This window comes from Streptomyces sp. NPDC048636 (assembly GCF_040650655.1).
GTDB lineage: Bacteria > Actinomycetota > Actinomycetes > Streptomycetales > Streptomycetaceae > Streptomyces.
In genome coordinates, this window is the sequence record NZ_JBEZHR010000015.1 from 55636 (window position 1) to 112198 (window position 56563).

Genomic DNA, 56563 nt, shown 5'->3' on the forward strand with positions numbered 1-56563 from the left:
AGTCGATGGTCAGGGAGAGGACGTCCGGCCCGGCCGCCGCCTCCAGCGCCAGCAGCAGCGCCTTCATATCCGGGTGGCCGCCGACCCCGCAGCGGGGCTGGAGGGCCACCCGGCCACGGGCCCGCGCACCGGCCAGTACCTCGGCCGCGGTGGGCTTGCCCGAGCCGGTGATGTACGCGGCCGACTCCCGGAGCCCGGGGAGGACTCCGGGAGTCGCGGCGGGCCGGTTCATGACACCAGCGAACGCGCGAACCGCGCCACCTCCGCGCGCGTGGCGCGCAGCCGGTCCAGGACGGCCGGCAGGTCGTCGGGGTCCTCGACGATCCGGTCCACGCCCAGGTCGTACAGGCGGGAGAGGGACGAGGGGTCCTTGACGCTGCCCACCGACAGATTCCCGCCGACGATGACGGGACAGCCGATCCGCCCGGACCTCCTGGCCTCGGGGAGGTCCCTGAGGTCCTCGTGGACATGGCCGTTGAGGCTGCCGATGAGGATCGCCTCCGCCTCCGGGCGTGCGCGGTACGCCCTGGCGAACTCCTCCACCGGGGTACACGCCCCGAGGTTGACCACCTCGAAGCCGTGTCCGCGCAGGGCGTGGGCGATGAGCTGGTTGGCCACCACATGGCAGTCGCTGGCGGCCACCCCGAGGATGACCAGGCGGCGCCCGGTGGTCCCGTGTGCCGAGGACATCGTGGCTAGACCAGCTCGCCGGTGCAGGCGTCGTCCAGATACGCCTGCTTGGCGGCGGTCTTCCGGTCGGAGCGCAGATAGCGGGACCAGGCTCGCCGCTCGTGGGAGGTGGCGTCGAGCTCCATGACGCACTGGGTGGGCCGCAGGAATCCGGGCTTCGGCGGATAGGGCAGGAAGCCCGCGTCGTCCTTGTAGTACAGGCCCTGCCACATCTCGTTCTTGTCGCGCCAGACGCACACCAGCATGAAGTACTTGGCACCGTCCCGGTGGAGCAGGACGAACCCCATCTCCTTGCGGAACTCCAGCCGCCCGGCGGCCACTTCGGCGCTCAGGAACTCCCGGGCCTCGCTGCTGACCTCGGGGGTGGCCGCCACTTCGGGACGGCGGATGTCGTACCACTTCAGACAGGCGCCGGACAGCACCAGCGGATCGCCGGGGAAGATCTCCTTGGGCTGGTGCGACCAGTCCGCCGGGTACTCGGCGAGCTCGGTGAGCTGTGAAACGGTCTGTGTCATGTGGTCCTTGCCTCTCGTGGTGTCGGGAGGTGCGGCGGCCGCCCGGACGACGGCCGCCGGGATCGGGGTCAGGCCGGAAGGGGCGCGCGGTACAGCCCGTCGCGTTCGAGCTGCCGCAGCCGCCGGTAGTCGGCGGCGATCCGCTCCGGGTCGTCCGCGCTGAGGTACAGATAGCCGGGTGAGGTGAAGAGGTCGACGGTGCGCGGCAGGGACGCGCCCTCGGCGTGGGTGAGCACGATCTCGACGAGCGAGTCCAGCGCCCGGACGGGGGCGAACCGCTCACCGGAGAGCACGGCCCCCTCATGGGGGTTGATCAGGGTGACATAGCGCAGCCGGGACCGGATCCGGTAGCGCGGCAGCCGTCCCTCGGTCAGCTCCTCGGGGTGAGCCACCGCGCGGGCCAGACAGTCCACCTGATCGGTGCCGAGGTACCGGGAGACCACCGACGGGGCGTGCGATCCGCCGAGCCGGGTGGCGGATTCGACCAGGACCGGCCCGGTGTCCGTGACGATGATCTCGGTGTGCGAGGCGCCGTTGCGGACCTCCAGGGCGTCCAGCACGGCCAGCGCGTAGTCGGTGACGGTGGCCACGACCGGCTGGTCCGGCGGGACCGGCTCCTCGTAGTCGTACATCGGATGGGCGCCGTCGACCGGGCTCTTCCGGTACCGCCACACCTCGACCATGTGGTGGACGCCGTCGCGGCTGACCGTATTGACGAAGAACTCCTCGCCGCGCAGGTACTCCTGGCCGAGCACGGTGGTGTTGGTCCGCGCGTAGCGGTCGGTGCTCGCGGTGATGGCGGCGAACGTCTCGCGCAGCTCGGCCTCGGAGTGGCAGAAGCGCACATGGTCGGTCCCGGCGCTGGCGCGGGGTTTGACCACCACCGGCCAGTCGTCCATCTCCCGCGCCCAGGCGACCAGTTCGTCCGCGTGGGCCGCGGTGACCCCACGAGCGGTGGCGAGTCCGGCCGCCCGGACCGCCTCGGTCATGGCCGCCTTGTCCCGCCGGGCCAGCGGATCGGTCATCCCGTTGCCCGGCGTGCCGAGGGCGGCGGACAGCGCGTCGGCGAGCAGCACACCCGACTCGGTGCCGGGGAGCACGATGTCCACGCCCTCCTCACGCAGCGCCTTGGCGGTGGCCGCCACATCGCCGAGGTGTTGAATCTCCACCGCGCAACCGTCCGGCGCCCGCCCCGACAGATGCACATCGGGGGTGTCGGAGCGCACATGCACGGTGTCCACGCCGTGGCGGGCCAGCGCCCCGGGCAGAAAGGCCCCGATACCGTCGGCGTCGACGACGGCGGCCCTCATCGGGCACCGGTCGCCGCGGGGATACCGGCGGCCGCGTGGGCGAGCATGCCCTCGTCGGCCTCGGCATCGGTCAGTTCGCCCGCGAAGTACTTCTGGTAGGCGGCGAGATCGAAGTGGCCGTGGCCGGAGAGACCGAACACGATGGTCCGGGCGCGGCCCTCCTCGCGGCAGCGCACCGCCTCGTCGATGGCCACCCGGATGGCGTGGGTGGACTCGGGCGCGGGCAGGATGCCCTCGGTCCTGGCGAAGCGGACACCGGCCTCGAGACAGCCGAGCTGCGGTACGGCGACGGCCTCCATCAGCCCTTCCTCGATCACCCGGGTGATCATCGGGCCGATGCCATGGCCGCGCAGCCCGCCCGCGTGGACCGACGGCGGAATGAACTGGTGGCCGAGGGTGTGCATCCGGAACAGCGGACCGAGCCGCCCGGTGTCCGCGTAGTCGTAGGCCACGGTGCCCCGGGTGAGGGTGGGGCAGGCGGCGGGCTCCACCGCGACCACCCGCACCGGGGGGCCACCGCGCAGCTGGGCACCGATGAACGGGAAGGCCAGACCGGCCAGATTGCTGCCGCCCCCGGCACAGCCGACGATGACGTCCGGATAGTCGTCGGCCAGCTCCAGCTGTTTCAGGGCCTCCTGGCCGATGACGGTCTGGTGCAGCAGCACGTGGTTGGCGGCACTGCCCAGCACATAGCCGAGCGAGGGGTCCTGGGCGAACGTCTCCAGCGCCTCGGAGGTGGCGATACCCAGGCTGCCGGGGCAGTCGGGGTCATCGGCGAGGATCTTGCGTCCGACGGCCGTCTCCGGACTGGGGCTGGGCACGCAGACCGCGCCGTAGGTCTCCATCAGGGCGGTGCGGTACGGCTTCTGCTGTGCGCTCACCCGGACCATGTAGACCTTGGCGGACAGCCCGAAGAACGAGGCGCTGAGCGCGGTGGCGCTCCCCCACTGTCCGGCGCCGGTCTCGGTGACCAGACCGGTCTTCCCGGCCTGCTTGTTGTAGTACGCCTGGGCGATCCCGGTGTTGGGCTTATGGCTGCCGGTGGGGGCGACGCCCTCGTACTTGTAGTAAATCCGTGCCGGGGTGCCGAGCGCCCGCTCCAGACGGCGGGCCCGGCACAGCGGCGAGGGCCGCCACTGCGCGTAGAGCTGCCGGACCGGTTCGGGGATCTCGAACTCGCGCGCCGTGCCCGTCTCCTGCTCGATCAGCGGCTCGGGCATGGTGTGCGCCATCTCGTCATGGGAGAGCGGCTGCCCGGTGCGTGGGTTGAGCGCGGGTGCGGGCGGGTCGCCCGGCAGGTCGGCGGCCAGGTTGTACCAGTGGGTCGGCGTGTCCGCCTGTGCCAGCGGAAACGTCGTCCTCTCCATCGTCAGGCCCCTTTCGCGGTGGTGGCCTCGGCAATGAGTGAGCCGGGGGCCGTGGTGTGCGCTCCGGCGAACAGCCGCGGATGCGCCTGCCGGATCCCGTCGACCACCAGGTCGTACGGGACGTCGTCGAACTCGCCGCGGTCGGCGAGGAATTCCATATGGCGGCGGCCCTGTTCGTCATAGGGGTGGTAGAGGCTGTCGGCGGTCCCGTCGAACTCCAGCGGACGGATGCCGTAGAGCTTGCAGAGCAGCTTGTTGAAGACCGGGGTGGCCTTCACCCAGACGCCGTTGAGCCGCACCGAGGTGAGGCTGTGGAAGCGGAACACATCGCCGCCGACCAGCTCGCGCAGACGCGGCGAGGCCAGGTGGTTGCGGACGTCGGCGTAGACCACCCGGCTGGGTACGCCGACGTGGCGCAGCGCCGCCGCGTAGACGATGGACTTGTGGACGCAGAATCCCGAACCGCGCTCGAGGACACCGGTGGCGGTCAGCCCGTGCCGGGACAGATCGGCGTCGTAGACGTCGTAGCGGATACCGTCCCGGACCGCGTAGTACAGCGCCACGGCCTTCGCCACCTCGCCGCGGGTGTCCGCTGCCGCGAGGGCGGTGTCGACGAAGGCCCGTACGGCCGGGCTGTCATGGTCGAGGAACTCGGTGGATCTCAGTGCCGACTCGAGGTCGTCGGTCATGCCGTCCTCTTCTCTTGTCCGCCGCGCACGGCGGAGGCCCGGTCCAGCCCCAGGAAGACGGCCAGGCGCTCACGCTGCATCTCCGAGGTCCCCGAGTAGATGGTCCCGGAGACCGCGTTGCGCAACTCCTTCTCGATACCGGACTCGGTGAGGTATCCGGCTCCGCCGAAGATCTGGACGGCCGCCAGCGCGGACCGCACATTGGCCTCGCTCACCACCAGCTTGGCGATGGCCAGGTCGGACACCACGCTCTCCCGTGCGGTGAACTTCTCCGCGGTGTCGTAGAGCCACTTGCGGGAGGTCTCCACGTCCATCTTCATATCGACGATGCGATGGGACACCGCCTGGTGCGCGCCGATGTGCACCCCGAACTGGGTCCGGCTCCGTGCGTAGTCGACGCACCGCTCCAGGCGGTGGCACATCTCACCGAGCGTGCCGGAGAAGCCGCACAGGATCTCCCACTTCATCACCTCGTCGAGGATCAGGAAGCCCGAGCCCACCGACCCCAGCACCTGGGACCGGTCCACCCGGACCTCGTCGAAGAAGACCTCGGACAGCGGGGAGGTGCGCAGCCCCATCTTGGCCACGGGGTTGCCGACGGTGAGGCCGGGGGTCGCGGTGGGGACCAGGAAGGTGGTGAGGGCGTCCAGCGCGCCCGCGGCGCCGGTGCGCGCGTAGACCACCAGCAGATCGGCGAGGGGGCCGTTGCTCACGAACGCCTTGCTGCCGTTGAGCACGAAGCCCTCGCCGTCCGCCGCCGCGGTGGTGCGCATCCCCATCACATCCGAGCCGCCGTCCGGTTCGGTGATGGCATGCGCGCCGATCAGGGTGCCGGCGCAGATCCCGGGCAGATAGCGCTCCTTGAGCGCGGTGGATCCGAAGCGCTGGAGCGGTACCCCGGTGCTCACGATGTGGGTGGAGGCCGAGAAGGTCAGCCCCGCGTCCCGGCAGCTGTGGCCCAGCCCCTCCAGCACATACATGGTGGTGGCCAGGTCCTGGCCGAGCCCGCCCCATTCGGTGGCGAACGGCAGCCCGAACAGCCCCATGTCGCGCAGCCGGGCCCAGCCGTCCCGGCTGAACTCCCCGGGGCCGTCGCGCTCCAGGTGGTCGGCGCCGATCGCCTCTCCGGCCTTCTCGACGGCGGCCCGTAAGGACCGCTGTTCCTCACTCCAGTGCCTCACACGGACCTCCGTCAGTACTGCGAGAACGCGTCCTCGGCCAGGGTGTGCCGCTCATCGCCCAGCAGCGGTGGGTTGAAGACGCTGATCAGCTCGAGGTCGGTGTCGGGCGCGGCGATCAGGAAGTGGGCGTCATGCTCGTCGAGGGCGTAGAGCACCCCGGGGGACAGATCATGGGTGGCGCTGCCGTCGGCCATCTCGATCCAGCCCTGGCCCGCGATGCAGTAACAAGCCTCGAGGTGGCGCCGGTATTCCAGCCGGGATTTGGTACCCGCGCGGACGATGGTGTGGCAGAGCGTGAAGCCCATCCGGTCGGCTTCCAGCAGAAAGCGGTAGCTCAGCCCGTTTCCCCAATCGACGGTCTTCACCTCGGTCTTCTTCCGGACGATCATCTGGCCACCTCTCCATCCTCCGGGACGGTCCCGCGGGCGTCTTCGATGAAGTGCCGTATCGCGGTCACCGAGCGGAAGGACGCCGGGGAGATCTCCAGGTCCTCGATCGGGAGGCGGTAGCGGCCGCGGAGCCAGTCGATGAGTTGCAGCAGTTGGAGGCTGCTCATCACTCCGCTGTCGAACAGGTCGAGCGACGGATCCAGGTCTCCGGCGGGTGTGCCGGGCAGATATGTCGTCACAAGATATTCGCTGATGTCGTGTTCCAAGCTCATGGCAGCAGACCCTGGGTGTCGTTCGGCGTCGGCCCGGTGGCGGAACGCCGAGGCGGCTCGGATGTCAGTTCGGTGAGCGTGCCCCGTGGCGGGGCGGGAACAACCGTGTCCACGGCGGGACATGGCGTCAGGTGAGGGCCGGGTCCTTGAGGAGGTCTTCCTTGATCCGGGCCCGGTCCGCCTTGCCGGTGGGCCCGGTGGGCAGTGGATCCCGGGTCAGCCGGAAGGTGGGCAGAGCGGCCCGCGCCAGCCGCGCGGAGCAATGGCCGAGCAGTCGCAGACTGGTGAGGCCGCTGTCGGGGGCGGTGCGCACCACGGCGCACAGCCGGGTACCGGCGAGGGGGTCGGGAAGGGGCACGACCACGGCGTCGAGCACCTCCGGATGGCTGAGGATCACTGTCTCGATCTGCTCCAGGTTGACCCGCACTCCGGCGGCCTTCACCTGGAAGTCATCGCGGCCGATCAGGGTCAGCTCGCCGTCGGCCCCGCGGCGGACCAGGTCGCCGGTGCGGAACCAGCGGCACTCACCGCCGTCCAGGGCCGTGGAGAAGAACCGGTCCTCGGTATCGGCGGCGCCGAGGTAGCCGGTGGACTGGAAGGGGGTGGACACCATCAGCTCACCGGTGCCGGGGCCTTCGACGGTCCGCTCGCCGTCCCGCAGCAGGACGCTCACGCCCGGCAGGGGGCGTCCCAGCGGCAGGTGCTCCCGGTCGGCGGCCTCGGCCGCGGGGAAGGAGTGCACCAGGCTGTCGTTGGTCTCGGTGCATCCGTACACGTTGTGGAAGACCGCGCCGGGGAACAGCGGCGCGAGCTGGGCGCGCAGGGCGCGCGGGGTGTGCTCCCCGGTCAGCAGGATGTGCCGGACACCGGGGAAGGGCTCGCCACCGGACACCGCCTGGGCCAGCAGCCGGAAGAACATCGGCACGGCCTGGATCACCTGGGGGCGGGTCCGCCGCAGCAGCCGCTCGAGCCGGTGCGGATTGGTGGCGAGGTCGGATGCGACGGGTACGACGGCGCCGCCGCCGCGCAGGGTGGCCCAGATGTCCAGCAGGCACAGATCGAAGTTGAGGGGGGCGTAGTTGAGCACCGTGGTGCCGGGGCCGAGGCCGAAGGTGTCCGTCGCCCAGTCGGTGAACCGGTCGAGGGCGTCCCGCCCGAGGGGGACGATCTTGGGGATTCCGGTGGAACCGGAGGTGGTGAGCAGCAGGGCGGTGCCCGCGGCAAGCGGGGACGGTGCGACCGCCGTCCGCGCGGGTGCCGTCCGCGTGGCCAAGGACTCCGCGGTGGCGGGCGCGCCTAAGGACTCCGCGGTGGGCGGCGGGCGTAACGCGAAGGTCCCGTCCTCGTCGGCCGTCACCTCGGCCTGGCAGCCGGACCGCAGCAGCAGCGCGGTCAGCACCTCCCGGCCGAGGTCGGGCGAGACCAGGAACACCGGCCGTCCGGCCCGGAAACAGGCCAGGGTCATCGCGATCGAGGCGGGCGACTTGACGGCGCGTAACACGACCGGTGCCTCGCCATGCAGACCCGCTACGGTCAGCGCGGTGCCGGCCCGGCGGGTCAGCTCGGCCAGCGCCGCATAGCTGACAGCGGTCTCCCGCCACCACAACGCCGGGGCGTCCGGCGTCCGTTCCGCGTGATCGAGAACATTTCGTGCGAGATGATCGGACATCTGCTCCCCCGTGGCATTTCCCCCGACATACCGTTGCCTACTATCACATTCTCCACATTGGATAGTCAACGGACGTATCGAGCATTCCTCGGTGTTTCTTCTCGCTCCGGGCCGGGGCCCGGAGCGGCTCCGGGGCCGGGACGCGGGCCCCGCCCCGGAGCGGTCGCCTCATACGGCCGCGAGGCGTCCGCGCAGGGTCGCCAGACCCATCGGACCCAGTTTCAGCGCGGCGGTGTGGAACGCCTTCTGATCGAACGCGGCGCCCTGGCGGGCCCGTGCGTCCTCGCGGGCGGCCAGCCACTCCCGCTCCCCCAGCTTGTACGAGGGCGCCTGGCCCGGCCAGCCCAGATAGCGGTCGATCTCGTCCCGGACCTGGTCCCGCTGGGTGATGGTCCGCGTGAGCATGAACTCCAGCCCCAGTTCCGGGGTCCAGCGCTCGCCCTCGTGGAATCCGGTGCCCACCGGGATGGACAGCTCCAGATGCATACCGATGTCGACGATCACCCGCGCGGCGCGGAAGAGCTGCCCCGCCAGCATGCCCAGCAGATCGCCGTCGTCGTCCAGTCGTCCCAGCTCGCGCATCAGCCGTTCCGCGTACAGCGCCCAGCCCTCGCTGTAGCCGGAGACATGGCACATGAGCCGCTGGAAGCGGTTCAGCCGCCCCGACTGGTGGACGGCGGTGGCGATTTGCAGATGGTGGCCGGGAACGCCCTCGTGGTAGACGGTGGTGACCTCGCGCCAGGTCGGGAAGTCGGTCTGGCCGGGCGGGATCGACCACCACATCTGGCCCGGCCGGGAGAAGTCGTCGGACGGCCCGTTGTAGTACGCGCCGACGACGCCACCGGGCGGCGCGATCAGACACTCCAGCGCCATCAGCGCGTCGGGGATCTCGAAGTGGCCGCCGCGCAGATCGGCCAGCGCGGCGTCGGACAGCCGCTGCATCCACTCCCGCAGGGCGCCCGCGCCCCGCAGCCGGTAGCGCGGGTCGGCGTCGAGGGCGGCGGCCGCCTCGGCCGGGGTCGCACCCGGTGCGATCCGGCAGGCGACCCGCTTCAGCTCGGTCTCGATCCGGCGGAACTCCTCCCAGCCCCAGGCGTAGCACTCCTTGGGGTCCAGCTCCGCACCGGTGAAGAAGCGCAGCCAGAGGGCGTAGGCGTCCGGGCCGACGGCATCCCGGGCGGGGGCAACCGGGGCCAGTTCCTCCCGGAGGAAGCGGGCCAGTCCGGCGTAGGCGGCGGACGCGGCGGCGGCTCCGGCGTCCAGATCGGCGCGCAGCCCGGGCGACACCTCCGCGGGGGCCACCAGAGTGGCGAAGTGGCCGCCGGCCCAGATGTCGCACTGGGCGGCGGTCTTGGTGACCTGGCGCAGCGCGGCCACTTGGCCTCCGCCCGCGGCGTGGCGGAGTCCGGCCTCCAGACCCGCCATCGCCTCGGGCATCCGGGCCAGCCGGGCGGCGATCACCGACCAGTCGCGGTCGGTGCGGGTGGGCATCAGGTCGAAGAGCATGCACAGATGCTGTACGGGGCTCTCGATGACATTGAGCGCGGCGCAGTCGAGCCCGGCCTCGTGGATCTCCAGATCGAGGCCGACGCGCTCGGTGAAGGTGTCGCGGGCGGCGGTTTCGGAGTCCTCGCGCGTGGTGGCGGCGCGGATCGCGCGCAGGGCCGCGGTGTGGAGCTCGGCGCGCGCCCGGTGGCCTTCGGGCGAGTAGTCGGTGAGGCGGTTGTCATGGCCGGGGATACCCAGCAGGGTCGCGGCGTTGGGGTCGAGGGCCGCGTAGTCGTCGACATAGCGGTCACAGAGGGCGTGGATGGGGCCGGAGACCGAGTCAGCCATGGGGGCGACAGTACCTCTTCCGTAGCGGAAGCGGCGAAAGAGTTTCTGGGTGCTTCGCAGGTATGGCTCGTTCTTTTTGGCGGCCCGGCCGGTAGACGATCAGTTCGCCATGCACCTAGACCGGAGCTTCGGTTCTTCTGCAATGACAGATTCCGTTTTTATCAACGGCGATTGGGGTTATGCGTTTCAGCCAGTGAGGCCCGGTGGGACGGGGTTCGCCGACACGCCGTGAGGCATCGCGCCGGAGCGCCGAGTTACCGCGCCGAGACCGTTCACCACCCCCTGACCTCACCCTTTGCCATGCATATCGGTGACCGACCGGGCAACTGGGCACTTCCGGCCAATGATGTTGACGGGGGCAAGAACGTATGAGAGAAATTTTTTGCACGCCGGTCGTGCGTCCAGAGCCGGTTCAGCTTCCGGCGACACACCCCCCATTCCCGTAACCCGACCACCGGTTGTGGTGCCGCTGTGCGCGGGTAACTCCGGAAGCCTTCGAGAGCACATCCGTCTTTCACCCCGCGAGCTGGAGTTTTTTGGTGCCTGAGGTGCAGGATTTCGACCAGCCCACAACCTTATCGGCGGACCTCGTGGTGAACGGGGCGCGCACTTCCCACCACCCGGCCGCGCGCACCGTCGGCGTACCCGGCGACAAGTCGGTGAGCCACCGCGCCCTGCTGGCCGCGCTGCTCCCCGGGGCCCCGTCCCGGCTCACACTGCGCGGGGCCAACTCCGGTGGCGCCGTCCGCGCCCTGCTCCCCGCGCTGCGCGCCCTGGGCCTGCGGACCCACGCCGACGGCGACACCCTCACGGTGGTGCGCGGCGGTGCCCCGGTGCCGCAGCCGGTGCGCCCCCACCCCACCGTGACCGACTGGCCGGAGGGGGTGCCGTACCTGGAGACCGGGGGTTCGAGCGCCGCGGCCCGGCTGCTCATCGGGCTGCTCGCCGGGACCGGGGTGTCCGCCGTGGTGGACGGGGACCGGACCCTGCGCCACCGGCCGATGGACTGGCTGGTCACCCCACTGCTCCAACTCGGCGCCGACATACGCTGCTTAGGGGATCCGGGACGGCTTCCGGTGCTGGTCCGGGCGCCCGTCCACCGTCCCGGCACGGTGGAGCTGGCGGTGGGCAGCGCCCAGGCGCGCTCCGGTGTCCTGCTGGCCGCCGTGGCGGCGCGGCTCGCGGTCGAGCTCCGCCACCCGGTGCGCTCCCGGGACCACACCGAGCGGATGCTCACCTCGTTCGGCGCCCGGCTGACGGAACTCCCCGGCGCGGTGCGCTACGACGGCGGCGGGTACACCGTGCCACCGGTCGTGGACATCCCCGCCGATCCCTCCCTCGCCGCCTATCCGGTGGCCGCGCAGCTGCTCGGCCCTGGAGGGGGTGAGCTGCGGATACCCGATGTCTGTCTCAACCCCACCCGCCTCGGCTTCTTCGAGGTGCTGCGCCGGGCGGGCGCGGATCTCGGCTACCAGGACACCCGGCCCGGCTCCAGCGGCGAGACGGTCGGCACCCTCGTGGTCCGCGGCGGTCTCGAGAAGGTCACCGCCGTACGGGTCGACGACCCCGCCACCCTGCACGCGCTGATCGACGAGGTCCCGCTGCTGGCCGTGGTCGCGGCCCGGCTGCCCGGTACCTCCTGGATCGGCTGCGCCGGGGAGCTGCGCTTCAAGGAGACCGACCGGCTGACCACCACCGCACGGATGGCAGCCGCGTTCGGCGCGCGCGTGGAGGTGGCGGACGACGGACTGCGGGTGACCGGCGGCGCGCCGCTGACCGCCGGAGCGGTCCCCGGATTCGAGGACCACCGCATCGCCATGGCCGCCGCCACCCTGGCCACCAGCCTTCCCGGCCGCACCACCGTGCTGGGCGGTGGCTGCCACCGCACGTCCTTCCCCGACTTCGCCACGGTGCAACGCGCCGTCGGCGCGGACATCACCGAGGTCGCCACGGCATGAACAGCACACAGCGGACACCGGCGGAAGAGGCCCGGTCCACCGGCACCACCCTGGGCCCGGTCTTCCACTCCGGCCAGGGACCCTGGCTGACCGCCGAGGACGGCACCACCTGGTTCGACGCCACCTCGGGCAGCGGCGCGGCCACCCTCGGCCATCAGCACCCGGCGGTGGTCGCCGCCGCCACCGCCCAGCTCAACCGGCTGGTGCACACCGGCTGCAAGCTGGGCTCGGACGCCCGCACCCGGCTGGTCCGGCGGCTGGGCGGGCTCAGCCCGTACCGGACCCCGGCCGTACTGCCCACCGTGACCGGCGCCGAGGCGGTCGAGACCGCCCTGAAGGTCGCCCGCGCGGCCACCGGCCATCGCGCGGTGGTCGGCTTCACCCACGGCTACCACGGCAAGACCGCCGGGGCCCTCGGGCTCACCTGGCGCGCCGAGTTCAAGGAGTACAGCGCACTGCCCTCGGACACGGTGGTGACCGCCACCCTGCCCGATCCGCGTACCGACCGGCCCGAAGGACCCGAGGCGGTGGCCGCGCTGCGCCACAGTCTGGAGGAGGCGCTGGACGCCGCGGACCACCTCGGCGGGACCGCCGCCGTGGTCCTGGAGCCGATCCAGGTCACCGAGGGGCTGCTGATCGTGGAGCCGCCGCTGCTGGACGAGATCGCGCGCGCCGCCCACGCCCGCGGTGCCCTGCTGGTGCTGGACGAGATCTACACCGGACTCGGCCGGGCGGGACGGATGTTCACCGCCGAGCTGATGGCCGAGACCCCCGATCTGACCCTGGTGGGCAAGACACTGGGCAACGGCTTCCCCCTCGCCGCCGTGGTGGGTGAGCGCGCGGTGCTGGACGCGCTGCCGGCCGGGGTGCAGACCTCCACCTTCTCCGGCTCACCGCTCAGCTGCGCCGCGGCCGAGGCGGTGCTCGACGTCGTGGTCGGGGAGGAAGTGCCGACCCTGGCACGGGAGTTGGGTGACCGGCTGGCCACCGATCTGGCGAAGCTCGCGGTGCGCTTCCCCTGGATGTCCGCGGTGCGCACGGCCGGAGCGCTGGCGGCGTTCGACTGTGTCACGGAGGGCCGTCCGGATCCGGCGCTCGCCCAGGCCGTCAGAGCCGCGGCCTCGCGCGGACGGCTGTTGCTGTTCGGCGGCGGCCCCGAGGGCGCCACCATCAAGATCGTCCCCCCGGCGTTACTGGAGGAGCGGGACTACCGGTTCCTGGCCGAGGGGCTGACCGCGGCGGTCGCCGCGGCCGACTACGGGGAGGAGGCCCGGTCATGACCTTCGAGCAGCTGTCGAAGGACGTCCTGGAGTCCGGTCTGTGCACGGTGTGCGGGGCGTGCCAACTCGCCTGTCCACCCGGGGTGATCGGCTTCGACGATCTCGAGCCGGTGCTCACCGAACCGGCCTGGACCGCGTCCGACTGCGGCACCTGCGACGACTGCCTCACGGTGTGCCCCGGGGCCGATCCGGCCACCCCGTACGCCGAGGACCGGCTGTTCGGCCGCACCCGCACCCCCGAGGAGCGCTGGACCGGCATCTTCTCCGAGGTGCTGGCAGGACACGCGCTCTCCCCCGATCTGTACGAGGCGTCCGCGAGCGGCGGAAGCCTCAGCGCACTGCTCCAGACCGCGCTGGTGGCCATGGGTACCGATGTGGTGCTGGCGATGGGCCGTGACCCGGACCAGCCGTGGCGGGCCGCCCCCCGGCTGGTCCGCGACCCCGCCGAGCTGACCGAGACCGCCCAGTCCACCTACCAACTCGCCCCGTACTTGGGGCTGTTACGCACGGTCATGGAGAACGAGCCGGACGCCACGGTGGCGCTGACCGGAGTGGCATGCCATATCCAGGCGATGCGCAAGCTCCAGGCGATGGACACCGCGGCGGGCCGCTGGGCCCGGGACCATGTGGTGCTGATGATGGAGCCCGCCTGCTCCTCCAACACCCGCCCCGAAGGCACCGCCTCGGTGATCGAGCAACGTGCCGGGGTGTCCGTGGAGTCGGTGGTCCGGCTGCGCTACCGGGAGGGCGACTACCCCGGCGAGATCGCCATCCGCACCGACGACGGCGAGAACCACCAGGTGCCGTTCTGGCAGGCGGTGCGCGACTTCGCGAGCAACAAGACCCACCGCTGTCTGGCCTGTGGCGACTGGATGTCGGGGCTGGCCGATGTGAGTGTCAGCGACGGCGACCCCAATATCTTCGCGGCCAGCGTCAGCGGGGTGGAACAGCCCAAGCACGGGCGGGTGTTCGTCCGCACCAGGAGCGGCGCGGAGGCGGTGGCCGCGGCCGACTCCCACGGCCTGCTCTCGTTCCGCGCGGTGGAGCTGCGCGGACTCAACCTCGGGCTGGAGCGCAAGCGCAACCGGCGGGCGTCGTACGAGCGCTCCGGCGCGCCCATACCCGCCGGGCCCATTCCGCACCACCGGGAGGAGCTGGACATCATCCCCGACGAGCAGTGGATCGCCGCCCCCGAGGAGCCCGCGCCGGGCACCGCGGAGCGGGGGGAGGGCCGATGACGTCCACGACCGGGACACCGGCCCTGACCTCGCGGCGGCTGGTGGCCGGGGAGCGGGCGCTGCCGGACACCGTCACGGTGCGCACCGGTCCGCCCGCCCGTGGCGAGTTGCGTGTCCGGGCGGCGTACAGCCTGGTCAGCCCGGGTACCGAACTGCACTATCTGGACCGCTGGGCGGGCACCGGGGAGGGGCTGCCGCTCGGCTACTGCTCGGCCGGTGTGGTGGACGCCGTCGGGCCCGGGGTGGCGGGGTTCTCCGTCGGCGACCGGGTGACCGCGATGGGCTGGGGCGAGGCGGTCCACGGCGATGTGGTCACGGTGGCCTACCGGCTGTGCCGCCGGGTCCCGGACGGCATGGACCTCGCCGACGCGGTGGTGGCCAATCTGGCCGCCACCGCCGTGCACGCCATGGACCGGGCGGGGTTGCGCCCCGGCGACGAGACCGCGGTGGTCGGCGCGGGGATGGTGGGGCTGCTGGTGGCCCAGATCGCCGCCGCGCGGGGCCATCGCGCCACCGTGCTGGACCTGCGTCCCGAACGGGTCCGCGCGGCCGCCGGGTTGGGGCTGACCGCCCACTCCGGCCGTGATTTCTTCGACGGCGAGGAGAAGGCGGCGGAGCTGCCCGAGGGCGGCCGCTGTGTCTTCCTGTGCGGCACCGGGGAGGCCGGGGAGACCCTGGCCGCCGCGGCCCGCTGGGCGGGCCGGGCACCGGGCCGCCCCCGGCTGGTGGGGGTGGGCCGGTTCTCGGCGCGGGTCGACTTCAGCGTCGAGCTGGGCAATCTGGACATCCGCTACGCCGCCCGCTGCGGCGCCGGCTACCGCGATCCCTCCTACGCCCGCGGGCTGACCGACGTCAGCGCGCCCGAGGGCGAGGGCACCGTCACCGAGAACCTCCAGCGCGCCCTGGACCTGATCGAGCAGGGCGCCATCCGGCCGGCCCGGATGGGGCTGCCGCGGGTGCCGCTGGAGCGAGCCGCGGAGGTCTACGCCGAACTGCACGGGCGCCCCGCCCACCCTGCCGTGATCTTCACCTACGGAAACCACGGCGTGGCCGGGAGGAGGGAGCCATGACGAGCGTTACGGCAGAACACCATCCGGACACCGGCCATCGCCCCTTCCCCACGGCCGAGTCGGCGGGCACCCTGGTCCACCGTTTCCTGGAGATCGTCCATGCGCACCCCGGCGCCGAGGCCGTGGTCACCCCGGAGGTCCGCTGGACCTACCGGCAGCTGGCGGAACGATCCGCCCGGGTGTGCGGAGCGCTGCGCGCGGCCGGGCTGCGCCCCGGGGACCGGATCGGGCTGCTGTTCTCGCACGGCGGGGAGATGATCGCCGCACTGCTGGGCGCCCTGCGCGCCGGGGTGTCGTACGTCCCGCTGGACGGTGCGTACCCGGAGGAGCGGCTGGGCTTCATGGCCTCCGACGCGGGCGTACGCGCGCTGGTCACCGGAGCCGCGCACACCGCGCTCGCGGAACGGCTGGCGGACGGGGCGTTCCCGGTGCTGGCCTACGACGACGTGGTACGCGGTGACGCGGCGGCCGGGGCCGGTAACGGCGCGCTACCGGACGCGGAGGCGTACGTCCTCTACACCTCCGGCTCCACCGGGCGTCCCAAGCCGGTGGCGCAGATACACCGCAATGTGCTGCACCACACCCGGGCCTGGGCCGATGGACTGGCCATCGGCCCCCGGGACCGGCTGACCCTCCAGTCCGCGTACAGCTGGGACTCGGCCGTCCAGGACACCTTCTCCGCGCTGCTGACCGGCGCGGCCCTGTATCCGGTGGACCTCAAGGCGCTCGGGGTGACCGGGCTGCTGGAGTGGATGGCGGCCGAGGAGCTGACCGTCTACCACTCCACCCTGCCGGTGTTCCGGGCGCTGGTCCGGGCGATGGCGGGCCGTGGTGTCCGGCTGCCCGCGATGCGGATGCTGGCACTGGGCGGGGACACCCTCCACCTGGCCGATCTGGACGCCGCCCGCGGCCACTTCGAGCCCGGGTGCCGGGTGGCCGGGGCGTACGGCTCCACCGAGTGCTCCTGTGCGCTGCTGCGGGTGGCGGGTCCCGGATACCGGCCGCCGACCGGGGTGTTCCCGCTGGGCGATCCGGTGCCGGAGACCGGGGTACGGCTGGAGGACGCCGGGGGCCGTACCGTCGAGGGGCCGGGCGAGGGCGAGATCGTGGTGGTCAGCCGGTATCTCGCACCGGGCTCCGCACCGGACGGACGGACGTACCGCACCGGCGACCTGGCCCGGCGGCTGGACGACGGCACACTGCTGCTCATCGGGCGCCGTGACTTCCAGGTCAAGATCTCCGGTATCCGGGTGGAGACCGGAGAGGTGGAGAGCGCGCTCAAGCAACTGCCGCAGGTGCGCGAGGCGGTGGTGATGCCGTTCACCGACGGACTGGGCGAGCGCCAGCTCGCGGCGTATCTGGTGGCGGCCGACGGGGCGCGTACCGAGCCCGTCGCGCTGCGCACCGCGCTCCGGCGGACCCTGCCCGACCATGCGGTGCCCACTGCCTACGTCGTACTGGACGCACTGCCCCTGACCGCCAATCACAAGATCGACCGGGCGGCGCTGCCCTCTCCGCTCACCGCCACCGCGCCGGACACCGGCGCCGGGGAGCCGCCGCCCGTCGGCAGCCCCGCGGAACGGGCCGTGCTCGCCGTGTGGCGGGACGTCCTGGGAGTGGCGCGGCCCGGCCTCGACGACAACTTCTTCGATCTGGGCGGCACCTCACTGCGGATGGCCGCCGTGCATGAGCGGCTGACCCGCGAGGTGGCGCCCGCGCTGCGGATGACCGACCTCTACCGGGCGCCGACCGTACGGGCGCTGGCCCGGCTGATCGACCGGGCCGCGGCTCCGGGGACGGCCGCCACACCGGGCGGCGCCACCGCGCCGGGCCGGGACCGCGGTGAGCGCCGCCGCGGCGCGCGTGCCTCCTCCCGACGGTCCGACGCCCGTGCCCGGATCGCCGCGACCTCCCCCCGCCCGCCCTTCGGTGAGACCCGCGACCCCGCCCCAGGAGGCGTAGATGACTGAGCAGTTGGCGGATTCCCCCGTGTCCGGGCGGATCGCCGTCGTCGGCATGGACTGCCGGTTCCCCGGCGCCCGCGACCACACCGAGTACTGGCGCAACCTCCTCGCGGGCACCGACCACCTCACCGATCTGGACGAGGAACGGCTGCGTGGAGCCGGGGTGCCGGAGGAGACGTTCGGCGGCGACCGCTATGTGCGCCGGGCCGCGGTCGTCGAGGACGCGGACGCCTTCGACGCGTCGTTCTTCTTCCTCAGTTCCCGCGAGGCCGAGCGGATGGATCCGCAACTGCGGCTGTTCCTCCAGACCTCCTGGGCGGCGCTGGAGCACAGCGGCCATGACTCGGAGGTCTACCCGGGCCGGATCGGTATCTTCGCCGGTTCGCTGACCAGCACCTATCTGCTGAACAACGTCCTGACCGGGGAGCGCGGGTTCAACGGTTCACTGCCCCGGCTCCAGCAGGACATGGCCACGCTGATGGGCAACGACCCCAACTACCTCACCACCCGCGCCTCGTACCATCTGAAGGTCACCGGCCCCAGCTTCGCGGTGCAGACCGCCTGTTCCACCTCACTGGTGGCGGTGCATGTGGCGGCGCAGAGCCTGCTGGCCGAGGAGTGTGACGTGGCGCTGGCCGGCGGGGTGGCGCTGCGCTTCCCGCAGGAGGCGGGGTACGTCCACGAGACCGATGGCATCGCCTCGGCCGCGGGCACCGTCCGGCCGTTCGACGCGGGTGCGGACGGCACCGTGTTCGGCAACGGCGTCGGGGTGGTGGTGCTCAAGCGGCTGGAGGACGCGCTCGCCGACGGCGACACCGTCTGGGCGGTGCTGCGCGGTTCGGCGGTGGGCAACGACGGCAACGACCGCGCCGGGTTCACCGCGCCCGGGATCTCCGGCCAGGCCGCGGTGCTCGGCGAGGCGCTCGGGGTGGCCGGGGTGGACCCGGCCTCGGTCAGCTATCTGGAGGCCCATGGCACCGGGACCCGGATCGGCGACCCGATCGAACTCGCCGCCGCCGCACAGGTCTACCAGGTGGCCGGCGCTCCCCCGCTCACCCTGGGCTCGGTCAAGGCCAACATCGGGCATCTGAGCACGGCCGCCGGTGTCGCCGGACTGATCAAGTGTGTGCTGATGCTGCGTCATCGCACATTGGTGCCGACCCCGCACTTCACCGAGTGGAACCCGGAGTGCCAGGTCGAGGGGACCCGCTTCCGGATGGGCACCGCGGTGGAGCCATGGCGGAGCGATGACGGCCCGCTGCGCTGCGCCGTCACCTCCACCGGGATGGGCGGCACCACCGCGCATGTGGTCCTGGAGGAGGCACCGGAGGCCGCCGCCTCGACGGACGGCGCCGCGCCCGCACCGCCGGTGGTGCTCATCCCGGTGTCCGCCAAGTCGCCCGCGGCGCTGGAGGCGGCGCGGCTGGCGCTCGCCGACGCCCTGGAGGAGGCCGCGCCGGAGGACACCACATCGGAGGACGCCGCCGCCGACGGCGCGGGCACCGGCGCGCTCGGCGACATCCACCTGGACGACGTGGCCTACACCCAGGCCACCACCCGCCACACCTTCGACTACCGGGCCGTGGTCACCGCACCGGACCGGACGAGCGCCGTCCAGGCGCTGCGCACCGCCGATCCGCGGTATGTCTTCCAGGACTCCGGCCACCCCGCCGACCGCCCGGTCACCTTCCTCTTCCCGGGCCAGGGCGCCCAGTACCCCGCCATGGGCCAGGAGTGGTACGCACATCTGCCGGTCTTCCGGGACACGGTGGACGAGTGCGCCGCACTGCTCGCCCCCCATCTCGGTCTCGACCTGCGGGACGCGCTCTACCCCGCGCTCCGCGGCCATCAGGGCGAGCGCCATGACCTGGGCCGTACCCGGCTCACCCAACCCGCCCTGTTCACCGTGGAGTTCGCGCTCGCCCGGCAGTGGATGGCCTGGGGCGTCCGCCCGGCCGCGCTCATCGGCCACAGCGTCGGCGAGTACGTGGCGGCCACCCTGGCCGGGGTGTTCCGGCTGCCCGACGCGCTGGCCGTGATCGCCGAGCGCGGACGGCTGGTGGACGAGCTGCCCGCCGGAGTGATGCGGGCCGTGATGACCACCCCGGAGGAGCTCGCGCCGTACCTGGGCGACGGGGTGGACCTGGCCGCGGTGAACGAGCCCGCGGTGTGCACCGTGGCGGGACCGCCCGAGGCCGTCCGGGAGCTGACGGCCCGGCTGACCGCCGATGGCGTACCGCACCGCAAGGTGTCCACCTCGCACGCCTTCCACTCCGCGATGATGGACCCGGCCGTGGAGCCGCTGACCGAGGTGGTGCGCGGGGTCGAACTGGGCCGTCCGCGGATCCCGTTCCTGTCCAACCGCACCGGCACCTGGATCCGCGACGAGGAGGCCACCGACCCGGCGTACTGGGGCGCGCATCTGCGGGAGACCGTACGGTTCGCCGACGACGTGGCCACCGCGCTGGCCCAGGGCGACCAGGTCTTCGTCGAGGTGGGCCCCGGCCACACCCTGGCCACCTTCACCCGGCGCCACCAGGACCGGCAGACCGGTATTCCGGTGGTCACCTCCACCGCGCGCACCAAGGACCCGGCCGCCGATCTCACCGCGCTGACCGCCGCGCTCGGACGGCTGTGGGCGATGGGGCTCACCCCCGACTGGGCGGGCTACTACGCGGGGCGCGGACGCCGCAAGGCACCGCTGCCCACCTACCCCTTCGAGGCCACCCGCTACTGGGTCGAGCCCGGTGCGGGGACGCCGACCGGGGCGGGGGGTCGTACCGGCTCCGGCGCGGTACGCAAACTGCCGCTGGAAGAATGGTTCTCGGTACCGGCCTGGCGGCCCGCGGTGGGCACGCTCGACACCGAGGTGACCCCGATCGCCGAACCGGTGCTGCTGTTCGCCGACGCCCGGGGCACCGCCGCGCGGATCGCCGGACACGCCCTCGCCGATGAGGTGCTGACCGTGGTCGCGGGCGAGGCGTACGGGCGGGACGGGGACACCTTCACCCTGCGCCCGGACTCCGAGGAGGACCACAGCCGGCTGATCGGCGAACTGCTCACCGAGAACCGGCTGCCGGGCCGGGTGGTGCACGCCTGGTGCACCGATCCACTGCCGCCCGGACGTGGCGTCGAGCGTTTCGAGATGGCCCAGCGCCGGGGTGTCTACAGCCTGATCGCCCTGGTCAAGGCGTTGAGCAAACACGATGTGACCCGCCCGCTCCAGCTGGATCTGATCAGCGCCGGGGCGTATGCCATCAGCCCCTCCGAGCCCGAACCGGCCGCCGAGCTGGTGACGTTGGCGGTGGCCGCGCGCGTCATCGGCCAGGAACACGGCAACATCGGCGCCCGCCATATCGATCTGCCCGCGGCCGTGGACGAGCGCTCGCTGCGCACCCTGGCGGCCGAACTCACCTCCGCCCGGCCGCCGGAGCTGGCCGTCACCCTGCGCGGTGGCGGCCGCTGGGTCGCCGATATGGAGCCGGTGCGCGCCGACTGGTCCGCCACGGCACGCTCCCGGCTGCGGGAGGACGGCGTCTACCTCATCACCGGTGGCCTCGGTGAGATCGGCTCGCTGATCGCCCGCTGGCTGCACGGTGAGACCCGGGCCCGGCTGGCGCTGCTGACCCGGGACGCGCTCCCCGCGCGGGAGGAGTGGGACGCCTGGCTGGAGAGCCACGAGGGCGACGACGAGACCTCGCTGCGCATCACCCGGCTGCGGGAGCTGGAGGCGGCGGGCGCCGAAACCCTCCTGGTGCACACCGATGTGGCCGATGTGACGGGGTTGCGGGCCGCGGTGGAGCGGGTCGAGGAGCACTACGGCGCGCTGCACGGTGTGGTGCATGCCGCGGGGCTGCCCAGCGAGCAGTGGGACCGCGCCCTGACCGGCGCCGATGTGGAGCAGTGCCAGTGGCATTTCGTGCCCAAGGCACACGGTCAGATCGCGCTGGAGGAGGTGCTCGCCGACCGCCCGGTGGACTTCTGTCTGATGCTGTCCTCGCTGGCCGGTGTGCTGGGGGGCTTGCGGCTGCTGGCGTACGGCGCGGCCAACCACTTCATGGACGCCGCCGCCGAGCGGGCCAACCGTGGCCTGGAGCGCACCGTGTGGATCAGCGCGGCCTGGGACGTATGGCAGCACCACCAGGACGAGAAGCGGGCCATCTCGGCGATCGGCCGCAGCATGGACGACAAGGCGATCCAGCCCGAGGAGGGGCTCGAGGCCATCCGCAGACTGCTGTCGCTGCGTGATGTCTCCCATGTGGCGGTCTCCACCTGGGACATCGGCTACCGGCTGGACCAGTGGGTGCGCGACGAGCGGATCGTCCGGCCCAGCGCGGGGGCCGCGGCGCTCGGCGAGGAGACGGCGGACCCGGAGTCCGGCGGGCTCACCGAGCAGGTGGCCCGGCTGGTGCGGGACGCGCTGGGAGCCGAGGACATGCCCGTGGACGGGGACATCTTCGAGTTCGGCGGGGACTCGCTGCTGATCGTCCGGCTGCTGTCGGACATCCGGGAGTTCTTCACCGTCGAGGTGCCCCTGGCCGATGTGCTCGCCGAACCGACCCCGGCCGCGCTGGCGGCACTTGTCCGACTGCGGCTGGACGCCCGTGCGGAGGGCGAATCCGGCGGGGACGGCGAGGCCGCCGAACTCCAGGCGCTGGCGGACGAACTGGCCGCGCTCGACCCCGACGTCACCGAACGGCTGCTGTCCGAGGCGGCCCTCGAAGAACAGCCCAAGGAGAGCTGACCCGTGGACTTCAGCCTGATCTTCTTCTCCGGCGATGAGAAGAACAAATACCGCTTCGTCTTCGACGCCGCCCGGTTCGCCGACGAGAACGGCTTCACCGCCATCTGGACGCCGGAGCGCCACTTCCACCGCTTCGGCGGTCTGTACCCCAACCCCTCGGTGCTCGGCGCCGCGCTGGCCAACGCCACCCAGCGGCTCCAGATCCGCGCGGGCAGCGTCATCCTGCCGCTGCACAGCCCGATCCGGGTGGCCGAGGAGTGGGCGGTGGTGGACAACCTCTCTCAGGGCCGTGCCGGGATCGCGCTGGCCACCGGTTTCAGCCCGGTGGACTTCGCCATCAACCCCACCGGCTGGGAGGACCGCCGTCAGCGCACCTTCGACGCGGTGACCCGGATCCGCGAACTGTGGGAGGGCGCACCGGTGTTCGTCCAGGACGGCCTCGGCAACCACGTCGAGGTGGAGCTGCATCCGCAGCCCGTCCAGCCCGAGTTGCCGATGTGGCTCACCTGCACCAAGAGCCCGGAGACCTTCGAGATGGCCGGGCGGCTGGGCTGCAACGTCCTCACCGCGCTGATCGATATGACCAACGAGGAGCTCGAGGAGAAGCTCGAGATCTACTTCAAGGCGCTGGACGCGTACGGACACGACCGCGAGGACGTCACCGTCACGCTGATGCTGCACACCTTCATCGGCACCGACCTGGACGAGGTGCGGGAGACGGTGCGGCCGCCGTTCACCGAGTATCTGCGGTCCTTCCTCACCGTCATCGACTCACAGAAGAAGAACCTCGCCCCGGGCGCGGGCGTACGGGACATGTCCGAGGGCGACACCGACCAGCTCATCTCCTTCGCCTTCGACAAGTACTTCGAGAAGGGCGCGCTGCTGGGCACCCCGGACTCGTGCGTGGCCGTGGTCGACCGGTTCAAGGGCATGGGGGTCACCGAGATCGCCTGTCTCATCGACTTCGGCGTCGACGAGGAGCTGGTGGTGGACAGCCTGGGCCAGCTGGACGAACTGAGGAGGCGTTACGCATGACGGGCTCGTCCGTACCGGCGGAGCTGGCCGCACGGCTGGCCGCCCTCACCCCGGAGCAGCGCGCCCGGCTGCGGGACCGGGTGCGCCAGGAGCGGCGCCCCCGGGTCCTGACGCCCGGCCAGCGCAGGCTGTGGGAGACCCACCGGGCCACCGGCGGACGTCCGGTGGACGTGGTGTGCCAGGCCGTCCGGCTGACCGGGGCGCGGGTCGGCCTGGACGCGCTGGCGGAGCGGATCGGGGGGTTCGTACGGCGCCACGAGGCGCTGCGCACCACCTTCGAGGAGACGGACGGCGGTGTCCGGCCGGTGGTGCACGAGGAGTTGCCGCCCCGGCTGCTGCACACCTCGTGCCCGGACGCGGAGGCGGCGTACGCGCTCGCCCGCAAGCTGGCGCATGAGCCGTTCGACCTGGCCGCCGGTCCGCTGCTGCGGGTGGCGCTGGCCGAGGGGGCGTCCGGCGACGAGGCATGGCTGCTGGTGGTCGTCCACAATCTGGTCTTCGACGCCTGGTCGTTCGAAATGCTGCTGGATGAACTCGGCCGGGCGCCGGGGGACCCGGAGCCGGAGGCGGTGCCGTTCAGCCGCTTCGCGGAGGAGCAGACCGCGTGGGTGGCGAGCGAGGCCGGGCGCGCGGCGGCGGCGTACTGGGCGGCCGAAGTCAGCGATCCGCCCGCGCCGTTGCCCACCGACCGGCCGCGGGACGGGGCGACCGGGCGCGACGGCGGGCGGGTGGCGTTCGCCCTGTCCGCCGCGGTGGCCAAGGGGATCGCGGCGGCGGCCCAGCGGGAGGCCGCCACCGCCTACGCGGGCTGGCTGGCCGTGGCGTGGGCCGCGTTCGAGGAGTTCGGCGGCTCGTCCGATGTGCTGCTCGGCACCTTCACGGCGGGCCGGGACCGGCCGGGCGCCGAGGCGGCCGTGGGCTATCTGCTCAATGTGCTGCCGGTGCGGCTGCGCGACCTCGGCGACGGCGGCCCCGCCGCGCGGATCCGGGCCGCCCGTGCGGTCTCCCGGGCCGGGCTGCGGCACGCCGCGTATCCCGGTGAGCTGATCGACGCCCCGCGCCGGGTGCCGGGCACCCATCCGCTGCTGGACGCGGTGTTCGTCTTCGACAACCTGGGCGAGAGCGCCCGTACGGTCCGGGGCGCCGAGGTGTCCACGGCCGACCTGGACAAGGGCGTGGCCCGCTACGACCTGACGCTCGCGGTCTACCCGGGCCCGGACGGGGTGTCCGGCTGGCTGGAGTACGACACCGCGCTGTACGACGAGGCCACCGCCCGAGGGCTGGCCGAGCGGTTCACCGCCGCGGCCGAGCGGATGTCCCGGGAGGCCCCGCGATGATCACTCCCCGGCTCTGCGGTGCCGCCTATGAACTGGGCGAGTACGCCGATCCCGTGGGCGAACTGGCGGAGCTCCGGGCGGCGCCACGGCTCGCGGCCGAACTGACCTCGCCCGCCGCCGGGTTCGTCCGCTACCGGTGGTCCGAGGCGCCGGTGACCGAGCTGATGACCGCGGCCGTGCAGCGCACCCTGGCGGCGGCCGGGGTGCCGGGCGCCGGGATCGACATGGTGCTGCTGGCCACCGACTCGCTGCCGGCGGGGCGCGCCGCCCACCGGGACGTCGCCGAACTCCTCCAGGAGACCGGGATGTCCCGGGCCACGGTGTCCACACTCGGCCTGATGGACTGCGCCACCGCGATGGCCGCGGTGGGCACGGCGGCCTCACTGGTCCGGGACGGCACCGCCCGGCAGGTCTTGGTGGTCAGCGGCGACCTGGCCGATCTGTCCACCGGCGGGCAGCGGGTGGTGGCGGGCGGCGCGGCGATCGCCAGCGACGGGGCGGCCTCCGTCCTGGTGTCCGCGGACGCGCCGGGCCTTCCGGTGCTGGCCATGGCGCACCACGCCGATCCGGAGCAGGAGTGGGGCGGCGGTCCGCCACCGCAGCAGCTGGCGTCCCGGATCCGGGCCTACCGCGAGCTGTTCGAGCGGCTGGCGGCACACCATCCGGTGCCCCCGGCCACGTCCCTGGTACTGCCCAGCCACTTCGCCCGCCATGTGATGCGGATGTACCTCGCGGACGTGGGGTTCCCGGCGGACCGGATCGCGCTGGACGGCGTGGCACGGCTGGCCCACTGCCAGGGCAGCGACCCGCTGATCACCCTCGCCGATCTGCTGGCCGAGCCCAAGCCCGCCGACGCGGGGCGGGCGGCGGATCCGGAGCGGCTGGTGCTGCTGGGCGCCGGGATCTCCCATCTGGCGGCGGTGCTCCTGGACGCCCGTCCGGTGCCCCGGCTCGAGGGGGGATCCCCCTGACCGGCCACGCCACGGACGCACGGCAGGTGACCCCCGCGGAGCTGCGGACCGTGGCCCGGCGACTGCCGACGGGGGTCACCGTGGTCACCAGCGGACGGGGCGGCGAGACCCATGGGATGACGGTGAACTCCTTCACCACGCTCTCGCTGACACCGCCCCTGGTGTCCTTCTCGGTCCGGCACACCGCGCGGATCAGAGGGCTCATCGAGAGCACCGGTGGTTTCACGGTCAATGTGCTGGCCGCCGAACAGGCCGGTCTGGCGGGCTGGTTCGCCGACCGCGACCGGCCCACGGGGGCGGACAGCTTCCGCGCCGTCGAGACGGCCGGGGCCCCGGCGGCGGGCGGAGTGCGGATCGCGGGCGCGGTCGGGCACTTCGTCTGCCGTACGGTCCGGCTGGTCGAGGCGGGCGACCACACGATCGTCATCGGCGCGGTGGCGGAGTGCGAGGCCCCGTCCACGGCGGACCCCCTGCTCTTCGTGGACGGCCGGTTCCACCCCCTCCCCGGCCCCCCACCCACCGGCCCGCCCCCGGCCGCACCGGACTGAGCCAACCGCGCCCGGGGCGCCCCCCGAAAGCGACGGGGCCCGCAACGGTGCCCTCCCTGGGGCCGGAAGCGGGGGCTGAGCCCACCGCGCGGCCGGGGCGCGGGCCCGAAAGCGACACGGGACCAACCACCGGTGCCGTGGGACAAACGACAGCGCCCTCCCCGAGCAGGCACCGGACGGGCCGCCCCCGGCCCCGGCCGCGACGGGCCGAACACGGCCGGGGCGCGCCCCGAAAACAGCACGCGACCCACACCGGCGCCCTCCCCGGGCGACCACCGGACGGGATGCCTCCGGGGGCGAGTACGGGCGGGGCGCGCCCCGAGAGCGGGGCGGGGGCGTGTCCCGGCCGCGCGGCGGGGACGCGCAGCGGCGCCGTGGGACAAACGACGGCGCCCTTCCCGGGCACCCGCCCGACGGGCCGCCCCGGGGCCGAGTACGGGCGGGACGTGCCCCGAAAGCTTCGCGGGGGCCCGCAGCGGTGCCCTCCCGGGGAACCGCACGACCCCGCCGGTACCTCGCGGCGCCAGCCGCGCCGCGCTCAGCGGATCGCGTAGCCGTACGGCTCGGGCGCGTGCACCCGGCCGCCGAGCTCCCGGGCGGCGCGGCGGGCGAAGGACGGGTCGCGCAGCAGCTCACGGCCGAGCAGCACCGCGTCCGCCTCACCATTGGCGACGATCTTCTCGGCCTGTCCGGGCTCGGTGATCAGACCGACGGCGGCGACCGGCAGCCCGGTCTCCCGGCGCACCCGGGCGGCGAACGGCACCTGGTAGCCGGGCTCGACGGGGATGCTCACCCCGGCCGCGTTACCGCCGGTGGAGACGTCGAGCAGATCCACGCCGTGCTCCTTGAGCAGCGCGGCGAACGCCACGGTGTCGTCCGGGGTCCAGCCGTCCCGCTCCAGCCAGTCGGTGGCCGAGACGCGGAAGAAGAGCGGAAGCTCCTCCGGCCAGACCGCGCGTACCGCGTCGACGACCTCGAGGGCGAAGCGGACGCGGTTCTCCAGGGAGCCGCCGTAGCGGTCGGTGCGGCGGTTGCTGTGCGGGGAGAGGAACTCACCGATCAGATACCCGTGGGCACCGTGGATCTCGGCGACCTCGAACCCGGCGGCGAGGGCGCGCCGGGCGGCGGCCGCGAACTGCTCGACGACTTCGGCCATCCCCTCCTCGGTGAGCTCCTCGGGCACCGGGTGGCGCTCGTCGTAGGCGATCGGGCTCGGGCCGAGCGGCTGCCAGCCGCCCTCCTCCGGGCCGAGCGACGCCCCGCCCCGCCAGGGGGCGTCGGTGGCCGCCTTGCGTCCGGCGTGGGCGAGCTGGATGCCGGGGACCGTGCCGTGCCGCTTGAGGAAACCGGCGATCCGGCGGAACGCCTCGACCTGCCGGTCGTTCCAGATGCCGAGGTCCCCGGGGCTGATCCGGCCCTCGGGCGAGACGGCGGTGGCCTCGACCAGGATCAGACCGGTGCCGCCGGTGGCGCGGGCGCCGTAGTGCGCGAAGTGCCAGTCGTTCGGAATCCCGGCCCCCTCGCCGCTCTCCGCGCTGTACTGGCACATCGGCGCCATCCAGACGCGGTTGGGAATGGTCAGCGACCGTAGGGTGACGGGCTCGAAAAGGGCACTCATGAACGTCTCCAATCGACCTCGCGCGGCCGGACCGGACCGCGTTAGTACGATACGCATCGTATTACGAAGGCTGTCAAATTACGATGCCTCTCGTACAACGATCCGTCGGACCCGACAGGGCGCCGATGTCAGGGGCGGGGTGCAGACTCTGTGATGACGGACACACCCATCCCCATCCGCCCTCCACACCAACTCCGCACCAGCTCCGCACCGCAAGGAGTGAGCCGTCATGGACGACGTCCTGCTCGCCATCGGCACCCGCAAGGGCCTGTTCCTCGCCCGCCGGACCGGATCCTCCGGCGTCGACTGGGAGTTCACCGGCCCGCACTTCCCGATGCAGGCGGTGTACTCCGTCGGTATCGACACCGCCCGCGGCCGCCCCCGCCTGCTCGCGGGCGCCGACAGCTCCCACTGGGGCCCCTCGGTCTTCCGCTCCGACGACCTGGGGCGGAGCTGGCACGAGCCCGCACGGCCCGCGGTCCGGTTCCCCGAGGGCACCGACACCTCGCTGGAGCGGGTGTGGCAGCTGCACCCGGCGGGCCCCGCGGCGCCGGAGGTGGTGTGGGCGGGCACCGAGCCGGGCGCGCTGTTCCGCTCCGAGGACGGCGGGGAGAGCTTCGGCTTCGTCCGGGCGCTGTGGGACCACCCGCAGCGGCCGCAGTGGGGCGCGGGGTACGGCGGCCAGGCGGTGCACACCGTGGTCACCGACCCGCGGGACGCGGACCGGGTCGTGGTCGCGGTCTCCTCGGGCGGGGTGTACCGCACCACGGACGGCGGTGCGAGCTGGGCACCGTCCAACAACGGGCTCAAGGCCGACTTCCTGCCCGACCCGTACCCGGACTTCGGCCAGTGTGTGCACAAGATCGCCCGGGACGCGGTCGATCCGGACCGGCTCTACCTCCAGAACCACGGCGGCGTCTACCGCTCCGACGACGGCGGCGCGCACTGGACGGAGATCGGCAAGGGGCTCCCGGCCGACTTCGGCTTCGCGATCGCCGCCCATCCGCGGCGCGGCGGGGTCGCCTATGTCTTCCCGGTGATCGACGGCGGGGACCGCTATCCGCCGGACTACCGCTGCCGGGTCTACCGCACCGACGACGCGGGCGCGTCATGGACCGAGCGGTCCGCCGGGCTGCCCGGTGAGCACCACTACGGCGTAGTGCTGCGGGACGCGCTGCGCACCGATGACGCCGACCCGGCCGGGGTCTACTTCGGCAATCGCAACGGCGAGGTGTACGCCAGCCCCGACGAGGGCGAGAACTGGCGGCAGATCGCCCGGCATCTGCCGGACGTGCTGTGCGTACGGGCGGCCGTGGTCGGCTGAGCAATCGGCCGAGCGGTCGCCGAGCGGTCGCCGAGCGCCCTCGCCCGGAGGTGATCCACTGAGTGGCACACGGCTACCGCGTGAGCCACTAGAGTGACGCGGTGTGGCAGCGCGACCCTTGAACGAAATTGTCGAACCGGGCTGGGCCAAGGCACTTGAGCCCGTCGAAGAGCGCATCGCGGCGATGGGCGACTTCCTGCGGGCGGAGATCGCGGCGGGACGCACCTACCTCCCCGCGGGGGCCAACGTCCTGCGCGCCTTCCAGCAGCCCTTCGACGAGGTGAAGGTGCTGATCGTCGGTCAGGACCCCTATCCGACCCCCGGTCACGCGGTGGGGCTGAGCTTCTCGGTGGCACCGGAGGTCCGGCCGCTGCCCGGCAGCCTGGAGAACATCTTCCGGGAGCTGCACACCGACCTCGGGCTGCCGCGTCCGTCCAACGGCGATCTGACGCCCTGGACCCAGCAGGGCGTCCTGCTGCTCAACAAGGCGCTCACCACCGCACCGCGCCGTCCCGCCGCCCACCGCGGCAAGGGCTGGGAAGAGGTCACCGAGCAGGCCATCCGGGCCCTCGCCACGCGCGGCCGTCCCCTGGTGTCCATCCTGTGGGGCCGGGACGCCCGCGCGGTGCGCCCGCTGCTGGGCAGCCTTCCGGCGGTCGAGTCCGCCCACCCCTCCCCCATGTCGGCCGACCGCGGCTTCTTCGGATCGCGGCCGTTCAGCCGGGCCAACGACCTCCTGGCGCAGCAGGGAGCGCAACCCGTGGACTGGCGCCTTCCCTGACGGGCTCCCCGACGCCTTCCCTGACTCCCTCGGCCCTGGGGCCCGAGAGGTAGTCTGCCCGCCATGACGACACACCCGAACACCCCTGCGGGCTGGTACGCCGACCCGCAGGGCACGCCGAACCAGCTGCGCTGGTGGGACGGCGCCCAGTGGACCGAGCACACCCACCCCGGCCAGCCGGGCCAGGTCCCGCCGCAGCAGGCCGCGCAGCCCCACCCCAACCCGGCCAAGGTGCAGCACCAGGTACAGCACCAGGCGCATGTCGCCCCGGCCCAGGGCGGCGGTGGCACGCTGTTCACCGAGCCGGTGCTCGTGGTGAACCAGAAGGCCAAGCTGATCGAGCTGACCAACGAGTACAGCGTCTTCGACCAGCACGGCCGCACCGTCGGCTCGGTCGTCCAGGTCGGCCAGAGCACGCTGAAGAAGGTCGCGCGCTTCGTCTCCAGCCTCGACCAGTTCATGACCCACAAGCTGGAGATCCGGGACGCCAACGGGCAGCCGCACCTGGTGCTCACCCGCCCCGCGAAGTTCATCAAGTCCAAGGTGCTGGTGGCGCGCCCGGACGGACAGCCGGTCGGCGAGATCGTCCAGCAGAACGCCATCGGCAAGATCAACTTCGGTATCCACGTCAACGGCCAGCAGATCGGCGCCATCAAGGCCGAGAACTGGCGGGCCTGGAACTTCGCCATCGTGGACCACACGGACACCGAGATCGCCAGGATCACCAAGACCTGGGAGGGCCTGGCGAAGACCATGTTCACCACGGCGGACAACTACGTCCTCCAGATCCACCGCCAGCTGCCCGACCCGCTGCTGAGCCTGGTGGTGGCCACCGCGCTGACCGTGGACACCGCGCTCAAGCAGGACGCCCGAGGGTTCGGCTGAGCCGGTGACCGGCAGCTGTGTACTGGGCATCGACTCCGGGGGATCCGGCGTACGCGTGGGTGTGGCGCGCACCGCCCAGGCGTCGGGCGGCGCCGCGGAGAAGCCGCTGACCTGGTCCTCGCCCACTCCCGCCGCCGTGGGCGACCGCGGGATCGACGCGGCCGGGCTGCTCTCCCGGGTGCTCCCCGCCGCCGGGGAGCTGCTGCGCGAGGCCGGGGTACGGCGGGTGGACGCCGTGTGCGTCGGCGCGGCGGGCATGGCCTCGCTCGGTGACGAGCTGCGCGCCACCCTGCCCGCCGCGCTCACCGACGCGTTCGGCGCGCGCCGACTGGCCCTGGCGGCCGACGCGGTGACCGCGTACGCCGGGGCGCTCGGCCAGCGGCCCGGTGCGGTGGTCGCCGCGGGCACCGGCATGATCGCGCTCGGTGCGCCGCCGGAGGGCCCGGGCCCGGACGGGCGGCCCGGCGGCTGGCGACGGGCCGACGGCTGGGGCCATCTGCTGGGTGACTGCGGCGGCGGGGCGTGGATCGGCCGCGCGGGCCTGGAGGCGGCGATGCGCGCGTACGACGGCCGCGAGGGCGGCTCGCGGGCGCTGCTGGACCGTGCGGAGGCACTGTTCGGACCCGCGGACCAACTGCCGGGCCAGCTGTATCCGCGCCCGGACCGGCCCGCCGTCCTGGCCTCCTTCGCCCCCGAGATCGGTCGGCTCGCCGGGCGGGACCCGGTGGCGGACGGCATCCTGCGGGACGCCGCGGGCCATATCGCCCGGGCGGCGGAGGCGGTCTGCCCCCGTACCGCCTCCCCCGAAGTGGCCCTCACCGGTGGCCTCTTCCGGATGGGCGACCCCCTGCTGACGCCCCTGCATGAGGAGTTGACGAGGCGGCTGCCGGAGGCCCGGGTGACGCGATCGGCCGGAGACCCCCTGGACGGCGCCCTGTGCCTGGCGGCGGCCCTGGCGACGGACGATCTCCGGCTGCCCCGCGACGCGGCCCTGCTGACCGTCCTCGATATCGGTTAGATCCCGCCGTTCGCTCGCGGGACCCCTCGGCGGGAGCCCGCAGCCCGCGATCCCTCCGCTCTCCGGGGACCCCTCTCCGCATTTCGGACAGCTGGGTGGTTCTCCGAACATCCCCGACCGCTCAGCGCACACCGATGAACAGCGCGCCTCGGCAAAAGGGGACAGAATACGCCCTGTCGCCCCCTCCCGAACAGCCGAGCACATGAAGCGACTAACATGCGGCGCCATGAGCTCCCCCACTGGGCCCGCGTCCGGCCTGCCTGTACGAATGCCGCGTCCCCGCCAGCCCGGACGGCACCGCCGACCGGAGCCCGCCGCCGCACCCCTCGGCGCGCCTCCGCTGGTGCTGGCCGTCCCGGGCACCCCGGACCCGGCCACCCGGAGCCTGGCCGAGGAGGTCGTGAGCATCGCCCGCTCCGAGCTGCCCGGCCTCGACGCCCACATCGGTTATGTGGACGGCGACAGCGAGGAGTTCCCGCAGCTCGAGAGCGTGCTGACGCTGGCCGCGCAGGACCGCGCCGAGCGCGTCCGCCAGGCGACCGAGGCCGCCAAGGCCGCCGCTGCCGCCACCGCGGAGGCCTTCGCCGCCGCCGAGGCCGCGGGCGAGGAGATCCCGCCGCTGCCGCCCGAGTCCAGCATCCCCACCGACGGCCCCGCCGCCGTCGTGGTCCCGCTGCTCGCGGGCCCGGACAGCGCGCTGCTGCGCCGGATACGCCAGGCCGTCATGAGCAGCGGCTCCGCCGCCGAACTCACCGATGTCCTCGGCCCGCATCCGCTGCTCGCCGAGGCCCTGCACGTCCGGCTGTCGGAAGCGGGTCTGGCCCGCGCCGACCGCGCCCGGCTGTTCACGGTCGCGACCGCGGCGGACGGCATCATCCTGGCCACGGTCGGCGGTGAGGACGCGGCGCAGGCCGGCGGTATCACCGGCATGCTGCTCTCCGCGCGCCTCGCCGTACCGGTGATGGCCGCGGCGCTGGACGAGGACGGCGCGGTCCTGCGCGTCGCCGAGCAGCTGCGCTCGGCCGGTTCCGCCCGGCTCGCGCTCGCGCCGTATCTCATCGGCCCGGAGGTCGCCGCCGGGCTGACCGCCGCCGCGGCCGAGGAGGCGGGCTGCGCCGCGGCCGAGGCGCTCGGCGCCTACCCGGCCGTGGGCAAACTGGTGCTGGCGAAATACGCGGCGTCGCTGGGCCTGACGCTGCCGGGCGGCACGGCGATGCGCTGACGCGCCACGAACACCGCGGTGGGGCGGCGGCCGGTTTCGTTCCGGACCGCCGCCCCACCGCGTATCCGGCTACGCGCGTCAGCCGAACACCACACAGGAGGCCGCGGGCACCGCGAGGGATCCGGCCTGCCTCGGTACCCCCGTCGCGGGGTCGAGGCTGAACCAGGTGACGTCGCCCGAGCGTTCGTTGGCCGCGTACAGATGACGCCCCTCCGGACCGAGTGCCAGGTCCCGGGGCCAGCTGCCGCCGCAGGAGGTGGTGGCGACCGGCTCCGGACGGTCGCCGGTGGCGTCGAGCGCGAAGGTGGTGACGGTGTCGGTGCCACGGGCCGCGGCCCAGGCGAACCGGCCGTCCCCGGAGACCACCACCTCGGACGGGAAGCACTCCCCCGCGGAACCACGGGGCTCGGAACGACCGGACCCGGAACCACCGGGCAGCACCGGTGTCTCGCCGAGCGGTTCGAGCCTGCCGTCCGCCGCGTCCCAGCGGCATGTCGTGAGCGTCGGCTCCAGCTCGTTGATCACATACGCGCGCTCACCGCGCGGATGGAAGGTGAGATGGCGCGGACCGCTGCCGGGCCGCAGGGAGACCGCGCCATGCGGCCGGAGTCCGGGCAGACCGTAGATCCGTACGGCGTCGGTGCCCAGGTCGACGGTGAGCAGCCAGCGGCCCGACGGGTCGGGCCGCACGTGGTGCGCATGGGGCCCGCGCTGCCGTTCGGGATGCGGTCCGCTGCCCTCGTCCTGGAACACGGCCGTCGGTTCGCCCAGCGCCCCGCCGTCGAGCAGCGGGAGCGCGGTGACGCTGCCGGACACATAGTTGGCGGTGAGCAGATGGCCTCCGGCGAGCGCGAGATGGGTGGGCCCGGCACCGCGTACGGACACCGGGGCGGCCAGCGGCACGGGCGGTGTGCCGGGGTCGGTGACCATGAGGGCCGCGGCCGCCCCGTCGTCGGTCTCGCGCACCGTGTAGAGGATGTCCCCGCCGGGCGCGAGGGCCAGGTACGAGGGGTTGGCGACCACATCGGTGGTGTGCCGGGGGCACAGCGCACCCGACTCCGGATCGCGCGATGCCACGGTGATCCCGGCGCCGCCCTCCGAGGTGAACGATCCGATGTACGCCCGCAGTCCCGTGTCCGTCCCGGCCATCCCGCCGCCCTTCCGCCGAATCCGCTGCCGGGCCGACGGTAACAGCAAGGTCTAGACCAAGCGATGCCCTGGGCGTCGTGTCCGGACACCGGCTCGGGGCCCACCGGCGGGAGGGTGCGATCAGGCCCGGACCGGCACCGGCGGGTGGCCACGCAGCGGGGCCGCCAGTGTGGCCAGCGAGCGCTCCAGTTCGTGCAGCTGGGCCAGAGCCCGGTCCACATGCGGATGCGGAGCGGGGGGCGCGGTGACGGCGGTGGGCTCGGTGGCCGCCGCACCACCTGCGCCGGGGGTCATCAGCCGCCCCACCGTGGTCTCCACCCGGCGGCAGGCGGTGATCAGCCGTGCGTCGTGACGGGCGTCCGGGTCGGCGGCCAGCTCGGCGAGGCCGCGGACCTGCCGTGCGCAGTCGTCGAGCCCGACCATGATCTGCCGGGCGCGGGCCCGGCGGGTGCGCAGCGGGCTGAGCGGGTGCAGCAGCGGGGCGACCGACATCCGCAGCCGCCCGAGCGCCGACTCCAGCTCGGCCACATACGGTGCGGGGTCGGCCGCCGCGTCCCCCGCGAGCCGCCGCGCGGACGCGGCGGCGCACTGCCGTACGCACTCCAGGGCGCTGCGCACCCAGGCGTCGCTGGCGGCGTGAGTGGTGACCGGGAGGACAACGGCGACGGCGAGCGCCGCCCCGAGCGCGCCCACGGCGGTCTGCTCGAGACGCAGCGTGAGCAGCCCGGGGTGGAGCACTCCGAGCAGCCCGTACAGCAGCCCGGCCATGAGGGTCACGAACAGCATCATCCAGCTGTAGGACGGCGCGGCGGTGTAGAAGATCCCGAAGACGCAGACGGCGACGAGGGCGGCGGTGGGCGCGGGCGCCCCGTGCAGCGGTACGGCCACCACCAGCCCGGCCGCGATCCCACAGCCGGTGCCCAGCACCCGACGGAAGCCGCGGACCAGCGTCTCGCCGCGCGACGCGGTGTTGACGAAGATCCACCACGCCGTGCCGACGGCCCAGTACCAGCGCTCGCCGGAGACGGCCTGACCGACGGCGAGAGCGAAGCCGCAGGCCACGACCGCCTGGAACGCCTGCCGGGTGGCGGGCCTGGCCAGACCGCGCCCTCCCGGCGGCGCGGGCACCACGGACGGCTGGTCACGCCGCTCCAGCGGCCATACGCCGAACCGCACGAGGGCCGCCGCCAGCACCCCGGTCAGCACCGCCGCGGTCAGTCGCGGCAGCTCCGCGGGCACCGCGTGCAGGAACTGCGCCGCGAAGAACATCATGAACGCGAAGATCCCCAGGGCGTTGCCCCGCGCCCCCCAGCGCCGGGCCGCCACCCCGCAGAAGACAACGGCGAGGAAGGCCGCGTCCCGCACCGCCGCCAGCCCGTGCAGCGCGGCGGCCAGGGCCAGCACCGGCAGACCGACGGCCGGGAGCACCGCGGTGGTGACGGCCTGCCGTCGCACCGTGGGATCGACCACGGTGAACAGCGCGAGCAGCGCGGCGAGCCCGGCGGCGATCACGGCGGGCAGCGGAAGCCCGGCCACCGCGGTGGCCGCGACGGCGAGTCCGACACCGAGGACGGCCCGCGTCGAGACACGAAGCCGCAGCCGCCCCGGATCCGGCGCCATGAACATCCTCTTCAGCACTGCGTCCCGTTCCCCTTGCCCATGCGCGCGCCATGGCGCGACATCACCGCATGAAACCGCATGAAACCGCATGAAAAAGGCGCCACGGGGGTCCGCAGCGCCATCGACGGACCCATCACAGCACCCGGAGGGCTTCTGGCTCAACCGAGCCCGGGTCCACTGGGCCAATGGCCCAGTCACGGCGGGGTCGCGGCGGCCGGGGGCGAGCCATTGGACTACGTCCGCACTACGTCATTCGTCCAGCCAGTGACAGACATGAGGCATCAGCAGGCATACGCCTACTTCATGGCTATAAGCAGGGGTTTGCCAGGGGAGTTCGGTTAGCATTCGAAGGTCATTGCCATGAGGAACCGGGGGAAATGATGAGCAAAGACGATCTTCCTGAGCCGAAGGACGACCAGCTTCCGTTACTTCCGGGCAAGCCCCTCTCCGATGGGCTGGTAGCCCCACCCCCACTGATGTCGCCGCTGGGCGACCCGAATATCTACGATCCCAGCTCCCCGGCCCCGCGGCGGCCGCTGGCCCCGGGCGTCCAGGGACCCGTACCGCAGAACCTCGCGATCGCGCCCGGTGTGCTGCGCGGCGCGGCGGGCAAGGCCGACGAGGTCTACGACACCCTCCACAAGCAGGCGGCGTCCTTGGAAGAGCCGACCTCCACAGCGGCCAGGGCCATCGACGGGCTGGCGGCGGAGAGCGCGCTGAAACGCTCCCATAAGCACTGGGAGGAGCAGGCGGGCACGGTCACCGCATGGCTGGCCCATATCTCGGAGAGCCTGCGGCTCGCGGCCAACACCCATGTGAAACAGGACCAGGGCACCGGGGACACCTTCGGCAAGCACAAGAAGAGCCCGTTCCTGAAGGACCAGTCCACGCCGCCCCTGGATCCGTCCACCTCGTCGATCTGGAGGTACCGGTGACCGCCAGCTCCTATGAGGACTACTACGCGTCCTTCCGGAAGGCCGACTTCGGGGCGCTGAACACCCTCGCCGACAAGTGGAAGGCCGTTCACGAGAAGATCAAGGATCTCGACGACAAGATACGCGACGAGGTGCTCAAACCCCTGAGGGACAAGGGGTATTGGGAGGGCATGGCCGCCCCTTACGCCTGGGCCCAGATCGATGACATCCAGCGCCAGACCACGGCGGCCGCCAAGGTCGTGGACGGGGTGCGGCGTTCGATCGAGGACGGGGCGGGTGAGCTGAAGGCCGTCCAGAAGCGGCTGAGCGAGGCCGTGAAGGGGTTCGGCGAGGAGGGGATGTATGTCGGCGCCAAGGGCAACGTGATCGTGGGAAGCGCATGCGATAGGCAGGAGAATCTCTCCGAGAAGGACGCCAAGAAGAGGAATGCCGCCCAGCGGAAGCTCAACATGATCCTCCGGGACGCCTTCGAGGCGGACCAGAACCTGGCCATCACCCTCATGGCCAACGTCGGTCTGGACATCTGGTTCAACAGCGGGAAGGTCCGCACGGACATCAACCACACCGGCGGCATCGGCACGGACCGCCTCGACCAGCTGGGCCGGGAACTCCAGGGGCTGGACCCCGATCCGCGGAAGAACCACCTCACACCCCGCACCCTGCTGGCCAACTGGGTGGCCGGGACGGGCGACGAGGCGTACCAGTTCTCGCAGCACGATCCGTTCGTCGAACAGCTCCGCAAGAGCGAGAGCATGGACAGCATCCGGAGCCAGACCGTGGACGGGTGGAAGGAAGGCAATGCCACGGGCAGGGTGAAATACCAACTCTCGGGCAAGTCGCTCCTGGGCCAAGTGGGCACCTACGCCAAGGACATGGCGGGGCTGTCCGGGCTCGACAATCTGTGGGGCGGGGACACCAATGAGGCGCAGTCCCTCCTCGGTTCCTACGACGTCGACTACACGGTCAAGGGCACCGACCCGGACGGCAAGCTCATCGTCCAGTACAAGTTGACCAACGACACCGACATGGAGTCCTTTCTGCCCGGCTATCCGGACTGGCAGGAGAAGTTGAATCATAAGAAGGGTCCGGCCAGCGACATCGGAGAAACCATGGTCTGGACCGAACGCATCGACCCGGCCGACCACCACTGACACCTTCCATCGAGATGACAAAGACGAAGCAAGCAGGCACCGTCCGAAGGCTCTGGCGCATCCGGCCACTCAGGTTCATGTTCATCGGAGCGGTGTGTCTCACCTTTCCCCTGGGGTGTATCGCGGTTCTCAACGCGGTGTCGGGGGAATGCATGAGCGCCAATTCGAGCGTGTCCTCAGCCGACCTGCGCGGGACCTTTCGGGGACCCGACGGAATGCGCATCACACTCGGCAAGAAGGCACGGGTGAAGAACTGGCCCTACGATCTGTCCGAAGGGAACTCCGAGCGTCACTTCGACGGCGTCGGGGACTGGTCCTATGGCGTGGGCACGGTCGTCCCGAGCAAGGACACGTTCGCGTACATCGACCTGAGCTTCGACGATGAGGACAGCACCACCGAGGGCGAGGCACCCTTGGAGGAGCAGACGCTCGACATCGGCGGTACGCCTGAGGACCCTGTGCTCTTCGTACAGGACGACCCGGACTCCTGCCCCGACGCGGAGTTCCGGCGCTGACCCGCCCCGGACGGCCATCCACCGGGCGGCGGCTCAGGCGTCGAGCACGCCGCCGCCCAGCAGGCCGAACAACAGCAGCCCCACGGCGATCCGGTAGACCACGAACGCGTTGAAGGAGTGCCGGGCCACATACCGCAGCAGCCAGGCGATGGACGCGTAGGCGACCGCGAAGGACACGGCGGTGCCGACCACGAGCGGGGCCACCGCCACCCCGGTGCCCACCGCGTCCTTCAGCTCGTAGAGGCCCGCCCCGGTCAGGGCCGGGATGCCCAGGAAGAACGACAGCCGGGTGGCCGCCACCCGGTCGAGGTCCAGCAGCAGCGCGGTGGACATGGTGGCGCCGGAGCGGGAGAAGCCGGGGAAGAGCAGCGCCAGGATCTGTGAGCTGCCGACGAGCATGGCGTCCCGGAACCCGGCGTCGTCCTCACCGCGCTTGTGGCGACCCCGGCGGTCCGCGGCCCACATCACGCCGCTGCCCGCGATCAGGGATCCGGCCACCACCCACAGCGAGGCGAGCGGCCCCTCGATCAGCGGTTTCGCCGTAAGTCCGACGGCCACGATGGGGAGGGTGGCGAAGATGACCCACCAGCCGAACCGGTAGTCGTGGCGGTAGCGCTCCTCCGGGTGGAACAGACCGCGGGCCCAGACCCGGGAGATGCGCGCGATGTCTTTGGAGAAGTAGACCAGGGCCGCCGCGATGGCCCCGACCTGGATCACCGCGGTGAAGGCGACGACGGACCGCTGGTCCACCGGGATGCCCATCAGTCCTTCGGTGATCTTCAGATGTCCGGTGGAGGAGACCGGGAGGAACTCGGTCACCCCTTCCACCAGGCCGAGAACCGTCGCCTGTCCGATGCTGATCGCGCCGCTCACAGCCGTGAGTATCGTGGAATGACGGGGCCGCACCGCAGACCGACACCAGCGTCCCCGGGTACAGCACAGCACGAAGGGGCCGGCGGCCGATGGCGACAGCGGTGGACGCGCTCGACGCGAGGATCCTGCGGCTGCTGTTGGAGCAGCCGCGCACCAGCGTCCGGGAGTACGCGCGGACGCTGGGTGTCGCCCGGGGCACGGTGCAGGCGCGGCTGGACCGACTGGAGCGGGAGGGGGTCATCACGGCCTTCGGTCCTTCGCTGTCGCCCGCCGCACTCGGCCATCCCGTCCTGGCGTTCGTCCATATCGAGGTCACCCAGGGCCATCTGGACGAGGTCGGCGACGCGGTGGCCGCGCTGCCCGAGATCATCGAGGCGTTCTCCATCACCGGCGGGGGGGATCTGATCACCCGGGTGGTGGCGCGGGACAACGCGCATCTGGAGGACGTCGTCCAGCGGTTGATCCGGATGCCCGGTGTGGTCCGTACGCGCACGGAGATCGCGCTGCGCGAGCGGGTGCGCCACCGGATGCTGCCGCTGGTGGAGGCGGTGGGCCGGGCGGCTCCGGCGGCCCGCGCCCAGGAGCCCCGGGGCCGGAGCTGAGCACCGTCTTGGCATGCTGGTGGCCATGAGCACCAGCCCGACACCGCCCCCGGCCCCACCGCGCGCCCCCGCCGTGATCTTCGATCTGGACGGCACCCTCGTGGACAGCGAGCCGCATTACTACGAGGCCGGGCGGCGCACCCTGGAGAGGTACGGCGTCACCGGGTTCAGCTGGGAGGAGCACTCCCGGTTCATCGGCATAGGCACCCGCGAGACGCTGGAGACCCTGCGCGACCGCTACGCCCTCGACGCGTCCGTGGACGAGCTGCTCGCCGTCAAGAACCGGCACTATCTGGAGCTGGCCAGGACCGCCACCGAGGTCTTCCCCGGGATGCGCGCCTTCGTCGAGCGGCTGCGCTCGGCCGGGCACCGGCTCGCCGTCGCCTCCGGATCCTCCCGTGCCGCGATCGAGGCCGCGCTCACCGCCACCGGGCTGAGCGCGCTGCTGCCCGTGTACGTATCCGCGGAGGAGGTCGGCCGCGGCAAGCCCGAACCGGATGTGTTCCTGGCCGCCGCGCGGCTGCTGGACACCGCTCCGGCCGACTGCGTGGTGGTCGAGGACGCGGCCCCGGGTGTGGAGGCGGCACGGCGGGCCGGGATGCGCTGCATCGCCGTCCCGTACGCCGCGGACGCCGGGCGGGGCGGTCCGGACCCTTCGGCGTTCGCCTCCGCGGGGCTCGTCTTCCCGGGCGGCCAGGGGGAGTTCGATCCCGAGCGGGCGTACGCGTGGACCACCGGCGGCGGCTGACACCCCGACATTTCGCCACCTTGTCCCCATGAGAGGATACGCGCGCCCGAACAGTCACTGAGGAGTTGGAGGGCGTATGGGACGACATGGGGGTAAGGCGGTGCGCCGCTGGGGAGCGGCGGTCATCGCCTCCACGGCGGCGCTGTCGGTCGCCGTACCGACAGCCAGCGCACAGGCCACCGCGCAGCCCACCGTGCGGACGACGGCGGCCGGGCCGTCGGGGATCCAGGCCAAGAGCGCGTATCTGCTCGACAGCGGCCCCAACAAGAAGCTGTGGGCCAAGGGTGCCGACACCAAGCGGCAGATGGCCAGCATCACCAAGATGATGACCGCCGTGGTGGTGCTGGACACCCGCGGGGTGAACCTCGACAAGAAGGTCACCGTGCGCCAGGCGTACCTGGACTACATCGAGCGCAGCGGCGGCAGCAAGGCCGATCTCCAGAAGGGCGACAAGCTCACGGTCCGGCAGCTCCTCTACGGGATGCTGCTGCCGTCCGGGTGTGACGCCGCGATGGCCCTGGCCGATACCTTCGGCACCGGGAGCACCACCGCCAAGCGCACCGCGTCGTTCATCTCCAAGATGAACAAGAAGGCCGACGCGCTCGGGATGTCCAGGACCCACTACGACTCCTTCGACGGGATCTCGGACCACAACGCCAACTACACCACCGCCCGGGACCTGACGAAGCTGGCGCGCCACGCGCTGGGCAACGCCACCTTCCGCGCGGTGGTGAAGACGACGGACACCGAGCAGCAGGCCCCGGCGGCCAACGGCCGGACCCGCACCTACTACTGGTCGAGCAGCAACAAGCTGCTGGGCTCGTACGACGGCGCGATCGGCGTCAAGACCGGCACCGGCAGCGCGGCGGGCAAGTGCATCGTCTTCGCGGCGAAGCGCGGCGGCCGCACCGTCATCGGGGTGGTGCTGAACGACGCCAAGCGGTACCCGGACGCCAAGAAGATGCTCGACTGGGCGTACCACACCCGCACCAAGGTGACCTGGCGTACGTTGCCCGCGGGCACCCCGCAGGACTGAGCGGTACTGCTACCATCGCCACCATGCAGCGTGCCGCGATCGCCGTGACGACGACGCCGGACAGAGTCCCGGCGCGCTGATCGATGTTCTGATCCGAAGCCCCGGGGCGAGTGCCCCGGGGCTTCGCGCTGTGGTCACTCGCTCCGCCGTACGCGAGGAGACCACCATGAACGACCACGTGGCTGCCCACGACCACCGCCGACTCGGCCGCGACCTGGACCTGTTCGACACCGATCCGCTGATCGGCGCGGGGCTGCCGTACTGGCTGCCCGACGGCGCGACCGTACGCCACTGTCTGGAGGAGTACATCCGCGCCGTCGAACGGCGGGCGGGCTACCGCCATGTGTACTCCCCCGTGCTCGGCAAACGGGAGCTGTACGAGATCTCGGGACACTGGGCGCACTACAGCGACGATATGTATCCCCCGATGGACGTCGGCGGTGAACAGGTGGTCCTGCGGCCGAGCCTGTGTCCGCACCATGCGCTGATCTACCGCTCCCGCGCCCACAGCTACCGTGAACTCCCGCTGCGGATGGCGGAGTTGGGCGGGATGCACCGGTCCGAACTCTCCGGGGTGCTCGGCGGTCTGACCCGGGTCCGCGCCATCCAGCTCAATGACGCGCATGTGTTCTGCACCCCGGACCAGGTGGCCGACGAGGCCCTGGCCGCCCTGGAGCTGATCCAGGAGGCGTACGCGGCGCTCGGCATCAGCCCGGCCCGCTACCGGCTCTCGCTCCCCGGCCCCGGCGGGAAGTACGTGGCCGCCCCCGAGCTGTGGCAGCGCTCGATCGCGCTGCTGACCGAGGTGCTGGAGCGCTCCGGTCTGCCCTACGAGGCGGCCGAGGGCGAGGCCGCGTTCTACGGGCCCAAGATCGACGTGCAGATCGCCGACGGCGCCGGGCGGGAGTTCACCCTGTCCACCGTGCAGATCGACTTCCATCAGCCCGAGCGGTTCGATCTGCGCTACATCGGCGCGGACGGGTCGAAGCACCGGCCCGTGATGGTGCACCGCAGCATCATCGGCAGTGTCGAGCGTGCGGTGGCCCACCTCATCGAGCACTACGGGGGCGCGTTTCCCGGCTGGCTGGCCCCGACCCAGCTGGCGGTCCTCCCGGTGCACGAGGACCAGCTGCCGTACGCCGAGGAGTTCGCCCGGCGGTGCGTCGCCCTCGGACTGCGCGCCGAGGTGGCGGGGCCGGACCGGGGCAGCCTGGGCGCCCGGATCCGGGCGGCCCGCCTCGTCCCGTACCAGGCCGTCATCGGTGCCAAGGAAGCCGCCGACGGGCACATCAGCCTGCGGCTGCGGGACGGCCGCCGCCTCGCCGCCCGCCCGGCCGACGAGATCCTGACCAGGATCGGCGCCCTCGTCGGCTCCCACAGCCCGGCCCTGTGGGAGGACGGTGCTGCCGATCAGCCCGGGTAGCCGGGGGCGGCATGGCTACGACCGGCGGCGGGGTTTGCCGCGCTTACCGCCCTTGGAGCCGCCGGAACCACCGCGTGGGCTCTTACCCGTCGCCGCCCTGCCCGCCGTGTGCTTCCGCGGTGCGCCGCCGCCGGCCGGACGCTTGGCCTTCGGCTGCGCCGCCGGGGCCGGAGTGCGACCCCGTGAGCTGTTGACGGTCCGCCCGCGGACGATCCCGATGAAGTCCTCCACCAGGTCGGTGGTCGCGTCCTCCGGCCACGACAGCGCGACGCGCGACTCGGGGCCGTCCGTGACCGGCCGGTACGTCAGGTCCTTGCGGTGGTGCAGACGGGCGAGGGACTGCGGTACGACGAGCACTCCCACCCCGGCCGCCACCAGGGCGATGGCATCCGCCGTCGTGGCGGGGCGCTCGATCGCGGGCCGCCCCGGCAGCTGCTCCCAGCCGAGCACATCGTCGAGGGGATGCAGCACGATGTCATCGGCCAGGTCCTCGACGGTCACCTCGTCGACCGCGGCGATGAGGTGGTCCTTCGGGACCACGACCACCGTGGTCTCGGTGTAGAGGGGGATCGCGCTGAAGAACGTCCGGTCGACCGGCAGCCGCACAAAACCCGCGTCGGCGCCGCCGTCCCGCAGCACATCGGACGCTTCGGCGGCGGACGCCGGGACGAGGGTCAGTGGCACATCGGGCAGCCGCTCGTTCCAGATCCGCACCCACTTGGTGGGCGTCACCCCCGGGACATACGCGAGCCGGAACGAAGGCGATACATCCGAGCTGGTCACTCCGCCAGGCTACCGGTCGTGGTCGGAGGCCGCATACACGCTCGATACCCTTGACACCATGAAGACGCACCGGACGACCCAGACGATGAAGCCCGCGACCGCGGCGAAGAAGCTGGGCGTGTACCTCCAGGCCACCCCCGCCGAGTTCCAGGAGGGTGTCGTCTCGCGCACCGAGCTGAACGCGTTGCAGGCCGATCCGCCGGAGTGGCTGCGGGAGCTGCGCCGTGACGGACCGCACCCCCGCCCGGTGGTCGCGGCGAAGCTGGGCACCTCCATCGCGGGTCTCGTGCGCGGCGGAATCACCGAGCCCCTCACCACCGAGCAGATCGAGGCCCTGAAGCGGGAGTCCCCCGAGTGGCTGGAGAAGGAGCGCGCCACCCAGGCCGAGGTGCGGAAGGAAGCGGCGCGGATCAAGGAGAAGAACGCGGAGCGGCAGGACAGCTGATCCCTCAGCCGAGATAGCTCAGCCGAGATAGCTCAGCCGAGGAAGCTCAGCCGGACCTGGCGGTAGGGGTTGTCCTTGTTGGTGTCGACCAGGCACACCGACTGCCAGGTGCCGAGGGCGAGTTCCCCGCCGATGACCGGAAGCGTCGCATGCGGCGCGACGATGGCGGGCAGCACATGGTCCCGGCCATGGCCCGGGCTGCCGTGGCGGTGGCGCCAGCGGTCGTCCGCGGGCAGCAGATCACGGAGTGTGGCGAGCAGATCGGTGTCGCTGCCCGCGCCGGTCTCCAGAATCGCCACCCCGGCGGTGGCGTGCGGCACGAAGACATTCAGCAGCCCGTCACCGCCGTCCGCCACCTCCCGCAGATAGGCCGCGCAGTCGGCGGTGAAGTCGGCGACGGTCTCGCGGGAGCCGGTGGTGATCTCGAGGAGGTGCGTACGGAAGGTCATACCCCCATCCTCGTACGGCCCCGTTTAAAACTCCTGCAACAAAGGTCCGAGTGGCAAGACGCCATTGACCAGTTATGGACACCTCGCTAGCTTCGAGGGCATGTCTTCGTCAGCCTGGCTCACCACGCGCGGTCACATCGACCTGCTGCGGGTGGCGTCCGCCGCGTGTCCCAGCGGCCGCTGACCTCTTTTCCCCCTTCTCCCCGCTCTTCCCGCCTCGCCACCATCACCGCTGCCGCGCCGCGCTGACCGCGTCGTACGAGCACCGAGGCGTACACATTTCGTGGAGCTCCCATGTCCCCGGTTCTCGAACCGGTCGTGCCCCTGTCCGCGCGCCGCCGCGCCGTACCCCGCTGGCTGCGCCGCACGACCGGCCCCCTCGTCCTGCTGGTGCTCTGGCAGTTGTGCAGCGCGACCGGTGCGCCGTCCGCCGACACCCTCGCCTCCCCCGGCACCATCGCCCGCACCGCCTCCGGTATGACCGAGGACGGCACGCTGCCGCACGCCATGCTGGTGTCGGTGCAGCGGGTGCTGATCGGGCTGCTGATCGGCGGGGTCATCGGGATCGCGCTCGCGCTGCTCTCCGGGCTGTCCCGGCTCGGCGAGGACCTGGTCGACGCGAGCGTGCAGATGCTCCGCAGCATCCCCTGGGTCGGCATGATCCCGCTGTTCATCATCTGGATGGGCATCGGCGAGGCGCCGAAGATCGCGCTGATCGCGCTCGGCGTCACCTTCCATCTGTATCTGAACGTCTACGCCGGCATCCGCGGCGTGGACGCCCAGTTGATCGAGGCGGGGACGTCGCTGGGGCTCGGCCGCTGGGGCCTGATCCGCCATGTGGTGCTGCCCGGCGCCCTGCCCGGGGCGATGACCGGGCTGCGCTACTCGCTCGCCACCGCCTGGCTGGCTCTGGTCTTCGGCGAGACGATCAACGCCGACGACGGGATCGGATTCCTGCTCAACCGCGCGCGCGAGTTCTTCCAGACCGATGTGATCGTGGTCTGCCTGATCGTCTACGCCGCCCTCGGCCTGCTCGCCGATTTCATCGTCCGCACTCTGGAGAGGCTGCTGCTGCAATGGCGACCGACCTTCACGGGAACGTGAACCCCCTCGCGAAGAACACAAAGAACACGAAGAACGCGAAGGACACGGCGGAAGCGACAGACGCCGCGGTACGGGTCGGCGGACTCACCCGCGCCTTCGACGGCCGACCCGTCATCGACGGGCTCGAACTCACCGTGCGTCCGGGCGAGTTCGTCGCGCTTCTCGGCCGCAGCGGCTGCGGCAAGTCCACGCTGCTGCGCGTGCTCGCCGGGCTCGACCGGGAGATCGGGGGCGAGGTGCTGGTGCCGCGGCGCAGAGCCGTCGCCTTCCAGGCGCCGCGACTGATGCCGTGGAAGAAGGTGTGGCGCAATGTGCTGCTCGGGCTCCCCGGCCGCCCCGGGCGGGCGGTCGCGGAGCGGGCGCTGGAGGAGGTCGGCCTCGGCCACCGGGCCGACGCCTGGCCCAAGACCCTTTCCGGTGGTGAGGCCCAGCGCGCCTCGCTGGCCCGCGCACTGGTGCGCGAGCCCGATCTGCTGCTGCTCGACGAGCCGTTCGGCGCGCTCGACGCACTCACCCGGATCACGGCGCGGCGGCTGGTCGCCGAGCTGTGGCAGCGGCGCGGCTGCGCGGTGCTGCTGGTGACGCACGACGTCGAGGAGGCGCTGCTGCTCGCCGACCGCGTCCTGGTGATGGACGGCGGCGTCATCGCGCACGAGACGCGGGTGCGCCGCGACCGGCCGCGCGACATCGCCGATCCGCACCTCGCGGAGCTGCGAACCGGACTCCTCGACCGACTGGGTGTGGCGGCGCCCGAGCCCGCGGTCCAGACGGCCGCCTGACGCCCACGTGTACCACCCGTAACGCTTACGAACGGACCCCTCTGATATGAGACGGCGTATCCCCCCGGCCCTGCTCGTCCCCCTCGCCCTGGTGCTGTCGGCATGCGTCAGCTCGCACTCGGCCGACAAGTCCGGCGCCGCCGGCAACACCGACGGCAAGGGCGATGTGACCCTGAACGTCGGCGACCAGAAGGGCAACGACGAGGCGATGCTGCGCGCCGCCGGTGAGCTCGAGCACCTCCCGTACCGGATCAAGTGGTCGACGTTCACCTCCGGCCCGCCGATTCTGGAGGCGGTGGGCGCCCAGGCGGTGGACATCGGAGGCGTGGGCAACACCCCGCCGGTCTTCGCCGCGGCCGCGAAGTCCAAGATCAAGGCGGTGGCGGCCAAGCACGGCACGTCCGACGGCGAGGCGATCCTGGTCAAGAAGAGCTCGTCGCTGAAGAAGACCAGTGATCTCAAGGGCAAGTCGGTGGCGGTCGCCCAGGGCAGCTCGGCCCACTACCAGTTGATCGCCTCGCTCGCGAAGGCCGGGCTCTCCGTCAAGGAGGTCAAGGTCAGCTTCCTTCAGCCGGCCGACGCGCTGGCGGCCTTCAGCCGCGGCAGGGTGGACGCCTGGGCGATCTGGGACCCGTACACCTCGCAGGGGCTGAGCCAGGCGGACGCGCGGGTCCTGACGACCGGCCGGGGCGTGGTCAACGGCCTCAACTTCCAGGTCGCCAACCCCGCCTCGCTCGACGACAAGAAGAAGACGAAGGCCATCAAGGACTACCTGGGGCGGCTGCGCCGGGCCCAGGCTTGGGTCCACACACACCCCGAGGTGTGGGCCAGGGTGTGGGCCAAGGAGACCGGGCTGCCGTACCGGGTGGCGCTGGCATCCGTGAAGCGGACCAACGGCACCCGGGTGACCGTCGCCATCGACAAGGCCGCCATCGCGTCCGAGCAGCAGATCGCGGACACCTTCGCGAAGCTGAAGCTCACCCCGCGCCGCTTCCGGTTCTCGGACTACGTGGACACCCGCTTCAACGGCGGCCTGCCGCCGTCCACCTCGGCTCCGCGCACCTACGGAAAGGACTCCTGATGTCCGTGCATCTGCACTGGTTCCTGCCGACGGGCGGCGACGGACGCACCCTCGTCGACCGGCACGCCTACACCGACGGCGGGGTCAAGCGCTCCCGCGTCACCCCGGTGAGCGGGGTACGGGCCCCCGACATCGACTACCTCACCCAGATCGCCAAGGCCGCCGAACATCTGGGCTTCGAGGCCGTGCTCACCCCGACCGGCACCTGGTGCGAGGACGCGTGGCTGACGACGGTCGCACTCGCCCAGCACACCGAGCGGCTGAAGTTCCTGGTCGCCTTCCGGCCGGGGATCATCTCGCCCGTGCTGGCCGCCCAGATGGCCGCCACCTACCAGCGGATCACCCGCGGCCGGCTACTGCTCAACGTGGTCACCGGTGGCGACTCCACCGAGCAGCGGCGGTTCGGCGACCACCTGGACCACGACCAGCGGTACGCGCGCACCGCGGAGTTCCTGTCGGTCGTACGGGGCGTGTGGGGCGGGCAGCCGTACGACTTCGACGGCGCGCACTACCAGGTCACGGGCGGGCTGACCGCGCTGCCGCCGGACCCGTTGCCGCAGATCTTCTTCGGCGGCTCCTCCCCCGCCGCCGGGCCGGTCGCCGCCCGGCACACGGACGTCTATCTGACCTGGGGCGAGCCGCCCGCCCAGGTCAAGGAGAAGATCGACTGGATCCGGGGGCTGGCCGAGGCCGAGGGCCGCGACGTCCGCTTCGGCATCCGGCTGCACACCATCTCCCGCGACTCCTCCCGCGAGGCGTGGGCGGTCGCCGACCGGCTGCTGGACGACCTCGACCCCGACACGATCGCCGCCGCGCAGCAGGCGCTGGGGCGCAGCGAGTCGGTGGGTCAGCAGCGGATGCTGGCGCTGCACGGCGGCTCGCGCGACCAGTTGCAGATCTCGCCCAATCTGTGGGCGGGGGTGGGCCTGGTGCGCGGTGGCGCCGGGACGGCGCTGGTCGGCAGCCACGCCGAGGTCGCCGACCGGATCGAGGAGTACCACGCGCTGGGCATCGAGCACTTCGTGCTGTCCGGCTATCCGCACCTGGAGGAGGCGTACTGGTTCGGCGAGGGCGTCACGCCCGAGCTGGCGGCGCGCGGCCTGGTGGCCGAGCCCCCGTCGCCGCTGGCCGGTGTCCCCGCCGCGAACGGCCGCCCGGCCTCCGCCCCGGGCGGCGCGCCCCTGCTGATCGCCGGGGGGCGGTAGGTCCTGTCCGGGCGATCGCCCGGACAGGGCCCGGTGCCGCGCCGGGGAAGATCTCGCCCTGGAGCAGAGTTAGTAGAAACATGAACGACATAGCCAGGGTGGACGTCGTGGTCGTGGGCGCCGGGCAGGCGGGGCTGTCCAGCGCCTATCACCTGCGGCGGGCGGGGTACGAGCCGGGCAGCGGGTTCGTGGTGCTCGACCACTCCCCCGGGCCGGGCGGCGCGTGGCAGTTCCGCTGGCCCTCGCTGACGTACGGCAAGGTGCACGGTATGTACGACCTGCCCGGGATGCGGCTGACCAGCGAGGACGCCGCCCCGGACCGGCCGTCGTCCGAGGTGATACCCGCGTACTTCACCCGCTACGAGAGCGCCTTCGACCTGCGGATCGTCCGGCCCGTCCACGTCACCGCGGTCCATGAGGGCGACGGCGGGCGGCTGGTGGTGGAGAGCTCGGCGGGGAGCTGGTCCGCACGCGCGCTGATCAACGCCACCGGCACCTGGGACCGGCCGTTCTGGCCGCGCTACCCGGGGCAGGAGACCTTCCGGGGGCGTCAGCTGCACACCGCGAGGTACCCCGGCCCCGAGGCGTTCGCCGGGCAGCGGGTGATCGTCGTGGGCGGCGGCACCTCCGGGGTGCAGCATCTGCTGGAGATCGCCGAGGTGGCGGCCGGGACGACCTGGGTGACCCGGCGGCCACCGGTCTTCCGGGAGGGGAAGTTCGACGAGATCCGGGGGCGCGCCGCCGTCGCCATGGTCGAGGAGCGGGTACGGCGCGGGCTGCCGCCGCGGAGTGTGGTGTCGGTGACCGGGCTGCCCATGACGGAACCGATGCGGCGGGCCCGGGAGAAGGGGGTCCTGGACCGGCTGCCGATGTTCGACCGGATCACCCCGACCGGGGTGCGCTGGGACGACGGCCGGACCGTGGACGCGGACACCATCCTCTGGGCCACCGGCTTCCGCGCCGCCATCGACCACCTGGCGCCGCTGAGGCTGCGCGAGCCGGGCGGCGGTATCGCCCTGGCGGGCACCCGCGCCGTCCGGGACCCGCGGATCCATCTGGTCGGCTACGGGCCGTCGGCGAGCACGATCGGCGCCAACCGTGCCGGACGGGCCGCGGTACGGGAGATCCGGGCACTGCTGGAGGCCGTCCCGGCCACCCGCTGAGGACGGCTCGCGCGCCACGCCGCCGTGGTCGGCGCGGGCACTGCCGTAGCGCGGGGTGAACACCACTCGCTGACTACGAACAGCGGCAGTCTGATCCGACCGACGTGCATGCCCGCGACGTTCCGCGGTCTGGTCTCGACCGACCGCGCCCAGGTGGGCCACTTCACCGACGCCGAACCGGTGCTGGACTTCCTCTCCCGGGCCGAACACCCGCGGCTGGCGGCGCTCGGCACCTCCTGTCCGGACCACTTCCTGCGTACGAAGGTCCGCCCGCTCCTCCTCGACCTCCCCCCGGACGCACCGCTCGACCAGGCCCTGGCCCGCCTCGAGGAGCTGCACACCGGATACCGCGCCGCCTACGAGGCGTACTACCGCCGCCACGCCACCCCGGACTCCCCCGCGATGCGCGGGGCGGATCCGGCGATCGTCCTCGTCCCCGGGGTGGGGATGTTCAGCTACGGCAAGGACAAGCAGACGGCACGGGTGGCAGGCGAGTTCTACCTCAACGCCATCAATGTGATGCGGGGCGCGGAAGCGGTGTCGGCTTACACACCCATCGACGAGTCGGAGAAGTTCCGCATCGAGTACTGGGCACTGGAGGAGGCCAAGCTCCGGCGCATGCCCGCGCCGAAGCCGCTGGCCACCCGTATCGCCCTGGTCACCGGAGGTGGCTCGGGCATCGGCAGGGCCATCGCACACCGGCTGGCGGCCGAGGGGGCGTGTGTGGCGGTGGCGGATGTGAACGCGGAAGCGGCGGAGGCGGTGGCGCGCGAACTGGGCGGTCCCGACATCGCGACGGCGATCCCCATGAACGTGACCTCCGAGGTCCAGATCCATGAGGCGGTGAACCACACCCTCCTGGCCTTCGGCGGCCTGGACCTCCTGGTGAACAACGCGGGGATCTCCCTCTCGAAACCGCTGCTGGAGACCACGGCCGAGGACTGGGACCGCCAGCACGACATCATGGCGCGGGGGTCGTTCCTCGCCTCCCGCGAGGCGGCCCGGGTGTTCCTCGCGCAGAACATGGGCGGCGACATCGTGTACATCGTCTCCAAGAACGCGGTGTTCGCGGGCCCGGACAACATCGCGTACTCGGCCACCAAGGCGGACCAGGCCCACCAAGTACGGCTGCTGGCCGTCGAGTTGGGCGCACACGGCATCCGTGTGAACGGGGTGAACCCCGACGGGGTGGTCCGGGGCAGTGGCATCTTCGCGGGTGGCTGGGGCGCCCAGCGGGCGGCGACGTACGGCGTCCCGGAAGAGAGTCTGGGCGAGTTCTACGCCCAGCGCACTCTGCTCAAACGGGAGGTGCTGCCGTCCCATGTGGCCAACGCGGTCTTCGCCCTCACCGGTGGGGAGCTCAGCCACACCACCGGGCTGCACATCCCGGTGGACGCGGGCGTGGCGGCGGCCTTCCCGCGCTGACCCGCGCGCACCCGAACGACAACCGCAACCGCCACCACCCCCACCGAGGTCCATGTGCCACGCACCCACCACCCCCGTTTCGCCGCCGTGGACCTCGGTGCGTCCAGCGGCCGTGTCATGGTCGGCGAGGTCGCCGCCGACCGGCTGACGCTCCACGAGGCGCACCGCTTCCCCAACACCCCGGTACGTGTGCACCACACCCTGCACTGGGACATCCTCGCGCTCCACCAGGGCGTACTGGACGGTCTCAAGGCCGCCGCGCACACCGGGGACACCACCCCCGCCCCCCTGACCGGCATCGGCATCGACAGCTGGGCCGTCGACTACGGCCTCCTCGATGCCACCGGTTCGCTGCTCGCCAACCCCGTCCACTACCGCGACGCCCGTACCACCCGCACCCCCGACATCGCCGACACCGTCGCGGCGGCCCTCCCGCCCCCGGCGCTCTACGCGGCCACCGGCCTCCAGCACCTCCCGTTCAACACCATCTACCAGCTCGTCGCGGCCCGCGGCACCCCCGCCCTCGCCGCCGCACACCGTCTCCTCCTCATCCCGGACCTGATCTCGTACTGGCTGACCGGCGAGGCCGGGACCGAGCTGACGAACGCCTCCACCACCCAGCTGATCGATCCGCGCACCCGCGACTGGTCCGCCGAGGTCGCCGACGCGCTCTCGATCGACCTCGCCCTCTTCCCGCCGCTGCGCCACCCCGGCTCGGCCGCCGGCACCCTGCGGCCGGAGGTCCTGACCGCCACCGGGCTGAGCGCCGCCACCCCCGTCACCGCGGTGGGCTCGCACGACACCGCGTCCGCGGTCGTCGGTGTCCCCGCCACCACACCCCGTTTCGCGTACATCGCCACCGGCACCTGGTCCCTGGCGGGGCTGGAGCTGGACGCGCCGGTGCTGACCGAGGGGAGCAGGCTGGCGAACTTCACCAATGAGCTGGGGGTGGACGGCACGGTGCGCTATCTGCGCAACATCATGGGCCTGTGGCTGCTCCAGGAGTGCCTGCGCGCATGGCGGACCAGCGCGGGCCCATCCGCCCTCGCCCCCCTCCTCCGGGCGGCGGCGGAGACCACCCCGCTCCGCTCGGTCGTGGACGCCGGTGACCCGGCGTTCCTCGCGCCCGGCGGGATGCCGGACCGGATCGCCGGCGCCTGCCGCCGTACCGGTCAGCCCGTCCCCCGCGGCCCGGCCGAGACCACCCGCTGTGTGCTGGACTCACTCGCCCTGGCCTACCGCCGGGCGATCGACGACGCGTGCCGGCTGTCCGGCCGTACCGTCGACACGGTCCATATCGTGGGTGGCGGCGCGCACAACGAGCTCCTGTGCCGACTGACGGCCGACGCGTGCGGACTCCCGGTGGTGGCGGGTCCGGCCGAGGCCGCCGCGCTGGGCAATGTCCTGGTGCAGGCCCGTTCGGCGGGCGCGGTGTCCGGCGGCCTGTCCGAGCTGCGCGAGCTCCTTCACAGCACCCAGCAGCTGCGGCAGTATGAGCCCACGGGTGATCATTCGGCGTGGGACCGGGCCGCCGCCCGGCTGGAGGAGGAACCGTGCGCGTAGGGCTCTTCATCACATGTGTGAACGACACCCTCTACCCGCACACCGGGCGGGCCGTGGTGACCCTGCTCGAACGGCTCGGTGTCGAGGTCGGCTTTCCCGCCGGGCAGAGCTGCTGCGGCCAGCCGCAGTTCAACACCGGCTACCGCCATGAGACGGAGCCGCTGGTCCGCCGCTACGCCGCCGCCTTCCGGGACTACGACTACATCGTGGCCCCCTCCGGCTCATGTGCCGCGATGGTGCGGGACAACTACCCCCGCATCGGCGCCAAGGCCGCCGCGGAGGGCCGCGGCCAGGAGCTCGCCGACGCCGCGGCCACCGTGGTCCCCAGGACGTACGAGCTGACGGAGTTCCTGACGGATGTGCTGAAGGTGACGGACGTCGGCGCGTACTACCCGCACACTGTGACGTACCACCCCACCTGCCACGGGCTGCGCCTGCTCCACCTCGGCGACCGCCCGCGGGCCCTGCTCGGCGCCGTCCGGGGGCTGGACCTGGTGGCGCTGCCGGGTGCGGAGGAGTGCTGCGGTTTCGGCGGTACGTTCGCCGTGAAGAACGCGGCCGTATCGGCGGCGATGGGCGCGGACAAGGCACGCAACATCACGGCGACGGGCGCGGAGGCGGTGTGCACGGTGGACAACTCATGTCAGATGCATATCGGCGGCACCCTCGCCCGCCAGGGCTCCACGGTGCGCCCGGTGCATATCGCCGAGATCCTGGCGAGCACGGAGAAGGACCCGTGGTGAGCGGCCGAACGGCCCCCACATACGAGAGCCCGGTGAAAGGAGACCCCCGGTGAGCGGATCAGGCCACGCCACCTATCTGGGGATGCCCGCCTTCCCGAAGGCGGCGGACAGCTCCACCCGCGACACCCAGCTGCGCGCCAACCTCCGCCACGCCACCCACACCATCCGCGCCAAGCGCGCCACCGCGGTGGCCGAACTGGACGACTGGGAGCGGCTGCGCGCCGCGGGGGCGGCCATCAAGGACCGTACGCTGCGCCATCTCGACCACTATCTCGAGCGGTTGGAGCGTGCGGTCACGGCGGCCGGTGGCCAGGTGCACTGGGCGGCGGACGCCGACGAGGCGAACCGGATCGTCACCGCGCTGGTGCGGGCGACGGGCGAACGGGAGGTCGTCAAGGTCAAGTCCATGGCGACGCAGGAGATCGGGCTGAACGGCGCGCTCGCCGAGGCGGGCATCACGGCGTACGAGACGGACCTCGCCGAGCTGATCGTGCAGCTCGGCGACGATCTGCCGTCGCACATCCTGGTGCCGGCGATCCACCGCAACCGCGCCGAGATCCGGGACATCTTCGCGGAGAAGATGGCGCGGTGGGGCCGACCGGCCCCGGACGGGCTCACCGACGCCCCCGCCGATCTGGCGGAGGCGGCCCGGCTCCACCTCCGCGAGAAGTTCCTGGGCGCCAAGGTGGGCGTCTCGGGCGCGAACTTCATGGTGGCGGAGACCGGCACGCTGGTGGTGGTGGAGTCCGAGGGCAACGGGCGGATGTGCCTGACCCTCCCCGAGACGCTGATCTCGGTGGTGGGCATCGAGAAGGTGGTGCCCACCTTCCAGGATCTGGAGGTGTTCCTCCAGCTCCTCCCCCGCTCCTCGACCGCCGAGCGGATGAACCCGTACACCTCGACCTGGACCGGCACCACGGACGGCGACGGCCCGCGCACCTTCCACCTGGTCCTGCTGGACAACGGCCGCACGGACACCCTCGCCGACACCGTGGGCCGCCAGGCGCTGCGCTGTATCCGCTGCTCGGCGTGTCTCAATGTGTGCCCGGTGTACGAGCGCGCGGGCGGCCACGCGTACGGCTCGGCGTACCCGGGCCCGATCGGCGCGATCCTCACCCCGCAACTGCGCGGCACCCGGAGCGAGCTGGACGCCTCGCTGCCGTACGCCTCCTCGCTGTGCGGCGCGTGCTACGAGGTGTGTCCGGTCGCCATCGACATCCCCGAGGTCCTGGTCCACTTGCGCGAACGCGTTGTCGAGGGCGGCCCGGTCTCCGTCCGCGGCACCCGCACGGTCATCAAACCGGCCAAGGGCCACGCCACCGAGCGCGCCGCGATGCGGGCGGCGCGCTGGGCGCTGGACCATCCCCGGGTGCTGCGCACCGGACAGCGGCTCGCCTCCCGCACCCGCCGCTTCCACCCGCGCCGGCTGCCCGGCCCGGGGCGTGCCTGGAGCGACACCCGGGAACTGCCCGTGGTGCCCGCGGAGTCGTTCCGCGACTGGTGGCAACGGACCCGCGGCACGGACGACAGGAGCACCCCATGAGCTCACGCGCCCTCGTCATGGCGAGGATCCGCCGCGCGCTGGCCGATGTCCCGCGCGCCGAGACCCCGTCGGAGGTGGCGGTCGAGCGTACGTACGCGCGCCACCACGGCGACCGCACCCCGGCGGACTCCGCCGACCTGCTGGCCGAGAATCTCGCCGACTACCGCGCCGTGGTCCACCGCACCCACGCCACCGCCCTCCCGGCCCTGATCGCCCGCCTGCTGACGGCCCGCGACGCCACCTCCGTGGCCGTGCCACCGGGCCTTCCCGCCGACTGGCTCTCCGCCACCGACATCCACCGGGTCCCGGACACCGCCGATCTGACCCCGCACGACCTGGACACGGTGTCCAGCGTGGTCACCGGCTGCGCGGTGGCCATCGCCGAAACCGGCACGGTCATCCTGGACGCCTCCCCCGACCAGGGCCGTCGCCGTATCACTCTGGTCCCCGACCACCACATCTGTGTGATCCGCGTGCCGGCCCAGGTCGTGGACTCCGTCCCCGAGGCCCTCGAACGCCTCACCCCCGCCCGCCCCCACACCTGGATCTCCGGCCCCTCCGCCACCAGCGACATCGAACTCGACCGCGTCGAAGGCGTCCACGGCCCCCGCACCCTGGAGGTCGTCCTCGTCACGGAGGACTGACCACGGCCGGGACGAGAGGGGGAACCCCCGTGCGGAGGATGCGGTGTTGCTCACATCACGGCCTCATCAGGCCAGTTGAGAGCCCTGAAGAGGTTTAGACCCGTGCGCGGTGTCAGTGGCTGCCTCTATTGTGGGGGTCATGTGTCCGACTCCTACTCCTCCTCAGCCAGCCTTACTGTCCGCCGCCACCTCCACCGACCAGGCCAACGAGGCCATCCGCGTCTTTCTGCGGGCGCGGGCCGGGCGGGCGTTGCGTCCGGCGGAGCGGGCCGAGTACGGGCGGTTGCTGCGGGTGTATACGCGGGCGTTGCGCGGGGAGATGGAGAAGGCTGCCTGAGTGGAGCGGTGCCGGATGGGCCGGTGCCGACCGGGTTCGGGGCGGGGGGCGCCGTGCGCGCAGTGGGGAAGGTCGTCGTGGGGGCGACGGTGGTCGTGCTGGTGGGGGGCCTCGGGTTCGGGGCGTACAACCTGTACACCGGGGTGACCGGCGGCAATACGACAGCGACGCACGACGGACCGGTGAGCGCGTCCGAGGTCCGGGACACCGCACACCATTTCCTGGACGCCTGGGCGGACGGTAACGACCTGCTGGCGGCCGATCTCACCAATGACGCGGAGTCGGCCCTCGGCATGCTGAGCGGGTTCCGGGAAGACGCCCGGGTGAAGAAGGTGA

At 72.3% G+C, this 56563-nt stretch carries 52 protein-coding genes and 1 pseudogene (2 of these 53 running past the window's edge); 36 read left to right on the forward strand and 17 right to left on the reverse strand.

What is annotated here, in order from left to right; genetic code table 11:
- From AB0C66_RS29995 to AB0C66_RS30045, 11 genes are all read right to left on the reverse strand, one after another.
- Positions 1 to 232, reverse strand: partial view of a methylaspartate mutase gene (locus AB0C66_RS29995; RefSeq protein WP_362445475.1) — the 5' end (the start) only. The gene continues 1136 nt to the left of window position 1, outside the view; only the first 232 of its 1368 coding nucleotides appear in the window; it begins with the start codon at positions 230 to 232; its stop codon lies beyond the left edge, outside the window.
- Positions 229 to 690, reverse strand: coding sequence for a cobalamin-dependent protein (locus AB0C66_RS30000; protein WP_362445478.1), 462 nt, complete (start codon positions 688 to 690; stop codon positions 229 to 231). The genes AB0C66_RS29995 and AB0C66_RS30000 overlap by 4 nt, the downstream gene beginning before the upstream one ends.
- Positions 691 to 695: 5 nt before the next feature.
- A complete protein-coding gene (locus tag AB0C66_RS30005) occupies positions 696 to 1205 on the reverse strand; it encodes a hypothetical protein (RefSeq protein WP_362445481.1) in 510 nt (169 codons plus the stop codon).
- A 68-nt stretch (positions 1206 to 1273) separates the two neighbouring features.
- Positions 1274 to 2515 (reverse strand): ATP-grasp domain-containing protein, encoded by a 1242-nt coding sequence (locus AB0C66_RS30010; protein WP_362445484.1) that lies wholly within the window; start codon positions 2513 to 2515, stop codon positions 1274 to 1276.
- On the reverse strand, positions 2512 to 3882 hold the full coding sequence (locus AB0C66_RS30015; protein WP_362445486.1) for a TrpB-like pyridoxal phosphate-dependent enzyme: 1371 nt from the start codon (positions 3880 to 3882) through the stop codon (positions 2512 to 2514). Before AB0C66_RS30015 ends, AB0C66_RS30010 begins: the two co-directional genes overlap by 4 nt.
- Positions 3883 to 3884: 2 nt before the next feature.
- Entirely contained in the window at positions 3885 to 4571 is a 687-nt protein-coding gene (locus AB0C66_RS30020; protein WP_362445489.1) for a transglutaminase family protein, read from the reverse strand.
- Positions 4568 to 5752 (reverse strand): acyl-CoA dehydrogenase family protein, encoded by a 1185-nt coding sequence (locus AB0C66_RS30025; protein ID WP_362445492.1) that lies wholly within the window; start codon positions 5750 to 5752, stop codon positions 4568 to 4570. Before AB0C66_RS30025 ends, AB0C66_RS30020 begins: the two co-directional genes overlap by 4 nt.
- A gap of 11 nt (positions 5753 to 5763) precedes the next feature.
- The gene (locus tag AB0C66_RS30030; protein ID WP_362445495.1) at positions 5764 to 6141 is read right to left on the reverse strand and encodes an ectoine synthase; all 378 of its coding nucleotides are present in this window, start codon (positions 6139 to 6141) and stop codon (positions 5764 to 5766) included.
- The gene (locus tag AB0C66_RS30035) at positions 6138 to 6413 is read right to left on the reverse strand and encodes an acyl carrier protein (protein ID WP_362445498.1); all 276 of its coding nucleotides are present in this window, start codon (positions 6411 to 6413) and stop codon (positions 6138 to 6140) included. Before AB0C66_RS30035 ends, AB0C66_RS30030 begins: the two co-directional genes overlap by 4 nt.
- 127 nt (positions 6414 to 6540) lie before the next feature.
- Complete coding sequence (locus AB0C66_RS30040) at positions 6541 to 8082, reverse strand: AMP-binding protein (RefSeq protein ID WP_362445501.1); 1542 nt, start codon at positions 8080 to 8082, stop codon at positions 6541 to 6543.
- Between the two features lie 168 nt (positions 8083 to 8250).
- Complete coding sequence (locus tag AB0C66_RS30045; RefSeq protein WP_362445504.1) at positions 8251 to 9918, reverse strand: DUF885 domain-containing protein; 1668 nt, start codon at positions 9916 to 9918, stop codon at positions 8251 to 8253.
- Between the two features lie 539 nt (positions 9919 to 10457).
- Here AB0C66_RS30045 and AB0C66_RS30050 point away from each other — a divergent pair.
- Genes AB0C66_RS30050 through AB0C66_RS30095 form a run of 10 tightly spaced genes read left to right on the forward strand, consistent with a single transcriptional unit; the run spans position 10458 to position 26063 of the window.
- The gene (locus tag AB0C66_RS30050) at positions 10458 to 11876 is read left to right on the forward strand and encodes a 3-phosphoshikimate 1-carboxyvinyltransferase (protein ID WP_362445507.1); all 1419 of its coding nucleotides are present in this window, start codon (positions 10458 to 10460) and stop codon (positions 11874 to 11876) included.
- Complete coding sequence (locus AB0C66_RS30055) at positions 11873 to 13156, forward strand: aspartate aminotransferase family protein (RefSeq protein WP_362445509.1); 1284 nt, start codon at positions 11873 to 11875, stop codon at positions 13154 to 13156. The genes AB0C66_RS30050 and AB0C66_RS30055 overlap by 4 nt, the downstream gene beginning before the upstream one ends.
- The gene (locus AB0C66_RS30060; RefSeq protein WP_362445512.1) at positions 13153 to 14394 is read left to right on the forward strand and encodes a Coenzyme F420 hydrogenase/dehydrogenase, beta subunit C-terminal domain; all 1242 of its coding nucleotides are present in this window, start codon (positions 13153 to 13155) and stop codon (positions 14392 to 14394) included. The genes AB0C66_RS30055 and AB0C66_RS30060 overlap by 4 nt, the downstream gene beginning before the upstream one ends.
- Complete coding sequence (locus AB0C66_RS30065; protein ID WP_362445515.1) at positions 14391 to 15464, forward strand: hypothetical protein; 1074 nt, start codon at positions 14391 to 14393, stop codon at positions 15462 to 15464. The genes AB0C66_RS30060 and AB0C66_RS30065 overlap by 4 nt, the downstream gene beginning before the upstream one ends.
- Positions 15461 to 17434, forward strand: a complete 1974-nt coding sequence (locus AB0C66_RS30070; protein WP_362445518.1) for a non-ribosomal peptide synthetase — start codon at positions 15461 to 15463, stop codon at positions 17432 to 17434. Before AB0C66_RS30065 ends, AB0C66_RS30070 begins: the two co-directional genes overlap by 4 nt.
- Entirely contained in the window at positions 17427 to 22172 is a 4746-nt protein-coding gene (locus AB0C66_RS30075; protein WP_362445520.1) for an SDR family NAD(P)-dependent oxidoreductase, read from the forward strand. The genes AB0C66_RS30070 and AB0C66_RS30075 overlap by 8 nt, the downstream gene beginning before the upstream one ends.
- A gap of 3 nt (positions 22173 to 22175) precedes the next feature.
- Positions 22176 to 23207, forward strand: a complete 1032-nt coding sequence (locus AB0C66_RS30080) for a MupA/Atu3671 family FMN-dependent luciferase-like monooxygenase (RefSeq protein WP_362445522.1) — start codon at positions 22176 to 22178, stop codon at positions 23205 to 23207.
- The gene (locus AB0C66_RS30085; RefSeq protein ID WP_362445525.1) at positions 23204 to 24544 is read left to right on the forward strand and encodes a condensation domain-containing protein; all 1341 of its coding nucleotides are present in this window, start codon (positions 23204 to 23206) and stop codon (positions 24542 to 24544) included. Before AB0C66_RS30080 ends, AB0C66_RS30085 begins: the two co-directional genes overlap by 4 nt.
- The gene (locus AB0C66_RS30090) at positions 24541 to 25515 is read left to right on the forward strand and encodes an acyl carrier protein (RefSeq protein WP_362445528.1); all 975 of its coding nucleotides are present in this window, start codon (positions 24541 to 24543) and stop codon (positions 25513 to 25515) included. The genes AB0C66_RS30085 and AB0C66_RS30090 overlap by 4 nt, the downstream gene beginning before the upstream one ends.
- Before the next feature lie 26 nt (positions 25516 to 25541).
- A complete protein-coding gene (locus AB0C66_RS30095) occupies positions 25542 to 26063 on the forward strand; it encodes a flavin reductase family protein (protein ID WP_362445531.1) in 522 nt (173 codons plus the stop codon).
- Between the two features lie 538 nt (positions 26064 to 26601).
- Here the strand turns inward: AB0C66_RS30095 and AB0C66_RS30100 are convergent.
- Positions 26602 to 27681 (reverse strand): NADH:flavin oxidoreductase/NADH oxidase, encoded by a 1080-nt coding sequence (locus AB0C66_RS30100; protein ID WP_362445534.1) that lies wholly within the window; start codon positions 27679 to 27681, stop codon positions 26602 to 26604.
- Between the two features lie 229 nt (positions 27682 to 27910).
- Here AB0C66_RS30100 and AB0C66_RS30105 point away from each other — a divergent pair, with 229 nt between their 5' ends.
- The 5 genes from AB0C66_RS30105 (at position 27911) to AB0C66_RS30125 (ending at position 32911) form a co-directional block, all read left to right on the forward strand.
- Entirely contained in the window at positions 27911 to 29005 is a 1095-nt protein-coding gene (locus AB0C66_RS30105) for a sialidase family protein (RefSeq protein ID WP_362445537.1), read from the forward strand.
- A 103-nt stretch (positions 29006 to 29108) separates the two neighbouring features.
- Positions 29109 to 29786, forward strand: a complete 678-nt coding sequence (locus AB0C66_RS30110) for a uracil-DNA glycosylase (protein ID WP_362445540.1) — start codon at positions 29109 to 29111, stop codon at positions 29784 to 29786.
- Positions 29787 to 29849: 63 nt separating this feature from the next.
- Positions 29850 to 30671, forward strand: coding sequence for a phospholipid scramblase-related protein (locus AB0C66_RS30115; protein ID WP_362445542.1), 822 nt, complete (start codon positions 29850 to 29852; stop codon positions 30669 to 30671).
- A 4-nt stretch (positions 30672 to 30675) separates the two neighbouring features.
- The gene (locus tag AB0C66_RS30120; protein ID WP_362445545.1) at positions 30676 to 31689 is read left to right on the forward strand and encodes a BadF/BadG/BcrA/BcrD ATPase family protein; all 1014 of its coding nucleotides are present in this window, start codon (positions 30676 to 30678) and stop codon (positions 31687 to 31689) included.
- Positions 31690 to 31915: 226 nt separating this feature from the next.
- On the forward strand, positions 31916 to 32911 hold the full coding sequence (locus AB0C66_RS30125) for a hypothetical protein (RefSeq protein WP_362445548.1): 996 nt from the start codon (positions 31916 to 31918) through the stop codon (positions 32909 to 32911).
- Positions 32912 to 32989: 78 nt separating this feature from the next.
- Here the strand turns inward: AB0C66_RS30125 and AB0C66_RS30130 are convergent, their stop codons facing one another.
- Both AB0C66_RS30130 and AB0C66_RS30135 read right to left on the reverse strand, forming a co-directional pair.
- On the reverse strand, positions 32990 to 34060 hold the full coding sequence (locus tag AB0C66_RS30130; protein ID WP_362445551.1) for a lactonase family protein: 1071 nt from the start codon (positions 34058 to 34060) through the stop codon (positions 32990 to 32992).
- A 120-nt stretch (positions 34061 to 34180) separates the two neighbouring features.
- Entirely contained in the window at positions 34181 to 35686 is a 1506-nt protein-coding gene (locus tag AB0C66_RS30135; RefSeq protein WP_362445827.1) for an FUSC family protein, read from the reverse strand.
- 371 nt (positions 35687 to 36057) lie between these two features.
- Here AB0C66_RS30135 and AB0C66_RS30140 point away from each other — a divergent pair, with 371 nt between their 5' ends.
- The 3 genes from AB0C66_RS30140 (at position 36058) to AB0C66_RS30150 (ending at position 38281) form a co-directional block, all read left to right on the forward strand.
- On the forward strand, positions 36058 to 36615 hold the full coding sequence (locus tag AB0C66_RS30140) for a hypothetical protein (protein ID WP_362445554.1): 558 nt from the start codon (positions 36058 to 36060) through the stop codon (positions 36613 to 36615).
- Positions 36612 to 37766 (forward strand): hypothetical protein, encoded by a 1155-nt coding sequence (locus AB0C66_RS30145; RefSeq protein WP_362445557.1) that lies wholly within the window; start codon positions 36612 to 36614, stop codon positions 37764 to 37766. The genes AB0C66_RS30140 and AB0C66_RS30145 overlap by 4 nt, the downstream gene beginning before the upstream one ends.
- Before the next feature lie 215 nt (positions 37767 to 37981).
- The gene (locus AB0C66_RS30150) at positions 37982 to 38281 is read left to right on the forward strand and encodes a hypothetical protein (RefSeq protein ID WP_362445559.1); all 300 of its coding nucleotides are present in this window, start codon (positions 37982 to 37984) and stop codon (positions 38279 to 38281) included.
- Positions 38282 to 38314: 33 nt separating this feature from the next.
- On the opposite strand, the gene AB0C66_RS30155 is transcribed toward AB0C66_RS30150, so the two are convergent.
- Positions 38315 to 39154 carry an undecaprenyl-diphosphate phosphatase gene (locus AB0C66_RS30155; protein WP_362445562.1) on the reverse strand — a complete coding sequence of 280 codons (840 nt, stop codon included), beginning with the start codon at positions 39152 to 39154 and terminating at the stop codon, positions 38315 to 38317.
- An 89-nt stretch (positions 39155 to 39243) separates the two neighbouring features.
- Between AB0C66_RS30155 and AB0C66_RS30160 the strand changes: the two genes are divergently transcribed.
- The 4 genes from AB0C66_RS30160 (at position 39244) to thrS (ending at position 42963) form a co-directional block, all read left to right on the forward strand.
- Positions 39244 to 39756, forward strand: coding sequence for an Lrp/AsnC family transcriptional regulator (locus AB0C66_RS30160; RefSeq protein ID WP_362445565.1), 513 nt, complete (start codon positions 39244 to 39246; stop codon positions 39754 to 39756).
- 25 nt (positions 39757 to 39781) lie between these two features.
- Complete coding sequence (locus AB0C66_RS30165; RefSeq protein ID WP_362445567.1) at positions 39782 to 40504, forward strand: HAD family phosphatase; 723 nt, start codon at positions 39782 to 39784, stop codon at positions 40502 to 40504.
- Positions 40505 to 40580: 76 nt separating this feature from the next.
- Complete coding sequence (locus AB0C66_RS30170; RefSeq protein WP_362445570.1) at positions 40581 to 41540, forward strand: serine hydrolase; 960 nt, start codon at positions 40581 to 40583, stop codon at positions 41538 to 41540.
- A 130-nt stretch (positions 41541 to 41670) separates the two neighbouring features.
- Positions 41671 to 42963 (forward strand): threonine--tRNA ligase, encoded by a 1293-nt coding sequence (gene thrS / locus AB0C66_RS30175; RefSeq protein ID WP_362445573.1) that lies wholly within the window; start codon positions 41671 to 41673, stop codon positions 42961 to 42963.
- Positions 42964 to 42978: 15 nt separating this feature from the next.
- On the opposite strand, the gene AB0C66_RS30180 is transcribed toward thrS, so the two are convergent.
- Positions 42979 to 43746 carry a LysR substrate-binding domain-containing protein gene (locus tag AB0C66_RS30180; RefSeq protein ID WP_362445576.1) on the reverse strand — a complete coding sequence of 256 codons (768 nt, stop codon included), beginning with the start codon at positions 43744 to 43746 and terminating at the stop codon, positions 42979 to 42981.
- A 58-nt stretch (positions 43747 to 43804) separates the two neighbouring features.
- Between AB0C66_RS30180 and AB0C66_RS30185 the strand changes: the two genes are divergently transcribed.
- Positions 43805 to 44191 carry a DUF5997 family protein gene (locus AB0C66_RS30185; protein ID WP_362445579.1) on the forward strand — a complete coding sequence of 129 codons (387 nt, stop codon included), beginning with the start codon at positions 43805 to 43807 and terminating at the stop codon, positions 44189 to 44191.
- A gap of 32 nt (positions 44192 to 44223) precedes the next feature.
- Here the strand turns inward: AB0C66_RS30185 and AB0C66_RS30190 are convergent, their stop codons facing one another.
- Positions 44224 to 44640, reverse strand: coding sequence for a YjbQ family protein (locus AB0C66_RS30190; protein WP_362445582.1), 417 nt, complete (start codon positions 44638 to 44640; stop codon positions 44224 to 44226).
- A gap of 100 nt (positions 44641 to 44740) precedes the next feature.
- Here AB0C66_RS30190 and AB0C66_RS30195 point away from each other — a divergent pair, with 100 nt between their 5' ends.
- The 13 genes and pseudogenes from AB0C66_RS30195 to AB0C66_RS30255 form a co-directional block, all read left to right on the forward strand.
- Positions 44741 to 44824 (forward strand): putative leader peptide, encoded by an 84-nt coding sequence (locus AB0C66_RS30195; RefSeq protein WP_362445830.1) that lies wholly within the window; start codon positions 44741 to 44743, stop codon positions 44822 to 44824.
- A 110-nt stretch (positions 44825 to 44934) separates the two neighbouring features.
- Entirely contained in the window at positions 44935 to 45744 is an 810-nt protein-coding gene (locus AB0C66_RS30200) for an ABC transporter permease (RefSeq protein ID WP_362445585.1), read from the forward strand.
- Positions 45717 to 46523 (forward strand): ABC transporter ATP-binding protein, encoded by an 807-nt coding sequence (locus tag AB0C66_RS30205; RefSeq protein ID WP_362445588.1) that lies wholly within the window; start codon positions 45717 to 45719, stop codon positions 46521 to 46523. The genes AB0C66_RS30200 and AB0C66_RS30205 overlap by 28 nt, the downstream gene beginning before the upstream one ends.
- Before the next feature lie 46 nt (positions 46524 to 46569).
- Positions 46570 to 47604, forward strand: coding sequence for an ABC transporter substrate-binding protein (locus tag AB0C66_RS30210; protein ID WP_362445591.1), 1035 nt, complete (start codon positions 46570 to 46572; stop codon positions 47602 to 47604).
- Positions 47604 to 48809 (forward strand): LLM class flavin-dependent oxidoreductase, encoded by a 1206-nt coding sequence (locus tag AB0C66_RS30215; RefSeq protein ID WP_362445594.1) that lies wholly within the window; start codon positions 47604 to 47606, stop codon positions 48807 to 48809. The genes AB0C66_RS30210 and AB0C66_RS30215 overlap by 1 nt, the downstream gene beginning before the upstream one ends.
- Positions 48810 to 48889: 80 nt before the next feature.
- Positions 48890 to 49972 carry an NAD(P)-binding domain-containing protein gene (locus tag AB0C66_RS30220; RefSeq protein ID WP_362445597.1) on the forward strand — a complete coding sequence of 361 codons (1083 nt, stop codon included), beginning with the start codon at positions 48890 to 48892 and terminating at the stop codon, positions 49970 to 49972.
- A gap of 141 nt (positions 49973 to 50113) precedes the next feature.
- Positions 50114 to 51397 (forward strand): annotated as a pseudogene (rhaD, locus tag AB0C66_RS30225) (bifunctional rhamnulose-1-phosphate aldolase/short-chain dehydrogenase); the annotation flags it as partial.
- A gap of 54 nt (positions 51398 to 51451) precedes the next feature.
- Positions 51452 to 52960: a rhamnulokinase family protein gene (locus AB0C66_RS30230; RefSeq protein ID WP_362445600.1), complete on the forward strand. Its 1509-nt coding sequence runs from the start codon at positions 51452 to 51454 to the stop codon at positions 52958 to 52960.
- Positions 52951 to 53703, forward strand: a complete 753-nt coding sequence (locus tag AB0C66_RS30235) for a (Fe-S)-binding protein (RefSeq protein ID WP_362445603.1) — start codon at positions 52951 to 52953, stop codon at positions 53701 to 53703. Before AB0C66_RS30230 ends, AB0C66_RS30235 begins: the two co-directional genes overlap by 10 nt.
- An 82-nt stretch (positions 53704 to 53785) precedes the next feature.
- Positions 53786 to 55246, forward strand: coding sequence for a lactate utilization protein B (locus AB0C66_RS30240; protein WP_362445833.1), 1461 nt, complete (start codon positions 53786 to 53788; stop codon positions 55244 to 55246).
- Positions 55243 to 55890 (forward strand): LUD domain-containing protein, encoded by a 648-nt coding sequence (locus AB0C66_RS30245; protein WP_362445606.1) that lies wholly within the window; start codon positions 55243 to 55245, stop codon positions 55888 to 55890. Before AB0C66_RS30240 ends, AB0C66_RS30245 begins: the two co-directional genes overlap by 4 nt.
- Before the next feature lie 139 nt (positions 55891 to 56029).
- Positions 56030 to 56227: a hypothetical protein gene (locus tag AB0C66_RS30250; protein ID WP_362445609.1), complete on the forward strand. Its 198-nt coding sequence runs from the start codon at positions 56030 to 56032 to the stop codon at positions 56225 to 56227.
- 53 nt (positions 56228 to 56280) lie between these two features.
- Positions 56281 to 56563, forward strand: partial view of a penicillin-binding transpeptidase domain-containing protein gene (locus AB0C66_RS30255; RefSeq protein WP_362445612.1) — the 5' portion only. Its footprint extends 1319 nt past the window's final position; 283 of the gene's 1602 nt are visible here — the first part of the coding sequence; the start codon lies at positions 56281 to 56283; the stop codon falls past the right edge of the window.

What these genes read in the sequence shown, in the direction of transcription:
- AB0C66_RS30115 (WP_362445542.1), top strand. Translation starts at nt 29,850, where the DNA reads ATGACGACACACCCGAACACCCCTGCGGGCTGGTACGCCGACCCGCAG.
- AB0C66_RS30245 (WP_362445606.1), top strand. Translation starts at nt 55,243, where the DNA reads ATGAGCTCACGCGCCCTCGTCATGGCGAGGATCCGCCGCGCGCTGGCC.
- AB0C66_RS30185 (WP_362445579.1), top strand. Translation starts at nt 43,805, where the DNA reads ATGAAGACGCACCGGACGACCCAGACGATGAAGCCCGCGACCGCGGCG.
- AB0C66_RS30045 (WP_362445504.1), bottom strand. Translation starts at nt 9,918, where the DNA reads ATGGCTGACTCGGTCTCCGGCCCCATCCACGCCCTCTGTGACCGCTAT.
- AB0C66_RS30140 (WP_362445554.1), top strand. Translation starts at nt 36,058, where the DNA reads ATGATGAGCAAAGACGATCTTCCTGAGCCGAAGGACGACCAGCTTCCG.
- AB0C66_RS30105 (WP_362445537.1), top strand. Translation starts at nt 27,911, where the DNA reads ATGGACGACGTCCTGCTCGCCATCGGCACCCGCAAGGGCCTGTTCCTC.
- AB0C66_RS30015 (WP_362445486.1), bottom strand. Translation starts at nt 3,882, where the DNA reads ATGGAGAGGACGACGTTTCCGCTGGCACAGGCGGACACGCCGACCCAC.
- AB0C66_RS30010 (WP_362445484.1), bottom strand. Translation starts at nt 2,515, where the DNA reads ATGAGGGCCGCCGTCGTCGACGCCGACGGTATCGGGGCCTTTCTGCCC.
- AB0C66_RS30055 (WP_362445509.1), top strand. Translation starts at nt 11,873, where the DNA reads ATGAACAGCACACAGCGGACACCGGCGGAAGAGGCCCGGTCCACCGGC.
- AB0C66_RS30085 (WP_362445525.1), top strand. Translation starts at nt 23,204, where the DNA reads ATGACGGGCTCGTCCGTACCGGCGGAGCTGGCCGCACGGCTGGCCGCC.
- AB0C66_RS30170 (WP_362445570.1), top strand. Translation starts at nt 40,581, where the DNA reads ATGGGACGACATGGGGGTAAGGCGGTGCGCCGCTGGGGAGCGGCGGTC.
- AB0C66_RS30135 (WP_362445827.1), bottom strand. Translation starts at nt 35,686, where the DNA reads ATGTTCATGGCGCCGGATCCGGGGCGGCTGCGGCTTCGTGTCTCGACG.
- AB0C66_RS30000 (WP_362445478.1), bottom strand. Translation starts at nt 690, where the DNA reads ATGTCCTCGGCACACGGGACCACCGGGCGCCGCCTGGTCATCCTCGGG.
- AB0C66_RS30070 (WP_362445518.1), top strand. Translation starts at nt 15,461, where the DNA reads ATGACGAGCGTTACGGCAGAACACCATCCGGACACCGGCCATCGCCCC.
- AB0C66_RS30090 (WP_362445528.1), top strand. Translation starts at nt 24,541, where the DNA reads ATGATCACTCCCCGGCTCTGCGGTGCCGCCTATGAACTGGGCGAGTAC.
- AB0C66_RS30075 (WP_362445520.1), top strand. Translation starts at nt 17,427, where the DNA reads ATGACTGAGCAGTTGGCGGATTCCCCCGTGTCCGGGCGGATCGCCGTC.
- AB0C66_RS30190 (WP_362445582.1), bottom strand. Translation starts at nt 44,640, where the DNA reads ATGACCTTCCGTACGCACCTCCTCGAGATCACCACCGGCTCCCGCGAG.
- AB0C66_RS30060 (WP_362445512.1), top strand. Translation starts at nt 13,153, where the DNA reads ATGACCTTCGAGCAGCTGTCGAAGGACGTCCTGGAGTCCGGTCTGTGC.
- AB0C66_RS30165 (WP_362445567.1), top strand. Translation starts at nt 39,782, where the DNA reads ATGAGCACCAGCCCGACACCGCCCCCGGCCCCACCGCGCGCCCCCGCC.
- AB0C66_RS30130 (WP_362445551.1), bottom strand. Translation starts at nt 34,060, where the DNA reads ATGGCCGGGACGGACACGGGACTGCGGGCGTACATCGGATCGTTCACC.
- AB0C66_RS30030 (WP_362445495.1), bottom strand. Translation starts at nt 6,141, where the DNA reads ATGATCGTCCGGAAGAAGACCGAGGTGAAGACCGTCGATTGGGGAAAC.
- AB0C66_RS30065 (WP_362445515.1), top strand. Translation starts at nt 14,391, where the DNA reads ATGACGTCCACGACCGGGACACCGGCCCTGACCTCGCGGCGGCTGGTG.
- AB0C66_RS30250 (WP_362445609.1), top strand. Translation starts at nt 56,030, where the DNA reads ATGTGTCCGACTCCTACTCCTCCTCAGCCAGCCTTACTGTCCGCCGCC.
- AB0C66_RS30020 (WP_362445489.1), bottom strand. Translation starts at nt 4,571, where the DNA reads ATGACCGACGACCTCGAGTCGGCACTGAGATCCACCGAGTTCCTCGAC.
- AB0C66_RS30005 (WP_362445481.1), bottom strand. Translation starts at nt 1,205, where the DNA reads ATGACACAGACCGTTTCACAGCTCACCGAGCTCGCCGAGTACCCGGCG.
- AB0C66_RS30220 (WP_362445597.1), top strand. Translation starts at nt 48,890, where the DNA reads ATGAACGACATAGCCAGGGTGGACGTCGTGGTCGTGGGCGCCGGGCAG.
- AB0C66_RS30100 (WP_362445534.1), bottom strand. Translation starts at nt 27,681, where the DNA reads ATGAGTGCCCTTTTCGAGCCCGTCACCCTACGGTCGCTGACCATTCCC.
- AB0C66_RS30210 (WP_362445591.1), top strand. Translation starts at nt 46,570, where the DNA reads ATGAGACGGCGTATCCCCCCGGCCCTGCTCGTCCCCCTCGCCCTGGTG.
- AB0C66_RS30125 (WP_362445548.1), top strand. Translation starts at nt 31,916, where the DNA reads ATGAGCTCCCCCACTGGGCCCGCGTCCGGCCTGCCTGTACGAATGCCG.
- AB0C66_RS30160 (WP_362445565.1), top strand. Translation starts at nt 39,244, where the DNA reads ATGGCGACAGCGGTGGACGCGCTCGACGCGAGGATCCTGCGGCTGCTG.
- AB0C66_RS30240 (WP_362445833.1), top strand. Translation starts at nt 53,786, where the DNA reads ATGCCCGCCTTCCCGAAGGCGGCGGACAGCTCCACCCGCGACACCCAG.
- AB0C66_RS30215 (WP_362445594.1), top strand. Translation starts at nt 47,604, where the DNA reads ATGTCCGTGCATCTGCACTGGTTCCTGCCGACGGGCGGCGACGGACGC.
- AB0C66_RS30205 (WP_362445588.1), top strand. Translation starts at nt 45,717, where the DNA reads ATGGCGACCGACCTTCACGGGAACGTGAACCCCCTCGCGAAGAACACA.
- AB0C66_RS30195 (WP_362445830.1), top strand. Translation starts at nt 44,741, where the DNA reads ATGTCTTCGTCAGCCTGGCTCACCACGCGCGGTCACATCGACCTGCTG.
- AB0C66_RS30035 (WP_362445498.1), bottom strand. Translation starts at nt 6,413, where the DNA reads ATGAGCTTGGAACACGACATCAGCGAATATCTTGTGACGACATATCTG.
- AB0C66_RS30200 (WP_362445585.1), top strand. Translation starts at nt 44,935, where the DNA reads ATGTCCCCGGTTCTCGAACCGGTCGTGCCCCTGTCCGCGCGCCGCCGC.
- AB0C66_RS30150 (WP_362445559.1), top strand. Translation starts at nt 37,982, where the DNA reads ATGCGCATCACACTCGGCAAGAAGGCACGGGTGAAGAACTGGCCCTAC.
- AB0C66_RS30040 (WP_362445501.1), bottom strand. Translation starts at nt 8,082, where the DNA reads ATGTCCGATCATCTCGCACGAAATGTTCTCGATCACGCGGAACGGACG.